The following is a 55,426-nucleotide window of genomic DNA, read 5'->3' on the forward strand; positions in this document are numbered from 1 at the left end:
GATCAGGGCGATCACTGCCGCCGCGATGCGGGCATCCAGGTAACCCTGCGGGATCGGCCAGAACAGAGACGATGCCGATTTGAAACCAATGGCCGCGAAGCACACGGCGACAAAGGCGAACACCGGCCCACCGGTGGTGGACATGAACATGCCGATGGCCGCGACCACCAGGGCACCGGCTACCCAGGCCTGCTGGAACTTCCAGCGCGCAGAGCCAGCGGCGAAGGCGTACATGGCCAGGATCGAGATCAGCCACGGGATCGAGTTGAAGAAGCCGACCTGCAGGTCGCTGAGGTCACCCATGCGCTTGATGATGCTGGGCAGCCAGAAGGTGGCGGCGTAGATGGTCAACTGGATGCAGAAGTAGATCACGCAGAACAGCACGATCTGGCGGTCCTTGAGCAGGCTCCAGGCCGAAGCCTTGACCGTGCCAACGGCTTCGCGCTCACGCTGCTCGCGGTCGATGGTGGCCACCAGCGCGTCCTGCTCAGTCTGGCTCAACCACTTGGCATCCTGCGGCTTGGAGTCCAGCCAGAAAAACACGAAGAAGCACAAGGCGACCGAGGCCATGCCTTCGATGAACAGCATCCACTGCCAGCCATGCATGCCCAGGCCCTGGATCTGCATCAACGCCCCGGCCAGCGGCCCGGAAATCAGCGAAGCCAGCGCCGAACCGCTGAGGAAGATGGCAATCGCCTTGCCGCGCTCGGCGCCTGGCAGCCAGCGGGTGAAGTAGTAGATCACCCCAGGGAAGAAGCCCGCCTCGGCAACACCCAGCAGAAAGCGCAGCACGTAGAACTGGGTTTCGTTCTGCACAAAGGCCATGGCCGTGGCCACCAGCCCCCAGGTGAACATGATGCGGGTCAGCCAAAGCCGCGCCCCCACTTTTTGCAGCAGCATGTTCGAAGGCACTTCGAACAACGCGTAGCCAATGAAGAACAAGCCGGCGCCAAAGCCGTAAGCCGCGGCGCTGATGCCCAGATCGCTTTCCAGATGCGGGCGGATGAAACCGATATTGACGCGGTCGAGGTAGTTGACGATGAACATGATGACGAACAGCGGCAGGACATGGCGCTTGACCTTGGCTACAGCACTGGCCAGGGCGTCGCCGTCATTCCGGGCAGACGGAGCGAGGGTGTCGTTCACGTGCGAATCTCCCACTAATTGTTTTTGTGCGGGTCTTGGTTGTCTGACATGGCAGTGGGGATGAGCATATTCGCGACGAGGTTGTACGACAAGATCAACAGTGTCGGCAAAATGGCAAAATACAAGCTGTCACAATGCCAATATGCTGCGATCTTTCAAAAGTAGAGAAGTCAAATGCCAGCTTGGAGGCAGAAAAAATCGGCAAAAAATAATTTGATGGATTAACTTGTCGTACAAGTACAGCGCGAAACGGATCACACCATGGAACCCGAACACACCCGCAAACGCGGCCACAGCCGTGCTCATGACTTGGTTTCCAGCCTGACCCAGCAGATTTTGCTGGGCACCTTCAAGCCGGGTGACAAGCTGCCCTCAGAGAACACACTGGTGCGCGAGCATGGCGTCAGCCGCACGGTGGTGCGTGAAGCCTTGTCCAAGTTGCAGGCTTCCGGGCTGGTGGAGCCGCGCCACGGTATCGGTACCTTCGTGATGGAGCGCCAGGCCCAGGCCGGGCTGCGCATCGCGGCGGAAAGCGCGGCGAATGTGCGCGACCTGCTGGAGCTGCGCATTGGCCTGGAAGGCCAGGCCGCCGCCCTGGCTGCGCTGCGCCGTGACGAGGGGCACCTGGTGCGCATGCGCCAGGCGCTGGATGACTACCAGGACCTGGCAGCCGCCGGCGACAGCTGTATCGAGCCCGACCGGCGTTTCCACCTGCTGATTGCCGAGGCCACCGGCAACCTGTACTTCACCGAAATGTTGCTGCATCTGGGCAACAGCCTGATCCCGCGCAACCGCATGGCCCTGGCCGAACGCGGCGGGGCGAAGCTGGCGCGGCAGGCGTACCTGGCCAACCTGGAGCATGAGGCAATCCTCAATGCCATCCGCCGGCAAGACCCGGACGCGGCGCGGGCGGCGGTATGCCTGCACCTGTCCAACAGCCGCGACCGTTTGCTGCCGGACTAGGGGCCGCTGCGCAGTCTTTCGCGGGCACGCCCGCTCCCACAGGTACCGCGTATGGGCAGGGCGTGTGGGAATCCAGCCCTCACCAGGTCAGGCAGATCTTGCCGAAATGCCGGTTGCTTTCCTGGTAGCGGAACGCCTCGACGATCTGCTCCAGTTCGAAGTGCTTGTCCACCACCGGCCGCAGGCCGTTGGCATCGATCGCGCGCACCATCGCCTGCTGCTGGGCGCGGCTGCCCACCAGCACACCTTGCAGGCGGATCTGCCGCACCAGCGCCTGCACCAGCGGCAGCTGACCGGCCACGCCGGTAAGGATGCCGATCAGCGACACATGCCCACCGATGCGCGCGGCAATCATCGACTGTTCCAGCGTCGCCGGGCCACCCACCTCGATCACATGGTCGACACCACGGTTGTCGGTGAGCGCGCGCACTTTCTCGCCCCAGGCCGGGGTGCTCTTGTAGTTGATCAGGTAATCGGCGCCCAACGCTTTCAGGCGCTCCAGCTTGGCGTCGCTGGACGATGTGGCGATCACGGTGGCGCCAGCCAGCTTGGCAAACTGCAGGGCGAAGATCGACACACCACCGGTGCCCTGCACCAGCACCGTGTCGCCAGGCTTGAGGTGGTCGTCGCTCATCAGCGCACGCCAGGCGGTAAGGCCAGCGGTGGTCAGGGTAGCGGCTTCGGCATGGCTGAAGCCTTTGGGCGCCAGGGTGAACGCGGTCGCGCGCGCGGTCACCTGTTCGCGGGCATAGCCGTCGAGGCCGTCACCGGGCACCCGGGCAAAGCCCTCGACATTGGCCTGGCCGTCGAGCCAGTCGGGGAAGAAGGTGCTGACCACATCGTCGCCGACCTGGAACTCGCTGACGCCTTCGCCCACCGCAACCACTTCGCCGGCGCCATCGGCCATGGGGATACGCCGCTCGCTAGGGCCCCACATGCCGCTGACCACGGCGAAGTCATGGTAGTTGAGGGAGCTGGCGTGCAGGCGCACGGTGATTTCGCCGGCCTTGGGGGCCTGGGCCTCGCTGGTGCCGACCTCGACCTTGTCGTAGCCGCCGCCGGGTTGTACGTAGATGGCCTTGCTGGTCATGGGTGGGTCTCCGTATCAGAGGAAAGAATGGGGTTCAGCATAGACAGGTCCGGCACCACAGACCTGAGACTTGCACAATACCGGTGGGAGCGGGCATGCCCGCGAAGAGGCCCGCATTGCCGACACAAAATCAGCCCAGCATCACCTTCAGCGCTCGGCAATCGGCCGCATGCCAGTCCACCAGTTCCGGCCACGGGTTATCCGGCAGATTCACCAGCACCGTGCGCGCACCTGCAGCACGCCCACAGTCCAGGTCAAACCGGTAATCCCCCACCATCACCAGCTCGCCCGGCGCCACGCCCCAGGCACTGGCGATCTTCAGTAGCCCGTCCGGGCTCGGCTTGGGCGCCGCTTCGTCACGCCCCAGAATGTGCTCCACCGGGAAGCAGTCTGCCAGGCCGATGGCCTCCAGCGTCACATGCGCCAGCTCGCGGGCATTGCGGGTCAGAATACCCAGCCGGCACCCCCGCCCGGCCAGCTCGCGCACCAGCTCCACCGCGCCGGTGGCCGCCGTGGAGGCAACCGCCAGGTCGCGTTCGTGCTCCAGCAACCAGGCATGCTTGGCCGCTGCTACATCTGCCGGCAAGGCCGCCAGATGGGTGAGGATGTCGTGCTCGGCCGGGATGTCCAACGCCACGCGAATGGCGTCGAAATCATGCACGGCCACGGTCAGGGTGCCGTCCATGTCGAACACCCAGTTACGCACCTCGCCCAGGCTCATGCCCAGTCCTTGCGATGGCGAATCAGGCCTTCCTGGCTCGACGATGCCACCAGTTGCCCGGCCTGGTTGAAGATGCTACCGCGGCAGAAACCGCGAGAATTCCCGGCCCAGGGGCTGTCGGTTGCGTAAAGCAGCCACTCGTCGGCCCGCAGGTTGCCATGGAACCACAGCGAATGGTCGAGGCTGGCGATCTGCATGTCGCGCTGCCACACCGACTTGCCATGCGGCAGCAACGCCGTGGTCAGCAGGCCGAAGTCCGAGGCATAGGCCAGCAGGTACTTGTGCAGGGCAGGTACGTCCGGGAGGCTGCCGTCGGCGCGGAACCAGGCGTACTTCACCGGGTCGCCGGGTTTGGGGTTGAACGGGTCGCGCTCGGTGATCGGGCGGATCTCGATCGGCTTGGCGCACAGCACTTTGTCGCGAATACGCTCGGGCAACTGGTCGGCCATGGCGCGGGCCAGCTCCACCTCGCTCGGCAGGTTTTCCGGGCCGACCACGTCTGGCATTTGTGCCTGGTGCTCGAAACCTTCCTCGTCGTACTGGAACGACGCGCTGCAGGTGAAGATGGTCTGGCCCTTCTGGATCGCCGTTACCCGCCGGGTGCTGAAGCTGCCGCCATCGCGCACGCGGTCCACCGAGTACACCACCGGCAGGCTGGCATCGCCCGGGCGCAGGAAGTAGCCGTGCAACGAATGCACATGGCGAGCATCCTCGACCGTCTGGCTGGCCGCCGACAAGGACTGGCCCAGCACTTGCCCACCGTACAGCTGACGGAAGCCCAGGTCCTGGCTACGCCCACGGAACAGGTTCTCCTCGATGGATTCGAGGCTCAACAGGTCGACCAGGTCGTCCAACACATGACTCATTGGGGGTTCTCCTCGCAAGGCAACACGTCTCTACAGCGCTCGTTATGAAGGCAAATGATACAGGGTTTGTCATTCGCGCCGGGCATGGCCGTGCATTCAGGCGCGCAGGGTGCGCTCCCAGTGTGCGCGGTCGATGCGGTACAGCACGTGCGGGCGCAGCGGATGGCCCTCGGCCAGGCGGGGGTGTTCGAAGCTGCCGTTCAGGTCCTGCTGCATGCCGATGGCTTGCATCACCTTCTGCGACGGCAGGTTGCTCTCGCTAGTGAACGACACCACTTCTTCCAGGCGCAATTGGGCGAAAGCACAACGCAGGCAGGTCCACGCCGCCTCACTGGCAAAGCCCAGGCCCCAGTGGCGACGTGCCAGGCGCCAGCCGATCTCCACCGCCGGGGCAAAGGGTGCCTCGAAGTTGACATTGAGCAACCCGGTCATGCCGATGAACGCGCCGCTGTCTTTGCGCTCCAGCGCCCACAGGCCAAAGCCGTACTCATTGAAATGCCCGCGCACACGGCCGATCAACGCAGCCGCCTCAACGCGCGTCAGCGGCGCCGGAAAGTAGCGCATCACCTGGGGGTCGGCACACAGCGCGGCGAACTCGCGCAAATCATCGTCATGCCATTGGCGCAGCACCAGCCGTGCGCTTTCCAGTTGGAGGATGGGGGTCATGGGGCCTGCTCCGGTTTACCGCCTTGCAGTTTACAGCGTAGGCGCGGGCGCGGGTTTCACCCAACCGGCAGCAGCCGAATGCCATTTTCACACGCCCTTCACCGGCCCCAGACAGGCGGGAGGCTGAACAAACCTGACTGGCAACGCGTATTGGCCAGCACCGCCAAGTGATGCAGGCAATCACAATTCCCTTGTAGGAGCAGCCTTGTGCTGCGAAGAGACCATTACTGCCACAGACACTTGTTTGTCATACCGGCCCTTTCGCAGCACAAGGCTGCTCCTACAGGCGATTGGGCAGCAAAGCGGCCCCGGCCATGGCAAGATCAGCACTGGCCCTGATTGCGACCCCACCCATGCCGTTGCCGCTGATCTACCACGAAGACTACAGCCCGGAGTTCCCCGCCGAACACCGCTTCCCGATGGACAAGTTCCGCCTGCTGCATGACCACTTGGTCGACAGCGGGCTGACCACCGACCAGGCGCTGCTGCGCCCGGACATCTGCCCCAACGACATCCTCGCCCTGGCCCACGACCGTGGCTACATCGAGCGCTACATGAACGGCGACCTGTCCCGCGAGGACCAGCGCCGCCTCGGCCTGCCCTGGAGCGAAGCCCTGGCCCGGCGCACGGTGCGGGCAGTGGGTGGCTCGCTGCTGACCGCCGAGATGGCGCTGCAACATGGCATCGCCTGCCACCTCGCCGGTGGCACCCACCATGCCCATTACGACCACCCCGCCGGCTTCTGCATCTTCAACGACCTGGCCGTGATCAGCCGCTACCTGCTGGAGGCTGGCCGGGTACATCGGGTATTGATCTTTGACTGCGATGTGCACCAGGGCGACGGCACCGCGCGCATCCTGCACGACACCCCCGAAGCCATAACCGTGTCGTTGCATTGCGAACAGAACTTCCCGGCCCGCAAGGCGCAGAGCGACTGGGACATTCCCCTGCCTCGGGGCATGGGCGATGTGGCCTACCTGAAGGTGGTGGATGACACCCTCAACTACCTGCTGCCGCTCTATCAACCCGACCTGGTGCTGTATGACGCCGGCGTCGATGTGCACAAGGACGACGCCCTGGGCTACCTGCAACTGACTGACGCCGGCCTGGCCGCCCGTGACGAAGCGGTGCTGCGCCATTGCCTGGGCCGTGACATCCCGGTGGTTGGCGTAATCGGCGGCGGCTACAGCAAGGACCGCGAAGCGTTGGCCAGGCGCCATGGCATCCTGCACCACAGCGCGGCACGCGTCATCGGTTGTTCACAATGACTGTGGAACCGCTTGTGGATAACCTGCGGGAAAGGCGCTGTAGCCCTTTGTACACAAGGCCTGCAGAACTCTGATCGTTTTTTGACCAGTGCTTCCATGGGCAGCGCTGCGCTAGAATGCGCATCTTTTCCACAGCCTGCTGCCCACCATGCCCGATCTGAACCCCGCCTCCCCTCCCCTCGCCGTCGTTATCGGTGGCGGCCCCGCCGGCCTCATGGCCGCCGAAGCGCTGGCCCAGGCAGGCCTGGCGGTCGAGGTGTTCGACGCCATGCCTTCGGTGGGGCGCAAGTTCCTGCTCGCGGGGGTTGGCGGCATGAACATCACCCACTCCGAGCCATACCCAGCGTTCGTTTCACGCTATGCCGAGCGCCAGGGCGAAGTCGATGCGCTGCTGCGCGACTTCGACGCCGACGCCTTGCGACAGTGGATTCACGGCCTGGGCATCGAAACTTTCGTCGGCACCTCGGGGCGGGTGTTCCCCACCGACATGAAGGCCGCGCCATTGCTGCGCGCCTGGCTCAAGCGCCTGCGCGACAGCGGGGTAGTTATCCACACCCGCCACCGCTGGTTGGGCTGGAACGCCGACGGTGCCTTGCGGATCGCTTATCCACAGGGCGAGCGCGCGGTGAAGGCTGCAGTCGTGGTACTGGCGCTGGGTGGCGGCAGTTGGGCGCGGCTTGGTTCGGATGGCGCCTGGCAGCCATTGCTGGCCGAACGGGCTGTGGATATCTCGCCTTTGCAGTCCAGCAACTGCGGGTTTGAGGTGGAAGGCTGGAGCGCATTGCTGAAGGAAAAATTCGCGGGTGCACCACTGAAGAACATTGCCCTCAGCGTCCCCGGCAGCGCCCCGCGCAAGGGCGAGTTCATCCTCACCGCGCAGGGTGTTGAAGGCAGCCTGGTGTATGCCTGGTCGGCGCCGGTGCGTGAGGCCATCAACCGCGAAGGCCGAGGGGTCCTGCTGCTCGACCTGCTGCCGGACAAGCCTGTGGACAAAATTGCCCAGGCACTGGCCAAGCCACGCGGTTCGCGCTCCATGGCCAAGCATCTGCACAGCCAGCTGGGCATTGATGGTGTGAAGGCGGCGCTGCTGCGCGAGCTGACCGATCAGGCGACCTTTGCCGACCCACTGGTACTGGCGCAGGCGATCAAGGCATTGCCGATCACATTGGTGCGTACGCGGCCACTGGATGAAGCAATAAGCAGTGCCGGCGGGGTACGCTTCGAGGGGCTGGATGAGGGGTTGATGGTCAAGGGCATGCCGGGGGTGTTCTGTGCCGGCGAGATGCTGGACTGGGAGGCGCCGACCGGGGGGTATCTGCTGACGGCTTGCTTCGCCAGCGGGTTGCGCGCCGGGCGGGCGGCGGCGGATTGGGTTACGCGGGTTTCCTGACAGATTTTTGGGGCCGCTTTGCGGCCCCAAAAAACTCAAGGCTTACGCTTACGCGGCCCACCATTGAAGCTCGGCACCTTGCGCACCGCCTTCACAGCAGGCTCCGGGTCCCCACTGTCCATCCAGCGCCCCAGCCCGCGCTTGGCGCTGTTCTCTTTCGGCTTTTTAGGTTTCTTCGGCTTCTTGATCACCTGGCCACTGGCGTCGGTCATCGGCACCCGGTGATCAGGGATGAAATCCGGCTCTTCATGACGTGGCAGGGTCTGCCGGGTAAGCACTTCGATAGCCCCCAGCAACTGCACTTCATCCGCGCACACCAGCGAAATCGCCTCGCCTTTGTTACCCGCCCGCCCGGTACGGCCGATGCGGTGCACGTAATCCTCGGCAACGATCGGCAGGTCGAGGTTGACCACCAGCGGCAGGTCGTCGATATCCAGGCCACGGGCCGCCACGTCGGTTGCCACCAGCACCTGAATCTCGCGGGCCTTGAAGCTGTCCAGCGCACGCTGGCGGGTGGCCTGCGGGCGGTCACCGTGGATGCCGTCGGCGTTCACGCCTTCGGCCAGCAAGCGCGCCACCAGTTGGTCGACACCGTTACGGGTCTTGGCAAATACCAGCACCTGCGTCCAGCGTTGCTTGCGCAGCAGGTGGCAGAACAGGTCTTCCTTGCGCTTCTTGTCCACAGGTACCAGCCACTGCTTGACGCTGGTCGCGGTGGCGTTGCGCGGGCTCACTTCGATACTGATCGGGTCGTTCAGGGCCAGCCCGGCCAGCACGCGAATTTGGTCAGAGAACGTGGCGGAAAACAACAGCGTCTGGCGCTTGCGGGGCAGCGCGGCGTACACCGATTGCAGTTCTTCGGCAAAGCCCAGGTCGAGCATGCGGTCGGCTTCGTCCAGCACCAAGGTCTGCACCTGGTTGAACTTGACCGCGTTTTGCCGGAACAGATCGAGCAAGCGGCCCGGGGTGGCCACCAACAGGTCGACGCCACGGCGCAGGCGCATCATCTGCGGGTTGATGCTGACGCCGCCGTACACCGCGTAAGTGCTCAGCGGCAGGTTCTCGGCGTACTCGCGCACGTTGTTGTGCACCTGCTCGGCCAGCTCGCGGGTAGGCACCAGCACCAGCGCGCGGATCGAGTTGCTGGCCACCTTCTCGCCCTCCAGCGCCAGACGCTGCAGCACGGGCAGGGCAAAGCCTGCGGTCTTGCCGGTACCGGTCTGGGCTGCGGCCATCAGGTCGCGGCCGGCCAGCACGGCGGGGATGGCCTTGGCCTGCACCGGGGTCGGGGTGGTGTAGTCCAGCTGCTGCAGGGTGCGCAGCAGCGGTTCGATCAGGCCGAGTTTGGCGAAATTCATGGCAATACCGTCAGGGGGTTCAGCGAAGGCGGCAAGTTTACCGCATCACCCCGGCCTACTTGCAGATTTCGCCTTCCAGCGGCTGCGCAGGCGCAGGTGCCTTGCGCCACTGTGGCAGGCCGATCAGCACCACCGCACCGATAATCACCGCCATGGCCACGCACTCCTCTGCGCCAATCTGTTCGCCGGCAAAGACGATGCCCAGCAGCACGGCAACCGCCGGGTTGACGTAGGCATAGCTGGTGGCCGCCGCCGGGCGTACGTTCTTGAGCAGGTACATGTAGGCGCTGAACGCCAGGATCGAGCCAAAGAACACCAGGTAGGCCAACGCCCCCCAGCCGGCCGCGGTCGGCATCTGCGTCATACGCTCGCCAGACAGCACGCTGCCCAGCAACAGCGCCGCGCCACCCACCAGCATTTCCGCCGCGCTGGCCATCGGCCCCTGGGGCAATGGCAAGGTCTTGCTCCACACCGAGCCGAACGCCCACGACGCCGCCGCGAAAATGATCAGGGCAGCACCCACCGGGCTTGCCTGCAAGTTCGAACCCAGGTTCAGCAGGCCGATACCCACCAGCCCCAGGGCAATCCCCGCCCACTCCAGCCGCGAGTTGCGGTGCCCGAACAACAGGCCGAACAGCAAGGTGAACAAGGGCACTGTCGCCACCGCCAGCGCCGCCACGCCCGATGCCACCCCGGCATGTTCGGCCACGGTCACACCGCCGTTGCCACAGCTGAGCAGCAGAAAGCCGATTGCCCCTGCCGCCCGCCACTGCGCCCAGGTCGGCGCCGGCGCACCGCGCCAGCGCAGAAAACCGTACAGCAGCCCCCCAGCAATCACGAAGCGCACACCAGCCATGAGCATCGGCGGCCAGCTCTCCACGCCAATACGAATGAACAGATAGGTAGAGCCCCAGACCAGGTACAAGGCCAGGAAAGCACCAATGAGCAGCAACGGGAAGCGACGGGCGGCAGGCATGGGAAAAACTCGAAATCCGTTTACGGGTGATTCAGTTTAACGGCCTGCCTGGGTGAAGTTACGTTACAGAACGGGCTCAAATGAGCGGCACACTTTTGGTGCGCACAGCTTGGACGGTGGCCTTAGCGGAACTTGGCCAGGGTTTCACGTACCTTTGCGGCAGGCACTTTCTGCAGACGGCAAAGCAGGCCATGGGACAGTTGCTGAATACCATGGGCCTGGCGCAGTTCGCCTACCAGGTGCTGCAGCAGGTTGGCGGCCATCTCGGCATCGGCCATGGCCCGGTGCGCGGTACCGGTGTCCGGCAGGCCGGCCCAGCGGGTCAGGGTGCCCAGCTTGTGGTTCGGTGCCATCGGCAGCAGGCGCCGCGACAACAGCAGGGAGCAGGCGAACGACTGGCTGCGGCTACGGCCGATGCGACTCAGTTCGTAGTCCCAGAACTTCTGGTCGAACGCCGCGTTGTGTGCCAGCAGCGGGGTGTCGCCGACAAACTCGGCCACTTCGTTCATAACCTTGTCCACCGGTGGTGCGCTGCGCAGCATGGCGGTGGTAATCCCGGTCAGCCCGGCGACGAAGGCCGGTACCGGCACGCCAGCGTTCATCAGGCTCTGGTAGCGCTCGACGATACGCCCGCCTTCCAGCATCACCACTGCCACTTCGGTGGCGCGGCAGCCGGCGCCAGGGCTGATGCCGGTAGTTTCAAAGTCGATGACAGCAATACGTTCCATGAAGGGGCCTCAATGTTTGAGCAACAGCTTACCCTCGATGGGCACATAACGGGTGGCCGCACGGATCAGCGACAATGCGGTAAGCCCAGGCACGCCATACACCACGGCCTCTGTACCGTGGCGCTGGATCACCCGTTCCAGCAGCAGGTCGAAGTCGCCATCGCCAGAGGCCAGCACCACCTGGTCGACCCGGCTGGCCGCATCGATCACATCCAGGGTAATACCCACATCCCAGTCCCCTTTGGCCGAGCCATCGCTGCGCTGGATGAAAGGCTTGAGGCGCACATCGAAACCAAGGTTGCGCAAAATCTGCTGGAACTGCTGTTGCTTGCTGTCGCCACGGTCGATGGCATAGGCCACCGCTTCGACAATTTCGCCTTCACGGATGACGTCGGCCCACAACGCGGTGTAGTTGAAATGGCACCCGTGGGCCTGGCGCACGGTGTAGTAGAGGTTCTGCACATCGGCGAACAGCGCGATCTTTTTCACCTGGGAACCTCATGTCTGGCCCGCGAAGGGGCGCAAAGCGCCCCCAAAATTGCCAGCAGTATGCCAGACCTGTCACACGTACGAATCGTCGTCCGAGAAGAACCCGCCATCGTCGCTGCCGTAATCGGTGTCGGCATAACCGCCCTGGTCACTGCCCCAACCACCGTTGTCAGCCACTTGCTGCTGCCCGCCCTGATCGTTCCAGCCACCGCTGTCGCTGGCCGGTGCTGGCTCTTCCTTGATTACCTCGACCACTTCCTCGGGCTGTGAATTGTGGTTGAACAGGCTGCTGATGCCCTGGGCCAGCAACACACCACCGGCCACACCGGCTGCGGTCTGCATGGCCCCACCGAGGAAGCTGCTGGCACCGCCGCGCGCCGGCGCAGCGCCAAAGCCTGGCTGCTGCGGTTGCGGCTGAGCCTGGGAGAAGCCCGGTGCCGACGGCTCGCGCCAGCCACCACCGGATGCTGCAGGCGGCGCCGAAGGGCGCTGAGGCTGCACAGCCGGCGCCGCATTGCGCCCGCCCGAGCCAAAGATGCTGGACAAGAAACCACCGCCGCCGCTGCCCGGTGCGCCGTTGCCAGCCTGTGCCGCCTCGGCCTGGGCGCGGGCCTGCTTCAACTCGGCCTCCAGCTGCTTGTTCTGTTCGTCGAGGCGCTTGATTGCCGCCTCCTGCACCAAAATCGCCTGGGCCATGTAGTAAGGCGCCGCCGGCTGCTGGCGCAGGTGTTGCTCGATGCACGCCTGGGCCTGCGCGTCACGCGGCTGGCTTGGGTCTTCGGCTTGCTTGATGCGGCCGAACAGGCCGTCGATCAGGGTTTGTTCTTCAGTGTTCATGGGGCGACCTCGTGGGGTAGCAGGACAACGGACAGCGTCAAAGATGGGGTGTAGCGGCACGGGATTCAATCACTGGCGCCGTGAAACTTTTTTCAGCAAGTGACAGCCCCACGCCCGCTTTGGGCTAAAGTTATGCCCCTGATTTTACTGCCATGCGATGTTGACTGATGAATCCGCTGAGCGTTCTGCGCGACTCCCTGTACTTCTTCCGCCGCCACCTGCCGAACATCCTCCAGCTGTGCCTGCCGTTGGTGGTGCTGGAGGCCTTGCTCACCCAGCTGCTGTACCGGCAGATGGGCGACCAGGCATCGCCGGCCTACGGCATGCTGGTCAGCCTGCTGTTCTACCCGCTGTACAGCGCGGCACTGATTCTTTACCTGCACACGCGCAGCAACGGCCAGGACATCGGCAAGCGCGACCTGTTCGCCCGCGCCCTGCAGCTATGGCCGCAACTGGCCCTGCTGATCCTGATCAGTTCGCTGCTGATCATGGCCGGCCTGGCGCTGTTCATCTTCCCGGGCGTGTGGATCATGATCAACCTGGTGTTCGCCGAGTACCTGCTGGTGCTGCGCGGCCTGCCGGTGGTGCAGGCAATGCGCGAAAGCGCACGCATGACCACCGGGCACTTCATGCGCATCATGATTTGCGTGGTGGCCGTGCTGGCACCGATCTGGCTGATCGACGGGCTGTTGCTGATGGCCTTCCCCGAGCCATCGCCGGGCATGGAGCTGGCCATGGACAGCCTCAGCGGCTTCCTGCAGTTGTTCAGCACCGTGGTGCTGTACCGCCTGTTCATGCTGCTGGAGGGCGAAGCCGGGGCGTGATGCCCAGGCCCGCGTTTCGGCCAGGCAGCACCGTAATCAGGTACCCCGAGGCTTGGCCCGCGCCGTAGCTTCGGCCACCAGAGGGTCGTCCGGCCAGTAATGCTTGGGGTACCGCCCTTTCAGGTCTTTCTTCACTTCGGCATAGGTCGTGCGCCAGAAGTTGGCCAGGTCCTGGGTCACCTGCACCGGTCGGCGTGCCGGCGACAGCAGGTGCAACTTGACCTGCTGCCGGCCATTGGCGATGCGCGGGGTATCGGCCAGGCCGAACAGTTCTTGCAGGCGCACGGCGAGAATCGGCGGGGTTTCGCTGTAGTCCAGGCGGATATTCGAGCCGGACGGCACGGCCAGGTGCGCGGGGGCCTGTTCTTCCAGGCGTTGCGGCAGCGGCCAGGGCAGCAGATTGCGCAGCAGCGACGGCAGGTCCAGCGCGCTGAAGTGGCTGAGCCGGGACACTTTGCCAAGGTAGGGCTGCAACCAGTCTTCCAGGCTGGCGAGCAGCGCCTCGTCACCCAGGTCGGGCCATTCGCTTTGCCCGTCCCTGTCCAGGTCCAGCTGGCGCAACAGTGCCACCCGCGCCTGCCACTGGCGCAGTTCCGGGGTCCATGTCAGCAGGTTCAGGCCTTTGCGCCGTACCAGGCCAAGCAGCGCCTTGGCCCGCGCTTCGTCAGTCAGGCCCGCCAGTGGTTCACGGCTTAGTATCAGCTCACCGACTTTGGTTTGGCGCTCGGCACGCAGCACCTGCTCACGCTCGTCCCAGTCGAGTAGATCGACACGCTCGACCTGCTCGGCCAGCACATCATCAAGCAGCGCCGGGTCAAATTCTGCCGCAAGGTAGATGCGCTCTTCGCGCTGGCCCTGGCGGCTGCCCAGGTCGGCGATCACCAACCACGGGTGCTTCATCAACGCATCGACCTCGCCGAACAAGGCAGCACGGCCGTTGGCCAGGCGATACTCGGCGCCCCCTGCACGCCGCTGCTGCGCGACCCGGTCGGGATAGGCCAGCGCCAGCAAGGCGCCAAGCCAGCGCGGATGATCGGGGTCGGCGACGGCGGCCCCGGCCTTGCCGCGCAACAGGCCACGGTACTGACGCGCAAGCTGCCGGGCGCGCTGCACGCCACCCTGGCCGCCACGGCTGGCCTTGCTCTCGCCGCTGACCAGGGCCAGCCGGCTGTGCAGGTCGGCACCGCCGCCACGCTGGATATCCCGCTCACCGAGCAACGCCGCCACATCACAGGCCATGGCGGCCAAACCCAGGCTCTGCCCCCGCAGCAACAAATGGGCGATACGGGGGTGGGCCGGCAGCTCGGCCATGGCCTGGCCGTGATCGCTGAGGTTGTCGCGGCTGCCCGGTTTGAATGCCCCCAGGCGCGCCAGCAGGTCCTGAGCCTGGGTAAACGCTGCGCTGGGCGGCTGGTCGAGCCAGCTCAACTGATGGGGGGCGACGCCCCAGCGCGCCAGTTGCAGGGCCAGGCCTGCCAGGTCGGCCTGGAGGATTTCGGCGCTGCCATGGGCAGCCAGTTGGTCATGCTGGGCTTCGGACCACAGCCGGTAGCACACGCCCGGCTCCAGGCGGCCGGCACGGCCGGCACGCTGGGTGGCGCTGGCGCGGGAGATACGCTGTGTATCCAGCCTGGTCATGCCACTGCCAGGGTCAAAACGCGGCACCCGGGCCAGGCCTGCGTCGATCACGACGCGCACGCCGTCGATGGTCAGGCTGGTTTCGGCAATGTTGGTGGCCAGCACCACCTTGCGCTGGCCCTTGGGCGCCGGGTCGATGGCTGCACGCTGGGCATTGAGGTCAAGTTCGCCATGCAGCGGGCACAGCAGAATCTCCGGCCGCTCGCCCAGTGCTTCCTGCAGGCTCTGATGCACCCGGCGGATTTCGGCCTGGCCCGGCAAGAACACCAGCACGCTGCCCGTCTGGTCGGCCAGCGCCTGCAGCACGCTGTCCACGACCCGTGGCTCGATGAACTCGCCCGGCTGGAAGGGCCGCCCCCAGCGGATGTCCACCGGGTGCATGCGGCCCTCACTGCTGACCACCGGGGCGTCGTCCAGCAGCCGTGACAGGCGCTCGCCTTCCAGGGTTGCCGACATCAGCATGATCTTCAGCGGTGGGTCGTCACGCAGCAACGCGCGGCCGTTGAGGCTCAGCGCCAGGGCCAGGTCGGCATCCAGGCTGCGTTCGTGGAATTCGTCAAAGATCAGCAGGCCCACGCCTTCCAGCGCCGGGTCGGCTTGCAGGCGGCGGGTAAGAATGCCTTCGGTCACCACCTCGATACGGGTTTTCGGCCCGACCTTGCTGTCCAGGCGGATGCGGTATCCCACCGTTTCACCCACCTGCTCGCCCAGTTCACTGGCCAGCCGTTCGGCTGCCGCACGCGCCGCCAGGCGCCGCGGTTCGAGCATGAGGATGGTCTGCCCGGCAAGCCACGGCTCGTTCAGCAGCGCCAGCGGCACGCGGGTGGTCTTGCCGGCGCCGGGTGGCGCTTCGAGCACAGCTTCGTCACGTTTTTCCAGGGCATGGCGCAAAGCAGGCAAGACGGCATCGATCGGTAATGAAATCATGGTGGTCCTCGAACAATCTGGCGAGTATAACGGCGAACCCAGCCTGCTCTATCATGGTCTTAAGCTTCAGGCGCAGGCGCTTCGCTTGCCCTGCTGAATACCTTCTCGGAGATTTACATGCGCATCCCATCCCGCGTCATCGGCGGCGCCCTCATCGCCACCTTGCTGACCCAGCTGACGGCCTGCGGTACCATTTTCTACCCGGACCGGCGCGGCCAGATCGGCGGCAAGATCGACCCCGTGGTAGCCGCAATGGACGCCATCGGCATTCTGTTCTACGTCATCCCGGGGCTGATTGCCTTCGGCATCGACTTCGCCACTGGCGCCATCTACTACCCGGGTGGCCGCACCGCCCAGGTCGACCCGGCCAAGCTGCAAGAAGCGGTCAGCCCCGACGGCAAGGTCGACAACCTGAAGTTGCAGGCCATCATCGAAAGCGAACTGGGCCAGCGCCTGCCGCTGAATGACCCACGGCTGATCCAGCACCGCGGCAGCGTCGAACAGCTGGCCAGCCTGGGCCTGGTGCCGGCAGCCTGAACCCCACGCACGGACGTTGACCACGGATGATCACCCCAGCCGAACACCAGCGCCTGCTACGCCTGGCCACCCGCGCCTCACTGGCGGTGGCCAGTATCCTGGTGCTGAGCAAGGCGCTGGCCTGGTGGCTGAGCGGCTCGATCAGCCTGCTGGCCGGGTTGACCGACTCGGCACTGGATGCTGTCGCCTCGTTTATCAACCTGCTCGCGGTGCACTACGCCTTGCGCCCGGCCGACGACGACCACCGTTTTGGCCATGGCAAGGCCGAAGCCTTGGCCGGTATGGCGCAAGCGTTGTTCATCGGCGTCAGTGCGGTGCTGATTGGCGTACAGGCGGCCGAACGCCTGCACACGCCGCAACCCTTGGGCGATACCGGCGTCGGCATTGCAGTGATGCTGCTGTCGCTGGGGCTGACCTTTGCCTTGCTGGCACTGCAACGCAAGGTCGTTCGCCTGACCGGCTCCACCGCAGTGCGGGCCGACTCCCTGCATTACCGCTCGGACCTGCTGTTGAACAGCAGCATTCTGCTGGCCCTGTTGCTGGCACGCTTTGGCTGGCCACAACTGGATGCACTGTTCGGCCTGGGCATTGCCTGCTACATCCTCTGGAGCGCGTTGCAGATTGCCCGCGAGAGTACGGCAATCCTGATGGACAAGGAGCTGCCCGGTGATGTTGGCGAGGACATGACCACACTGGTTTTGGCCATACCCGGGGTGAAAGGTGTGCATGACCTGCGTACGCGGGTGTCGGGCAACCAGTGGTTCGTGCAGCTGCACCTGGAGCTGCCGGGGCAGTTGCCGCTGCATGATGCGCATGGTTTGTGCGTGGAGGCCTCGCGGGTGATCCGCCAGCGTTATCCACTGGCGGATGTGATGGTGCACGCCGACCCTGTTTGAATCTGCAAGGGTCCTATCGCCGGGACAGACAGCACATCTGGCTTAGTTGATGCTGTAACCCCGGCCACTGAAGCAGGCACCCAGCGCCCGGCGATAGGTGTCGAGCACATTGGCCGCCGGTGCGTAGGTCGCCGTCGCCGGGTCGAACCCCGACTGGCTCACCGCCCAGCGATGGCACTGGTAGCGGTCCTGCTCCTGCTGCTGTTGCCCCTGCCCGTTCATCGGGTAAGCCACCACGTCATACCCGCCGGTTGCCGGCGCCACCGGTACGGGGGCCGGGGCGGCGACAGGTGGGTTGACCACCACATACTCCCGGCTGTCAGCCAGGTACTGGTAATAGGTGTCGGCCACCAGGAAGAACATCGCCCCACCCAGCCAGACCTCCTGCGCATAGGGCGGCAGGTAATTGACCCGCACGCCGTAAGGCGGGGTCACGACGATGTAACTGCCACCATGGGGGCGATACCAGTAGCCACCGGAGTAGAAGTAGTCCGCCCCCCGGTAAGGCACTTTCCAGTAGCGGTCGGGGAAATGATCGACAGTGTGACCCGGTCGATACTGCGGCCCAGGCCCCCAGCCATTGCCGTGGCCATCCGGGCGCCCCTGCCAGTCGCCACCGGGACGTTGCCCTGGGCCGCCAGCTTCCCATTGATGGTTATCGCCGTGGCGCCGGGGAATGTCCTGGTAATAGCCCTCCCTTGGCGGCTGGGTCTGGCGCACTTCGTCGCGCGAGTTCAATGAGCGGCCAGGCGTGCCTTCTGCCTGCCCCTGCTGGCCTCGTTCGCCATGCCCCTCACCCGGCCCTTCGGCCAAGGCCCCCAGGCTGATGCTCAAACCCAGCAAACCAACACCTGCCAACTGCCAGATGCGCGACTTCATGGTGTTCCTCACGGTAGAAAATACGGCAACTAGAGCCAGTCTACCGTGACGGCACCACAGGCCAATTAAATTTCCAGACAGAAAAAAGGGAGGCCACAGGGCCTCCCTTCTGAAATTGTCGTCCGTGCTCGGCACTTGTGGCGCCGGCTCACCTCACACCGTCTTCTGGAGGGTGTGTAGCCCGGGGGCCGAGTGCATCCTGTTGGATGGCTGGCCGCGACCGCCCGCCTAGGGCGCGTCGCTGTGGACTGATGTCCGGGCAGTGATTCTGTGGATAAAGATACCGGACAGGTTGCGGCAGAGGATTGCGAAGATTGCTCAGATAAATAGCACTTGCGCAATTTTTCACCCTGGATTGATAATTCGCCGCAATACGAACAGAAAAGGGCAAATGCCATGAGCAAACTTGACCGCTACGACCTGAGCATCCTCGCCGAATTGCAGCGCGATGCGCGCATTTCCAACCAGGAACTGGCCGAACGCATAGGCCTGTCGCCTTCGCCATGCTCGCGTCGGGTCAAGCAACTGGAGGACGACGGCTACATCTCGCGCCAGGTAGCGCTGCTCGACCGCAAGAAGCTGGGCCTGAGCCTCACCGCCTACGTGCTGATCGGCATGGACCGCCACACCCCGGAGCGCTTCGAAACCTTCGAGGCGGCCATCCGCATCCTGCCGCAGGTGCTTGAATGCAGCCTGGTCACCGGGATGGATGCCGACTACCAGCTCAAAGTGGTGGTGCCGGACATGGACCATTACCAGAAACTGCTTCTAGGCAGCCTGACCCGTATCGAAGGCGTCACCAGCGTGCGTTCAAGCTTCGTGCTCAACCAGGTGTTGGCCAGCACCGAGCTGCCATTGACCCACCTGCGTTAAATGCCCACGGTAGCCGGCGTATAATCGGCTGCTCAGCCTGCCTGGAGAACACAGATGGATCCCGCCGTATTCGAAGAGTGGATGATGATCATCCTGGTTACCGTATTGATCGGTTTCATGGGTTTCATCGTCTGGGACCTGGCGAAAAAGTCCAAGGCAGGCAAGTTCGGGACGTTGATCCTGTTCTTCGTGCTGGGGCTGGGGGTGCTGGCCTTTATCATCAAGAGCGTGGTGGTGGGGTTTCTCGAAGGCGTTTAAGGCTCAGGAATGGCGGGAGCGCTGCAACTTCGCCGGCACTTCGCGCCAGCACCCCTGCTCCAGCCCATCCAGCGCCCAGTCACCAATCCGCACCCGCACCAAACGCAAGGTCGGCAGCCCCACTGCCGCCGTCATCCGCCGTACCTGCCGGTTACGCCCCTCGCGAATCACCAGTTCCAGCCAGCTGGTCGGCACGCTCTTGCGAAAGCGTACCGGGGGGTTGCGTGGCCACAAGTCGGGTTCTTCCAGCCGCCGCGCCTCGGCCGGTAAAGTCGGCCCATCGTTCAGCTCCACGCCATCGCGCAAGCGCTGCAACTGCTCGTCGCTCGGTTCCCCCTCCACCTGTACCCAGTAAGTCTTGGCCAGCTTGTGCTTGGGGTCGGCAATACGCGCCTGCAGCCCGCCATCGTTGGTCAGCAACAGCAGGCCTTCGCTGTCGCGGTCCAGCCGCCCGGCAGGGTACACGCCCGCGATGTCGATGAAGTCCTTGAGGGTCGCGCGCCCTTCGCCGTCGCTGAACTGGGTCAGCACGTCGAACGGTTTGTTGAACAGGATCAGGCGCGGCTCGGCCGGTGGCGCCTTGGGCTGGCGACGCGGGCCGGCGGCAGGCCGCGCCTGGGGGCGGCGCGGCTTGTTACGGGGTGGCAGTGACATGGATCCTCAGCGGAACGGCGGCTCATCGAAGCTGCGCAGTTTACGCGAGTGCAGCGAGTTGAGCTCGGTGCGCAACAGGTCGAGGGCGGCAATGCCGATCTTCAGGTGCTGGCTGACCGCCCGGTTGTAGAAGGCGTTGGCCGAACCCGGCAGCTTGATCTCGCTGTGCAGCGGCTTGTCGGACACACACAGCAAGGTGCCGTACGGCACGCGCAAACGGTAACCCTGTGCGGCAATGGTCCCGCTTTCCATGTCCACGGCCACGGCACGCGACAGGTTGATCAGCGGCCGTTCCTGGGCCCATCGCAGCTCCCAGTTACGGTCGTCGTAGGTCAGCACGGTGCCGGTGCGCAGGCGTTTCTTCAGCTGTTCGCCACGTTCGCCGGTAACCTGCGCAGCCGCTTCCTGCAAGGCCAGTTGCACTTCGGCCAGGGCTGGAATGGGGATGTTCGGCGGCACCACCCGGTCGAGAATGCCGTCACGGCGCATGTAGGCGTGGGCCAGCACGTAGTCGCCGATGGTTTGCGACTGCCGCAAGCCGCCGCAGTGGCCGATCATCAGCCAGCAGTGCGGGCGCAGCACGGCCAGGTGGTCGGTGATGTTCTTGGCGTTGGACGGGCCGACACCAATGTTGACCAAGGTCACGCCGTCGCCGTCGGCGGCGATCAGGTGGTAGGCCGGCATCTGGTAGCGGTGCCAGATCACGCTGGCGACCAGGGCCTGGGTTTCACCGTGATCCATGGCTTTTTCGATCACCACGTTGCCCGGCAGCACCATGCGCACGAAGCGCGGGTCGTCGCGAAGTTGCTCCAGACCGTGGCTGATGAACTGGTCGACATAACGGTGGTAGTTGGTCAGCAGGATCCACGGCTGCACATGGCGCCAGTCGCTGCCGGTGTAGTGCACTAGGCGGCGCAGCGAAAAGTCGACGCGCGCGGCGTCGAACAGCGCCAGTGGGAAAATTTCGGCACGGTCCCAGTCGTACAGGCCATCGGCGATGTTGTCAGTGGCGGCCGACAGGTCGGTGCTAGGGAACACCCGCGCCAGCTGCGCGGCGGTAATGCCGCTGCCGGCCAGTTCGTCGCCCTGGTCGACTACGTAAGGGTATGGAATGTTCTGCTCGCTGATGCCTACCTCTACCGTGACGGTGTAGTCGTGCATCAGGGGGCGCAACTGCTCCAGCAAGTAGCCACGGAACGCAGCGGGCTGGGTGACGGTGACGCTGTAGGTGCCGGCCACCTGCACCTTGGCATAGGCCCGCGTGGTGGCGGCGACCTCACCGTGGCTGTAGTAGGTCAGGCGCAGCGCCGGGTAGCGGAACAGGTCGCGCTCATCGGCGCCCGGCTCGGTACGATCCTTCAGGTAACGCTTGAGGGCCTGGCTAAGGGCCCCGGTAGCCTGTTCATGCAGGGCCGCCAGACGGTCGACGGCCTGTTCGGGGGTATCAACGACTACAAAAGCGTGGCTCACACTGTGCTTCCTGTCTGGACATGCATGTGAACCATCTTGCCTGCGTTTCATGGCAATTACATCCCCGGCGGTCAGTACCGGCCCTATCGCCGGCAAACCAGCGCCCACAAGTCCTCCACCGGTATCGAACATTGCGCATTACCTGTGGAAGCTGGCTTGCCGGCGATAGGGCCTTCAAACACACCTCAACTCGGCCAGGCAGGTGTTGCCCTGATCACCAATGCCTGCACATCCACACCCCGTGGCAGCGCCCCATACGCCCGTCCACCACCCGTCAGGCGGCTACCGATAAACGCATCGCTGACCACCGCGTTGCCCGCCTCCAGCAACAGCTTGGCCTGAAGCGCCAGCGCGATATCCTCGGTCAGCTGCCGCGCGCGGTACTGTATGTCGCCGGTGTCGGCAAACGCCCCCTTGAGGTTGCCGATATGCGCCGCCAGCCGCGGATCCCCATGCCCGTCGCCCAATTCGGCGAACAGCGCATCGAGCACGCCCGGCTCCTTGGACAAGGCCCGCAGCACATCCAGGCACTGCACGTTGCCCGAGCCCTCCCAGGTCGAATTGACCGGTGCCTCGCGGTACAGCCGTGGCAGGATGCTGTCTTCGACATAACCCGCACCGCCCAGGCATTCGGCGGCCTCGTTGATCATGGCCGGCGCCCGTTTGCAGATCCAGTACTTGCCAACCGCCGTGACCAGCCGGGCGAAATGCGCCTGCTGCGGGTCGTCGAGTTGCTCCAGTGCCTGCCCCATACGCAGGCTCAGGGCCAGTGCCGCCTCGCTTTCCAGGGCAAGGTCGGCCAGCACGTTCTGCATCAGCGGCTGCTCATTGAGCAACCGGCCGCCGACCTTGCGGTGCGCGCAGTGATGGGCCGCCTGGGTCAACGCCTGACGCATCAGGGCGCTGGAGCCGACCATGCAGTCGAAACGGGTCATGGCGACCATCTCGATGATGGTTGGCACACCCCGCCCTTCCTCCCCAATCATCCATGCCAGCGCACCACGGAACTCCACCTCGCTGGAGGCGTTGGAGCTGTTGCCCAGCTTGTTCTTCAGGCGCTGGATGTAGAACTGGTTGCGGTTGTCGTCCGGGCGATGGCGCGGCAGCAGGAAGCAGCTCAGGCCTTTTTCGGTTTGCGCCAGCGTGAGGAAGGCATCGCACATGGGTGCCGAGCAGAACCACTTGTGCCCGACCAGCTCATATGGCTGGCCCGGGCCAGGTGCCCCTACCGGGTAGGCCCGCGTGGTATTGGCGCGCACATCGGTGCCGCCCTGCTTCTCGGTCATGGCCATGCCCAGGGTGACCCCGGCCTTGTGCCGGTCGCCGACGTTGCGCGGGTCATACTCGCAGGCAAGGATTTTCGGCAGCCAGTACTCGGCCAGCTCGGGCTGAAGGCGCAGCGCCGGCACGGCAGCGAAGGTCATGGTCAGCGGGCACCCAGTACCGGCTTCGGCCTGGCTGTGCAGGTAAGTCATCGACGCGCGTGCCACATGGGCGCCAGCGCGGGGTTCGGCCCATGGCAAAGAAGGCAGGCCGTGCTCGACGGCGGTACGCATCAGCTCGTGGTAGGCCGGGTGGAACTCGACCAGGTCGATGCGATGGCCATAGCGGTCGTGGCTGATGAACTCCGGCTTGTGCGCGTTGGCCAGGAAACCTGCCTGCATCAGCGGGCCGCCCGCCAGGGCGCCGTAGGCATCTATCCGCGACTCGGCCCAGCCCGCGCCGAAACGCCGGGACCATTCCTGCAAAGGCAGGTCGAGGCGGTACAGGTTGGCACCGTCGAGAGGCGGCGGCTGGTTGGTGACTTCGTGGGTTTCAGCGTACTGGTGCAGGTTCATCGGGGGGCTCCTGGATCCGGGTAGGCTTGAGAGACCCAGTGAAGCACTGCTTGCGGGGGAGTCAAAGGGGCATTAATGACTAAACGTGTGGTGGGGGTGGCGCATACCTTGGGAGGCATCAGGGCTGAAGCTGCTCGCCGTGGCAGGTGCAGCGTCTATGAGATCGAGCGCCGCCCGCGCGGCGCTTCGCAGCACAAGGCTGCTCCTACATTTGTTTCGGGCCAGTGGTTCCTGAGGCAGAGGCGCGCGGCCCCTTGGTGTTCACCTCGATATCGTGTCGGGCAAACCAGGCGGTCGCGCGCGTTGGCCCAGGTGTTACTGGCCCGAGACAAACGTAGGAGCAGCCTTGTGCTGCGAAGCGCCGCGCGGGCGGCGCTCGATCTCATAGGCGCTGCACCTGCCCCCGGCGAACACCTGCCAGCCCTCACGAACGCTATGCCTTCAAAGCAAGCGCCGCGTCTGCACTATATTCGGGCTCATCTGCACCTGCGAAATCGCCACGTTCAAACTCAATTCAAACCGGCTCCCCAACCCGCGCGTCGATTCATGCGCCAACCTGGCCCCCAGCAATTCCCCCATCTGCCGGCAGATCGACAAGCCAATCCCCAGGCCGCCATACCGCCGGGTCATCGAACCGTCGACCTGGAAGAACCGCTGGTACAGGGTCGACTGCTCCAGGTCATCGAAGCCGATACCGCTATCACTGATGGTAAAGGTCAAGGCCAGGTCGCCCGGCCCCAACCGGCGGCCGCGCACCTGGATCATCACCCCGCCCTGATGGGTGAACTTCAAACCGTTGTCCACCAGGCAGCCCAGGCACTGGGCCAGTTTCTTCCCGTCACCCAGCAGCCCGTCCGGCAGGTCGGCCGGTATGTCCAGGCTGAGGTACAAGCCTTTGCGCAGGGACTGCCCTGCATAACCGGCGCGCAAGCCCTGCAGCAGTGCGCGCAGGCTGAACGGCGCCGGCTGCGCGCGCAGGCGGCCTGCCTGCAGCTCGGACAGGGTAAGAATGGCGTCGACCATGTCCATCATGCCTTGCGCCGACCCCACCGCCGTGCGGTGGTACTGGGCCATCTCGGCTTCCATCGGCAGGGTGTGCATCAGCTCCAGCGAGCCGATCACGCCATTCATCGGGGTGCGCAGCTCATGGGTCACGCTGGCCAGAAACTCGTCCTTCAGGCGGTTGCTCCTGGCCAGTTGCAGGTTCAGCTGCTCCAACGTGCGCCCAGTCTCGCGCAAGGTCTGCGCCTGTTGCTCACGCAGGCTGTTGATACGGTCGGCCAGCGCCAGCGACAGCAATGCTACCTCCAGCGCAGAACCGAGCTGGCTGGCATACATGGTGATGAACACATTTGGCAGGTGGCCCAGCACCATCAGGGTGTTGACCAGCCCGCCAAGCAGGAACGCCGTCCAGGCGATGATGAACCAGCGCGCCACGCGCAAGCCACGCCACCAGGCGTACAGGCCGGCGCTGAAGATGCTCACGGTGAACAGCAACGCCAGTAGCGTGGCCATGCGCAGGGCAATGCCGTAGGGCATGCTCACCGCCATTACCATGACCAAAGCGCCGCCCAGCATCAGTAGCTGCAGCAGCCGGTCGAAACCACGGCTGATGTTACCCAGTTGCAGGAAGTGCCGGGCGAACTGGCAGCCGAACAGGCCGGCCGCACCAATGAACAGCGGCGTCGAGGCGTTCGCCCACCAGGGGCTGTCCGGCCAGAAGTAGGCCACGCCTGCACCGTTCACCGATACCTGGTAGAAACCGAACGAGGCGATATAGAGGATGTAGTAGAGGTAGCTGACGTCGCGCACGCTGAGGTAGATGAACAGGTTGTACACCAGCATCACCAGTAACACGCCGTAGATGATCCCCAGCACGTACAGGCGCGTGGGCTGCTCTTCCAGGTAGGCTTCAGGGGACCACAGCGCCAGCGGCGCTTGTACCGAACCCTGGCTGTGCAGCCGCAGGTAGGCGATGGTCACCTTGCCAGGGGGCAACTGCAACTTGAACAGGTAGTTGTTCTGCCGTATCTGCCGGCTGTCGTAGGGCAAGGCATCGCCGGTGCGCTGCGCCAGGCGGTATACGCCGCTGCCGTCAGGCAAGTACAGCTCGAGGTGGTCCAGCGGCGGATAGGCCAGCTCCAGCAGCCACTGCCGCGGGGCAGCGCCGGGCGGGGCAACGGGGCGCAGCTCGACCTTGAGCCAGAACACCGAGGTGGAATAACCGGCGTTCAGCACGTCTTCATGGTGGGGGCGGAAGAATTTGGCAAACCCGGGGGCACTGACCTGGGCGATGCTGGCACTGCCATCGAGGTCTTCGTAAACCTGCATGGCCTTGCCCAATGGAAGATGCCGGGTAGCGTCGTCGAAATCGACCGCTCCGGCCAGCACGGGCAGCAAGCCCAGAAGCACAATCAGCAAATAGCGCATACAGCCCCAGCATGGCCTGTCCGGTCGCGTCGCGGTAGCCTCCCATCCGTTTGAGACGACGTTATCCGGCAGAACCCGTTTGTCGAGTTATCCGAGCACTCTAGCATAGCTTCGCAACCTGGCAATCGGCCATATCAAAAACCAAAGAAAAGGCTCTAAATCAATACTTTCAGAAGTTCATAGAATTAGAATCTGACCGATCGATCAGTAAAACTCGTTTGTCGGACGATCCGCCCAAACAGGTTTGGTGGTAAGCTCGCCGACCATGAATACCTACAGCTCCCGCCCCGTTGTCCTCTGTCTCTCCGGCCACGACCCCAGTGGCGGCGCCGGCCTGCAGGCAGATATCGAAGCCCTGATCGCCCAAGGCTGTCACGCTGCACCCGCAGTGACCGCCCTGACCGTGCAGGATACCGTCAACGTTTCCGACTTCCGCGTGCTCGACCGCGAGTGGGTACTGGCCCAGGCCAATGCCGTACTGGCCGACTCCACGGTGGCCGCCGTCAAGCTGGGCATGCTCGGTTCGATCGAGATGGTCGACACCGTCGCCGAACTGCTGGCCGCCCACCCGCACCTGCCGCTGGTTTGCGACCCGGTGCTGCGTGCCGGCGGCGGTGGCCGCCTGGGCAAGGACGAGGTGGGCTACGCCGTGCGCGAACGCCTGCTGCCACTGGCGACCATCGCCACGCCGAACCTGCCCGAAGCGCGCATCCTCGCCGAACTGCCCGAAGGCACCGCCGACGAATGTGCCGAAAAGCTGCTGCCGTTCTGTAGACACCTGCTGATTACCGGCGGTCACGGCGACGAAGACGAAATTCACAACCGCCTGTACACCCAGAACGGTCAGCACCACACCTGGACCTGCCAGCGCCTGCCGGGCAGCTACCATGGCTCGGGCTGCACCCTGGCCAGCGCCCTGGCTGGCCGCCTGGCCCACGGCGAGCAGCTGGAAAGCGCCGTGCGCAGCGCTCTGGACTACACCTGGCGCACCCTGCGTGACGCCGAGCAGCTGGGCAGGGGCCAGTACGTGCCGCGCCGCCTGCCCCTGGACTTCTGTTCCTGATACGAGGCTTTCAATGAAGCTACGCGGTCTGTATGCAATCACCGACAGCCAGCTGCTCGCCGGCCGGTTCCTGTCCCATGTCGAGGCGGCACTGGAAGGCGGCGTGTGCCTGCTGCAGTACCGCGACAAAAGTGACGACGCGGCGCGCCGCCTGCGTGAAGCCGAAGGGCTGATGAAGCTCTGCGAGCGCTACGGCACCCAGCTGCTGATCAACGACGACGCCGAACTGGCCGCACGCCTGGGTGTCGGTGTACACCTGGGCCAGACCGACGGCCCGCTGACCCCGGCCCGCGCCCTGCTCGGCCGCCGGGCGATCATCGGTTCCACCTGCCACGCCAGCCTCGACCTGGCCGCCCAGGCCGCCAGCGAAGGCGCCAGCTACGTCGCCTTTGGCCGCTTCTTCAATTCCGTTACCAAGCCGGGCGCGCCCGCCGCCAACGTCGAACTGCTGGAGCAGGCGCGTGCCCAGGTGAAATTGCCGATTGCCGTGATCGGCGGCATCACCCTCGACAACGCCGCCCCGCTGGTCGCCCACGGCGCCGACCTGCTGGCGGTGATCCATGGCCTGTTCGGTGCCGACAGCGCGCAGGAAGTTACCCGCCGCGCCCGCGCCTTCAATGCCTTGTTCGCATCCTGATTTCGAGAGAGCCTTTCATGTCCCGTTCCGAAGACCTGTTCGCCAAAGCCCAGAAGCACATCCCCGGCGGCGTCAACTCGCCAGTGCGCGCTTTCAAAAGCGTGGGCGGCACGCCGCTGTTCTTCAAGCATGCCGAAGGCGCCTACGTCGTTGACGAAGACGACAAGCGCTATGTCGACTACGTCGGCTCCTGGGGCCCGATGATCCTCGGCCACGGCCACCCGGACGTACTGGACTCGGTACGCAAGCAGCTGGAGCACGGCCTGTCCTACGGCGCGCCGACCGCCATGGAAACCGACATGGCCGACCTGGTCTGCTCGCTGGTGCCGTCCATGGAAATGGTGCGCATGGTCAGCTCGGGCACCGAAGCCACCATGAGCGCCATCCGCCTGGCCCGTGGCTACACCGGCCGTGACGCCATCATCAAGTTCGAAGGCTGCTACCACGGCCACTCCGACAGCCTGCTGGTAAAAGCCGGTTCCGGCCTGCTGACCCAAGGCGTGCCAAGCTCGGCCGGCGTGCCGGCAGACTTCGCCAAGCACACCCTGACCCTGCCGTTCAACGACATCGCCGCGGTCGAGAAAACCCTGGCAGACGTCGGCCAGACCGTGGCCTGCATCATCGTCGAGCCCGTGGCCGGCAACATGAACTGCGTCCCGCCGGCGCCGGGCTTCCTTGAAGGCCTGCGCGAGCAGTGCGACAAACACGGCGTGGTGCTGATCTTCGACGAAGTGATGACCGGCTTCCGCGTCTCGCTGGGCGGCGCCCAGGGCCACTACGGCATCAAGCCGGACCTGTCCACCTTCGGCAAGATCGTCGGTGGCGGCATGCCGGTCGGCTGCTTCGGCGGCAAGCGCGAAATCATGGGCTGCATCGCCCCGCTCGGCCCGGTTTACCAGGCCGGCACCCTGTCGGGCAACCCGCTGGCCATGGCCGCTGGCCTGACCACCCTGAAGCTGATCAGCCGCCCGGGCTTCCACGATGAGCTGACCGACTACACCAGCCGCATGCTCGATGGCCTGCAGCAACGTGCCGATGCCGCTGGCATACCGTTCGTCACCACCCAGGCCGGTGCCATGTTCGGCCTGTATTTCAGCGGCGCCGACGATATCGTCACCTTCGAAGACGTGATGAGCAGCGATGCCGAACGCTTCAAGCGCTTCTTCCACCTGATGCTGGAAGGCGGCGTGTACCTGGCACCCAGCGCGTTCGAGGCGGGCTTCACCTCCATCGCCCATGGCGACAAGGAGCTGCAAATCACCCTGGATGCGGCTGAGAAGGCCTTTGCTGCATTGAAGTAACTGCCAGCCTGCATCGGCCTCTGTGGGAGCGGGCTTGCCCCGCGAAGAGGCCGGTACAGGCAATAATTACGCATGCACAATCAGCTGACTTCCCCAACCAAGCAGAAATTCGAGTAAAACTTTGTAAGGTTGGCGCTGCTTATCCCATAATGTGCCACCAGAGACATTGGCCGCAGCTTTGCAGAGGTAAGTCGATCCCCATGAACCGCACCGGCCGCGCCCTGACCCTGGGCTGCCTGTTGCTTCTTCAGCCCCTGCTGGCCTTGGCGGAGGGCGGTAACTCGTTGCTGATTCCGGCGACGGGCCGCTGCACCTTGAATGTTCAGCCTGAAGACCTGGCAAACGCCCTCAAGGCCTGCGAGCAGACGGCTACCGCGGGGGATGCCCAGGCGCAATTCGAACTGGGCGAGTACTACTACACGCAAACGCCGAAAAACCTCGACAAAGCCCTGGACTGGTTCCAGAAGGCTTCGCTGCAAGGCCAGGCCGACGCCCAGTACCGTCTGGGTGCGATGTTCTTCCATGGCGAAGGGGTCAAGGCCAACAACGTGCAAGCCTACATCCTGCTGAAGATGGCCGCGGTCAACGGCACCGAAGATGCACTGGACATGGCCGACGAAGTCACCGAGCAAATGCCCCGCGACGAACTGGAGCATGCCACCCAGGTGCTCGGCCAGATCTTCCGCAAATACCTGCTGGAACTGCAGAACGCCGAAGGGCGCACGCCGTTCTCGCCACTCCCCTGACGGTTACTTTTCCGGCATTGGCATCGGGAACGGCATCACGTTGCCGCCGCCCTTGGCTTCGCTGATCTTTGCCGTGCCCAGTCGCTCCACTTCGTCAATCCGCACGATCGAGTGCATCGGCACGAAACTGCGGATCACGCCCTCGAACTGGTTCTTCAGCTTCTCCTCGCTCGGATCCACCACCAGTTGCGAGCGCTCGCCGAACACGAACTCCTCGATTTCCAGGAAGCCCCACAGGTCGCTCTGGTAGATCTGCTTGGCATACATCTCGAAGACCTGCCCCTGGTTGAGGAAGATCACTTTATAGATGGCAGGTTCGCGTTTGCTCATGATGGGAGGGATAACACATGCGTAAGAAAAGGCAGGCATGATACCTGCTCCGGCCTCTTCGCGGGTGAACCCGCTCGCACAGGTCATGCACACAACCTGTGGGAGCGGGTTCACCCGCGAAGAGGCCAGAACAGGCAGTACATACCGTTGAACGTTTCAGTGCTTTCGCCACTGGCATTCAAGGGTTATTCTTGAGTTCACACCCATTGCCGTCGAGCGGCTAAAAACGACCTTGAACGCACCCATAGAACCCCATCGTTTCATCCTCGAGCCCTTCGAGGCCCACCGTTTCGCCAACTTGTGCGGGCAGTTCGACGAGCACTTGCGCCTGATCGAACAGCGCCTGGCCATCGAAATCCGCAACCGCGGCAATCAGTTCGAACTGATCGGCGAACCCAAGACCACCTCTGCGGCCGAACAGTTGCTGCGCCGTCTCTACCGCGAGACCAAGGCCACCGACCTGTCGCCGGAAACCGTGCACCTGTACCTGCAGGAGTCGGCTGTCGAAAACATCGACAACCCGGCCGTCAACGAGGTCAGCGTGTCGCTGCGTACGCGCAAGGGCAACATCCGCCCGCGCGGGCTCAACCAGCAGCGCTACGTGAAGGAAATACTGGCCAACGACATCAACTTCGGCGTCGGCCCGGCCGGTACCGGCAAGACCTACCTTGCCGTGGCCTGTGCCGTGGATGCGCTGGAGCGCGAACAGGTGCGCCGTATCCTGCTGGTGCGCCCTGCGGTCGAGGCAGGCGAAAAGCTTGGTTTCCTGCCAGGTGACCTGGCACAGAAGATCGACCCGTACCTGCGCCCGCTGTACGACGCCCTGTACGAAATGCTCGGCTTCGAACACGTTGCCAAGCTGATCGAGCGCCAGGTGATCGAGATCGCCCCGCTGGCCTACATGCGTGGCCGTACCCTGAACAACAGCTTCATCATCCTCGACGAAAGCCAGAACACCACGCTGGAACAGATGAAAATGTTCCTCACCCGCATCGGTTTCGGCTCCACCGCGGTAATTACCGGCGACATCACCCAGGTCGACCTGCCACGTGGCACCAAGTCGGGCCTGGCACACGTCATCGAGGTGCTGAAAGACGTTCCGGGCATCAGTTTTACCCACTTCCAACCCAAGGATGTGGTTCGTCACCCACTGGTGCAGCGTATTGTCGAAGCCTACGACCGCTTCGAAGCCCGCCAGGCCAAACCCGAGGCGCCCGGCAAAGATGCTTGAACTTGATATCCAACGGGCCACGGACGCTGCCGCCCCGGATGACGCCGCCTTCCGCCGCTGGTGCGAGCTGGCCCTGCGCCAGCGCAGCGCCGACTCGGAAATGACCATTCGCCTGGTCGACGAAGCCGAAGGCCGTGAGCTGAACCACACCTACCGGCACAAAGACTACGCGACCAATGTGCTGTCTTTCCCGGCCGATGTGCCCGACGAACTGCTCGATATTCCGCTGCTGGGGGACCTGGTGATCTGCGTCCAGGTGGTCGAGCGCGAAGCGGCCGAACAAGGCAAGTCGCTCGAAGCCCACTGGGCGCACCTGGTCATTCACGGTTGCCTGCACCTGCTCGGCTACGACCACATCGATGATGAGGAAGCCGAAGAAATGGAAAGCCTGGAACGGGAATTGCTGGCAGAACTGGGTCACCCCGACCCGTATGCTGACGATGAAACCGACTCAATCACACACTGAAACACGAAGGATCACGAGAACCGCCATGAGCGAAGATCGATCGAGCAACGGGCAAAAGTCCTGGCTGGGCAAACTGACCCAGGCTTTTGCCCATGAGCCGAAAAACCGCCAGGAGCTCCTTGAGCTGCTGCGCGAAGCCCATCAGAACAAATTGCTGGACAGCGAAGCGCTGACCATCGTCGAAGGCGCCATCCAGGTCGCCGACCTGCAGGTGCGCGACATCATGGTGCCGCGCTCGCAGATGAACAGCATCAAGGCCGGCCAGTCGCCTCGCGAGTTTCTGCCAGCGGTGATAGACGCCGCGCACTCGCGCTACCCGGTGATCGGCGAAAGCCACGACGATGTGCTCGGGATCCTGCTTGCCAAAGACCTGCTGCCGCTGATCCTCAAGGAGAACGGCGACAGCTTCAATATCAAGGACCTGCTGCGCCCGGCCACCTTCGTGCCCGAGTCCAAGCGCCTGAACGTGTTGCTGCGCGAGTTCCGCGCCAACCATAACCACATGGCCATCGTCATCGACGAATATGGCGGCGTGGCAGGCCTGGTGACTATCGAAGACGTGCTGGAACAGATTGTCGGCGACATCGAAGACGAGCACGACGTCGAGGAAGACAGCTACATCAAGCCGCTGCCAAGCGGTGACTTCCTGGTCAAGGCGCTTACCCCGATCGAGAACTTCAACGAGTTCTTCGACAGCGAGTTCTCCGATGACGAGTTCGACACGGTTGGCGGGCTGGTGATGAGCGCCTTTGGCCACCTGCCCAAGCGCAACGAAACCACCGAGATCGGGTCTTACAAGTTCCGTATTCTCAACGCCGACAGCCGGCGGATACACTTGCTGCGCCTGACCCCGATCACCCGTTAAGGACAAACATGCGTTGGATCACCCGCCCCGGCTGGCCCGGTAACCTGCTGGCCCTGGCGGCCGGTGCTTCCACCCTTCTGGCCCTGGCGCCGTTCGACATCTGGCCGCTGGCCATATTGTCCATCGCCGTGCTCTACCTCGGCCTGCGCGAGCTCACCCCGCGCCAGGCCATGTGGCGGGGCTGGTGGTTCGGTTTCGGCCTGTATGGCGCCGGCACCTGGTGGATCTACGTCAGCATGAACACCTACGGCGGCGCCTCGCCGCTGCTGGCGATCCTGCTGCTGTTGGCGTTCTTCGCCGCCCTGGCCTGGTTCTTTGCCCTGCCCACCTGGCTGTGGGCACGCTGGCTGAGGCGCAATGAAGCGCCACTGGCCGACGCGTTGTGCTTCGCCGCCCTTTGGCTGCTGCAAGAGGCCTTCCGCGGCTGGTTCCTGACCGGTTTCCCTTGGCTCTATGCCGGCTACAGCCAGCTGGATGGCCCATTGGCCGGGCTGGCACCACTGGGGGGCGTGTGGCTGGTTTCCTTCACCCTGGCGCTCACTGCGGCCCTGCTGTGCAACCTGCACCGCCTGCGCGCCCGCCCCTCGTTCCTTGCCGTGGCCTGCTTGCTGTTGCTGGCCCCGTGGGTACTGGGCCTGGCGCTCAAGGGCCATGCCTGGACCAAACCGGCAGGTGACCCGCTGAAAGTGGCAGCCATTCAAGGCAACGTCGAGCAGGACCTGAAATGGGACCCGGCGCACATCGACGCGCAACTGGCGCTGTACCGTGACCTGAGCTTCAGCTCCAAACCTGTGGACCTGCTGATCTGGCCAGAAACCGCAGTGCCTGTGCTCAAGGACCAGGCACAGGGCTACATCGACGTGATGGGGCGCTTCGCTGCCGAGAGGCATTCGGCGCTGATCACCGGCGTGCCGGTGCGTGAAGTGGTGCATCATCAGCGCCGCTACTACAACGGCATCACCGTCACCGGCGAAGGCGATGGCACCTACCTCAAGCAGAAACTGGTGCCGTTTGGTGAATACGTGCCGTTGCAGGACATGCTGCGAGGGATGATCGAGTTCTTCAACCTGCCCATGTCCGACTTCGCCCGCGGGCCGGAAGATCAGCCGCTGCTGCAAGCCAAGGGTTATCAGATTGCGCCGTACATCTGCTACGAAGTGGTCTACCCCGAGTTTGCCGCAGGCCTGGCCGCACGCAGCGACCTGCTGCTGACCATCAGCAACGACACCTGGTTCGGCAAATCGATCGGTCCTTTGCAGCACTTGCAGATGGCACAGATGCGCGCCCTGGAAGCCGGCCGCTGGATGATCCGCGCCACCAACAACGGCGTGACCGCCCTTATCGACCCGTTTGGCCGCATTACCACGCAGGTGCCGCAGTTCGAGCAGGCGGTGCTGTATGGTGAAGTGGTGCCGATGCAGCAATTGACGCCTTATCTGAAATGGCGCTCGTGGCCGCTGGCGATTGTGTGTGCGCTGCTGCTGGGCTGGGCGTTGCTGGCAGGCCGCATAGCCAAAACTGTCTGATGATGCTGCCTGTACCGGCCTCTTCGCGGGCTTGCCCGCTCCCACAGGTACTGCACACGCCTCGAAGGCTGCGCTAATTCTGTGGGAGCGGGCAAGCCCGCGAAGAGGCCGGTACAGGTAGCACAAGTTTCAATAGAACACCCGATACCCCACCAGCCCCACCACCTCATTCAGCAACTGACCGCTCTGCCACATCGCCCGGCTCTCGGGCAGCAGCCCGGCAAACGGTCGCGCATGATCGCGCCCAAGGAACCCCACCGGCGCTGGCACCACCTCGAACCCCGCCTGTTCAAAACTCCAGCGTGAGCGCTGCATGTGCCAGGCCTGGGTCACCAGCACCACCCGGCGAAACCCCAAAGGCTGCAAGACCTTGGCCGTCAGCTGAGCATTTTCCCAGGTCGTGCGGCTGGCCTCTTCGCGCCATTTCACCTCGACAGCGAAATCTTCATGCAGGCGTTCCGCCATCAGCCTCGCCTCGCTGGGCGGCGTGCCGTAATGCAGTCCACCACTGGTCAACACTGGCAGGCCCGAGGCCTTGGCCAGCCGCGCGGCAAAGCGCATACGCTCCAGTGCCGTGGCCGTGGGCTGGTCACCGCCACCCCAGGCCGGGTCCCCGCGCTCGCGCCCGGCGCCCAGCACCACAATGGCATCCGCCCGGCTCGCCAGGCCCGCCCAGTCGCTCACGGCCAGCGGCGGCTCACTTTCCAGCACACGGGCGGTTTCCTGCACCACCAGCGGCAGGCTCATCAGCCATAGGCCACCCAGCCCCATGGCAAAGCACAGCGCCGCCAGCCGTGGCCGCCGTGCACGCAGCCACCACGCCGCAAGCAACAGCAGCAACAGGATGCCCGGCGGCATCAGCCATTGTTTGATGAAGAATCGGATCGGCATCGGCCACACCTCCTTGGCAGGGGTGCAGCCTAAAAGGATCGGCGCCGGTCAACAAGGGTGCGACCGGCGCCAATCGTGAGCTGTGTGATATTGAAGAACCGGCGCGCGATGGCCTGCGGCTGGCATCCTGAACGGCTAGCGATGTGGCAGCGTCCTGGATCTCGCCGTATTGGCGGGGCGTTTCTTGTCCTTGAGCCAGATGATCTTGGCCGATGTCGGCTCCGCTTGTGGGTAACTGCCGGCACAGGCACTCTGGCGCACCGGGAGCGATTCCAGGTAGGCCTTGATCACTTCGAACTCTGCGTGGCTCAGGCCGCGCAATTCCAGCTCGGCCGGCATCTCGTCGCGCAATCGAACCGAGGTCCTGGCGGTTTCCAGCGCCAGGCCAAGCCGGTCGATCAGACGTTCGTAAAGCTCCGGCTTGATTGCGGGTAGCTGCGTCTCTCCCATCCGTTCACCTCATTGAAGATAAAGAATATCTCCCCCCACACCTGAGCTTAGCGGCGCAATGAAAAGCAGCCGCCTGCCGCGACCAGCGGGCATTCGCAACGAAGGTTTCCCACGATGCGCAACGCTGCTGTATGCTACGGCGTTCACTCTAAACGACACCGGAGTACCGGTTGCAGCGAGGTTCCGCTGCCTGGAACAAGGTCTCTTCTCTCTCAGCCAAAAGTAGCCATGCACGAACAATACACGCCCCGTGATATCGAAGCCGCCGCCCAGAACTTCTGGGACGAGCAACAATCGTTCGCTGTTACCGAACAGCCAGGCAAAGACACCTACTATTGCCTATCGATGTTCCCGTACCCGAGCGGCAAGCTACACATGGGCCACGTGCGCAACTACACCATCGGCGACGTGATTGCCCGCTACCAGCGCATGCTGGGCAAGAACGTCCTGCAGCCGATGGGCTGGGACGCTTTCGGCATGCCCGCGGAAAACGCGGCGATGAAAAACAACGTCGCCCCGGCCAAGTGGACCTACGAAAACATCGACTACATGAAGACCCAGCTCAAGAGCCTGGGCCTTGCCATCGACTGGGCACGTGAAGTGACCACCTGCAAACCCGACTACTACCGTTGGGAGCAGTGGCTGTTCACCCGCCTGTTCGAGAAAGGCATCATCTACCGCAAGAACGGTACCGTGAACTGGGACCCGGCTGACCAGACCGTACTGGCCAACGAGCAGGTCATCGACGGCCGTGGCTGGCGTTCGGGCGCGCTGATCGAAAAGCGCGAAATCCCGATGTACTACTTCCGCATCACCGACTACGCCGACGAGCTGCTGGAAAGCCTCGACGAGCTGCCGGGCTGGCCTGAGCAGGTCAAGACCATGCAGCGCAACTGGATCGGCAAGTCGCGCGGCATGGAAGTACAGTTCCCGTACGACCAGGCCAGCATCGGCCACGAAGGCACCCTGAAGGTCTTCACCACCCGCCCGGACACGCTGATGGGCGCGACCTACGTCGCCGTCGCCGCCGAGCACCCGCTGGCCACCCAGGCCGCCCAGGGCAACCCGGCGCTGCAGGCGTTCATCGACGAGTGCAAGAGCGGCAGCGTTGCCGAAGCCGACATGGCCACCCAGGAGAAGAAGGGCATGGCCACTTCCCTGCTGGTCGAGCACCCGCTGACCGGCGAGAAGCTGCCGGTATGGGTCGCCAACTACGTGCTGATGCACTACGGCGATGGCGCGGTAATGGCCGTGCCGGCCCACGACGAGCGCGACTTCGAGTTCGCCCACAAGTACAAGCTGCCGGTCAAGGCCGTGGTACGCACCAGCGCTGGCGATGAAGTCGGCAGCGAGTGGCAGGCCGCCTATGGCGAGCACGGCCAACTGATCAACTCCGGCGAGTTTGACGGCCTGGACTTCGCCGGCGCCTTCGACGCCATCGAAGCCGCCCTGATCCGCAAGGAACTGGGCAAGTCGCGTACCCAGTTCCGCCTGCGCGACTGGGGTATCAGCCGCCAGCGCTACTGGGGCTGCCCGATTCCGATCATCCACTGCCCGTCCTGCGGCGACGTACCGGTGCCGGAAGACCAGCTGCCGGTTACTCTGCCGGAGAACGTGGTACCGGACGGTGCCGGCTCGCCACTGGCGCGCATGCCTGAATTCTACGAATGCACCTGCCCGAAATGCGGCACTGCGGCCAAGCGCGAAACCGACACCATGGACACCTTCGTCGAGTCGTCCTGGTACTTCGCCCGCTACGCCTCGCCTAATTACGACAAGGGCCTGGTCGACCCGAAAGCCGCCAACCACTGGCTGCCTGTCGACCAGTACATCGGTGGTATCGAACACGCGATCCTGCACCTGCTGTACGCGCGCTTCTTCCACAAGCTGATGCGCGACGAAGGCCTGGTCACCTCGAACGAACCGTTCAAGAACCTGCTGACCCAGGGCATGGTGGTCGCTGAAACCTACTACCGCGTGGCCAGCAACGGCGGCAAGGACTGGTTCAACCCGGCCGATGTCGAAATCGAGCGCGATGCCAAGGCCAAGATCATCGGCGCCCGCCTGAAGACCGACGGCCTGCCGGTGGAAATCGGCGGCACCGAGAAGATGTCGAAGTCGAAGAACAACGGCGTCGACCCGCAATCGATGATCGAAGCCTACGGCGCCGACACCTGCCGCCTGTTCATGATGTTCGCCTCGCCGCCCGACATGAGCCTGGAATGGTCCGACTCTGGCGTCGAAGGTGCCAGCCGCTTCCTGCGCCGTGTCTGGCGCCTGGCCCAGGCTCACGTCAGCCAGGGCCTGCCGGGCAAGCTGGATGTCGCCGCCCTGGACGACGCGCAGAAAGTCATCCGCCGCGCCATCCACGCCGCCATCAAGCAGGCCAGCAATGATGTAGGCCAGTTCCATAAGTTCAACACCGCCATTGCCCAGGTGATGACCGTGATGAACGTGCTGGAAAAGGCCCCGCAAGCCAGCGAGCAGGACCGAGCCCTGCTGCACGAAGGCCTGGAAGCCGTCACCCTGCTGCTGTCGCCGATCACCCCGCACATTTCCCACGCGCTGTGGCAGCACCTGGGCCACGCAGGGTCGGTAATCGATGCCGCCTGGCCGAGCGTCGACGAGCAGGCACTGGTGCAGGACACCGTTACCCTGGTGGTTCAGGTCAACGGTAAACTGCGCGGCCAGGTAGAGATGCCTGCCGCAGCCAGCCGCGAAGAAGTCGAAGCCGCCGCCCGCAGCAACGAGAATGTCCTGCGCTTCATCGATGGCCTCACCATCCGCAAGGTCATCGTGGTACCGGGCAAGCTGGTCAACATCGTCGCCAACTGATGAAAACGCCCACCCGCAGTGGCTGCGGGTGGGCGGTACAGGCCCACAAGGGAGCAACAACATGATCAAACGCAATTTGCTGGTAATCGGCCTGGCGGTCATGCTCAGCGCCTGCGGTTTCCAGCTGCGCGGCACCGGCTCCACCGAGCTGAGTGTGAAGGAAATGGACGTCAGCGCACGCAATGCCTACGGCCCGACCGTGGTCCAGCTCCGAGAGGTACTGGAGCGTAGCGGTGTCAACGTGCATGCCGGCGCGCCTTACCGCCTGGTGTTGACCAACGAGCAGGAGCGCGAGCGCTCGGCAACCTACAGCAGCGGCAACCGTACCGCCGAGTACGAGCTGACCACGGAGCTGAACTACAGCATCCAGGGCCTGAACAACCTGGAACTGCTGAGCGACAAGCTGGAAGTGCGCAAGATCTACGTGCGTGACGGCTCGAACATCACCGGTTCCGAGCAGGAAGCCAACCGCGCGCGTGAAGAAATGCGCCGCGACCTGGTCAATGCCATGGTCGTGCGCCTGCAGATGCTGAGCCCGTCCCAGCTGGACGAGCTGCAGCGTAAAGCCGACGAGCGCGCCAAGGCCGAAGCCGACGCGCTGGAGGCTCCGCGCCGCCAGCAGGCCGACACGCCTCAGCAGTCGCCACTGGAAGTGCCGGGCAACTAAGCCCGCGTGGGGCACCCTCGGGTGCCCCACCTGTTTCCCATGAAACTCGCCCCCGCCCAACTCAACAAGCACCTGCAAGGCGCCTTGGCACCGGTCTACGTAGTCAGCGGCGACGACCCGCTGCTGTGCCAGGAAGCCGCTGACGCCATCCGCAACGCGGCACGTCAGCAAGGTTTCGACGAACGTCAGGTATTCAGTGCCGACGCCAACTTCGACTGGGGCACCCTGCTCCAGGCTGGCGCCAGCCTGTCGCTGTTCGCCCAGCGCCGCCTGCTGGAACTGCGCCTGCCCTCGGGCAAGCCTGGTGACAAGGGCGCCGCCGCGCTGATCGAATACTGCGCCAGGCCCGCCGAAGACACCGTGCTGCTGGTCAGCCTGCCCAAGCTCGACGGCAGCGCGCAGAAGACCAAATGGGGCAAGGCCTTGATCGAAGGTGCCCACTGCCAGTTCATCCAGATCTGGCCGGTGGATGTGCACCAGCTGCCACAGTGGATCAACCAGCGGCTGCAGCAAGCCGGCCTGTCGGCGCAACGGGACGCTGTCGACCTGATCGCTGCGCGCGTGGAAGGCAACCTGCTAGCCGCCGCGCAGGAAATCGAAAAGCTCAAGCTGCTTGCCGACGGCAACCAGATCACCGTGGAAACCGTGCAGGCTGCAGTCGCCGACAGCGCCCGCTTCGATGTCTTCGGCCTGGTCGACGCCATTCTCAACGGCGAAGCGGCGCATGCCCTGCGCATGCTCGAAGGCTTGCGTGGTGAAGGCGTGGAGCCGCCCGTGATCCTCTGGGCCCTGGCCCGTGAACTGCGCCAATTGGCCGGGCTGGCCCAACAGTTCAGCCAAGGCGTGCCGCTGGACAAAGCCTTTAGCCAGGCCCGCCCGCCGATCTGGGACAAACGCCGACCGCTGGTCAGCAAAGCCCTGCAACGCTTGTCAGCGCAACGCTGGGGGCAGTTGTTGCAGGATGCCCAGCGTATCGATGCGCAGATCAAGGGCCAGGCCGAGGGTTCGCCCTGGACGGGGCTTGCGCGCTTGTCGCTGTTGATGGCGGGTCAGCGCCTGTCGTTACCTTCGCAATAGCCGGGGCCGCTTTGCGGCCCTTTCGCGGCACAAGGCCGCTCCTACAGGAGATCGCGGATCCCTTGTAGGAGCGGCCTTGTGCCGCGATGGGGCGCGAAGCGGCCCCAAGATCCAAGCCATAAACACAATCAATTGGCCCCACCCCGCACCAAGCCCTACAGTGCGCCCCGAAACTCCACCCAAACCGGGAACCCCGCCATGAGCAAAAAGCCGAAAACGCACGGCCCCAACAAGGCCAAGTCCATCGTCGCCCAACCCCTGTTCCGCTGCCGCCAGGAACAACCGGACAAGGGCAAAGGCAGCTACCGCCGCGAAGCCTTCCAATCGAGAGATTGGGAGGCTTCCTACTTTTTGGCAGCATGAAAGCATCGCAAGCGCAGGCATGGTATGGTCGTCACCTGACCTGCAATTCTGGATCTGTGCATGCTCTTCCGTCTTCTCCCCCGTTGGGAAACCCGCCAGCTGATCGCGGCCTCCAGCTTCATCCTGCTCGTGGCCTGCGCGGAAAAACCCACCGCTGCCGACGCACTGCCGCTGGCCCCTGCCCAACCCGCTCCAGTGGTGACTGTGCCCGGCACAACGCCTGACGTCAGCACTGAAATCCAGCCTCTGCAAACCTTCGCCCAATGGCAAGCAGGCTTCCGCCAGCAAGCCCTGCAAGCCGGCATCTCGCCGAGCACGTTCGACAGCGCCTTCCTCGGCGTCACCCCCGACATGGACGTGATCAAGGCTGACCGCAGCCAGCCAGAGTTCACCCGCCCGGTATGGGAATACCTTGAAGGCGCCCTGTCGCCTCTGCGCGTGCGCAATGGCAAGAGGCTGCTGGGGCAGAACGCCGACCTGCTGACCCGCCTCGAGCAACGCTATGGCGTCGACCGCCAGGTGCTGGTCGCCGTGTGGGGCATGGAAAGCAACTTTGGCCAGTTCCAGGGCAACAAGTCGGTGATTCGCTCGCTGGCCACGCTGGCCTATGAGGGCCGTCGCCCGCAGTTCGCCCAGGACCAGCTGATCGCCGCGCTGCAAATTATCCAGCATGGCGACATCCAGCCTGAAGCCATGCGTGGTTCGTGGGCCGGCGCCATGGGCCAGACCCAGTTCATCCCGACCACCTACAACACCCATGCCGTGGACTTCGACGGTGATGGCCGCCGCGACATCTGGAACAGTACGCCGGATGCCCTGGCCTCGACGGCGCATTACCTGCAAAGCTCGGGCTGGAAGCGTGGTCAGCCATGGGGCTTCGAGGTACAAGTGCCGGCTGGTTTCGATTTCTGGCAAGCCGATGGCGCACTGCGCAAACCGGTCAGCGAGTGGCTGGCGATGGGTGTGACACTGCCTGCAGGCACGCAGTTGCCCGCCAACAGCAACCAGCTAGCAGCCGCCCTGCTGCTGCCAGCGGGCGCACGTGGCCCGGCGTTTTTGGTGCTGGACAACTTCCGTGCAATCCTCAAGTACAACAACTCGTCGTCCTACGCCTTGGCGGTGAGCCTGCTGGGGGATCGCTTCAGTGGTTGGGGCTTCATTGCCGGCAGTTGGCCGAAAGAAGACCTGCCATTGAGCCGCAGCGAGCGCATGGAGCTGCAGAACTTGCTGAACAGCCGTGGGCACGAGGCCGGGAATGCCGATGGCATCATCGGCGCCAATACCCGCAAGGCCATTCGCACCGCCCAGCAGGGGCTGGGTTGGCCAGCAGATGGCTACCCGACCCACAAGCTGCTCGAGAGCCTGCGCCAGCAGTGAAATTGCTGGGGGCGCTCCTGCAGCCAACCGCGTAACTGCAATGTATCGCAATCCCCTGTAGGAGCGGCCTTGTGCCGCGATGGGCTGCAAAGCAGCCCCGACAATCTCAAACCTTGAACAGGTCCTGCTCCAGCACCAGGCTCTGCCGATCACTGTCCAGCCTGACCCGAGCCCCCAGCGGCAAGCACACATTCGGGTCGCAATGCCCACTGCGCCACCCCGCCAGCACCGGCACACCCAGGGGCGCGAAGGTATCCTCCAGCAACGGCGCCAACGCCGCCGTGGTGATCCCGGCAAAGTCCCCTACCAGCACACCCTTGATCCCCTCCAGCTTGCCCGCCAGGCGTAACTGGGTCAGCAGCCGGTCCACCCGGTACAACGGCTCGTTGACGTCCTCGATGAACAGGATGCAGCCCTGAGTATCCAGCTCGGCAAGCGTCCCCATGGTCGCCCCCAGCATCGACAGGTTGCCGCCCAGCAGCGGCCCGCTGGCCACACCCGGCAACACCGTGGTCAAGGCATAGTCCGCCGGGTGCGCGATCTGCTCGCCGCACCGCACAAGCCCACCCAACTGTGCCAACAACGACGATTCGGTCGGCGGCAACTTGGCCCCCAGCAGATCGGCATTCAGCATCCCCCCGTGGAAGGTAACCAGCCCGCCGCAATGCCGGTAGATAGCAGTGTGCAGTGCAGTAATGTCGCTGTAGCCGATCAACGGTTTAGGGTTGCGGCGAATGAGCTCGAAGTCGAGCTGATCGAGCAAACGCATGCTGCCATAGCCCCCGCGCATGCACAGGATGGCGTCGATGGCCGGGTCGGCAAAGGCATCGTGCAGGTCCTGCAGGCGCTGCTGGTCCGGCCCTGCCAGGTAACCCTGCGCTTGCAGGGCACCCGGGTAGATACGGCAACGGTAGCCGCGGTCAGCAAACCACTGGCTGACCTTGTGCGTATCCAGACGCGCCGCGCCTGCCGGCGCGACAATGGCAAAGCAGGCGTTAGCCGGCAGCGCGGCTGGCAGGCTGGGTTGGACAGTTTCGGCGCAATTCATCGCGGCTCCTTGCAGCGCAGGTGGCACAAATAAAAATGCCGATGCCGCCTTTCGGCGTGCATCGGCATACGTAGCTCTGCTTTTGGCTCAGAGCTTGATCTTGGCTTCGTGAGCTTGCTGGTCAGCGTGGTACGAAGAACGCACCAGCGGGCCGGAGGCGACGTTCTTGAAGCCCATCTTGTAACCTTCCTCGGCGAACCAGGCGAAGGTGTCCGGGTGAACGAAACGTTGCACCGGCAGGTGGCTACGCGATGGCTGCAAGTACTGGCCGAGGGTGAGCATGTCGATTTCATGCTCACGCATGCGGTGCATCACCTCGATCACTTCTTCGTCAGTCTCGCCCAGGCCGAGCATCAGGCCCGACTTGGTAGGTACGTGCGGCACCATCTGCTTGAACTTCTGCAGCAGGTCCAGCGACCAGTCGTAATCGGAACCCGGGCGCGCGGCCTTGTACAGGCGCGGCACGGTCTCGAGGTTGTGGTTGAACACATCTGGCGGCTCTTGCGCAGTGATCGCCAACGCAACGTCCATGCGGCCACGGTAGTCCGGCACCAGGGTTTCCAGCTGCACACCCGGCGACAGCGCACGAATTTCGCGGATGCAGTCGGCAAAGTGCTGGGCGCCGCCATCACGCAGGTCGTCGCGGTCCACCGAGGTGATCACCACGTACTTCAGGCGCAGGTCGGCAATGGCGACCGCCAGGTTTTTTGGCTCGTCCAGGTCCAGCGGTTTCGGTCGGCCGTGGCCAACGTCACAGAACGGGCAACGACGGGTGCAGATGTCACCCATGATCATGAAGGTGGCGGTGCCACCAGAGAAGCACTCACCCAGGTTCGGGCAGGAGGCCTCTTCGCACACGCTGTGCAGCTTGTGCTTGCGCAGCAGTTGCTTGATGCGGTCTACCTCGGGCGAAACCGGGATACGCACGCGGATCCAGTCAGGCTTTTTCGGCAGCTCATCGGTCGGGATGATCTTTACCGGGATGCGCGCGACTTTGTCGGCACCACGCAGTTTGACCCCGGCTTCCACCTTTTTCGGCGCTTGGCGCGGGGTGGCATCCAGGGTAGGTATCAGGTTCGGCACGGCTTCTTGCACAGTTGTCATATTCAGTCGATTCCGCCCGTGAGGGTCGTCTGCTCAGCGTAGTCGAGGTGCTTGACCAGCTGTCCGCGCAGCCTTGTCCTGACCTCGTCGAGTTCGATCGGACCTGCCAGATCGCGCAGCTGGGTCATGGCCAGCCCCGCATAGCCGCAGGGGTTGATTCGGCGGAATGGCGCAAGGTCCATGTCCACGTTCAGGGCAAGGCCGTGGAACGAACGGCCGTTGCGAATTCGCAGGCCGAGGGAGGCGATCTTCGCTCCGTCGACATAGACGCCCGGGGCATCGGGCTTGGCCGATGCCTGCACGTCGTAACTGGCGAGCAGGCCGATCAGGGCCTGTTCGATACGGCTGACCAACTCGCGTACGCCAAAGCCCAGCCGGCGCACGTCCAGCAGCAGGTAGGCCACCTGCTGACCGGGGCCATGGTAGGTCACCTGGCCACCGCGGTCGGTCTGCACCACCGGGATGTCGCCCGGCACCAGCAGGTGCTCGGCCTTGCCGGCCTGGCCCTGGGTGAAGACTGCGGGGTGCTCGACCAGCCAGATTTCATCCTGGCTGTCCGGGCTGCGCTGCTCGGTAAAGCGACGCATGGCCTCCAGCACCGGTTCGTAGGGCTGCAGGCCAAGCTCGCGAAAACCGAGACAGGCGGACATCAGAGCACCATTTTCACGATGCCGGTAGCGCGCAGGGCGCTATTGATGTCGTGCAACTGGTCTTCGCTGGTGGCAACGATGTGCAATTGCACGGTGGTGTACTTGCCTTCCTTGCTCTGGCGCTCAGCCAAGGTCTTCATGTCGACCTCAGCATATTTCTTCAAGATCTCGACGACCGTGTCCTTGAAATGGACAACGGTATCGCCGATCACCTTGATCGGGTAATCAGCGCAAGGGAATTCGATCTTGTGCGACTTGACGTCTGGTTCGCTCATGGCGGAAACGGCCTCGTAAGCCGTGGCAACAACAACACCCCCGCTAGATACGCGGGGGCATGCAGGTCACGTATCAGTTGAACAACCCGAAGAAGAATAGACGGATGCTATCCCACATACGGCGGAAGAAACCACCTTCCTCGACGCCATCGAGGGCGATCAGGTCGGCGCTGTGAACCACTTTCTCGTCCAGTTTGACTTCCACTTTGCCGATCACGTCACCTTTGGCGATTGGCGCGGTGAGCTGCGGGTTCATGGTCATCGAAGCCTGCAGGCGCTTCAATTGGCCTTTAGGCATAGTCATGGTCAGGTCGTCGGCCAGGCCAGCCTTGATCTGGCTGGTCGCGCCCTTCCAGACCGGGGCCTGGGTCAGCTCGGTGCCCTTCTGGTAGAAGGTCTGAGTTTCGAAGAAGCGGAAACCGTAGGTCAGCAGCTTCTGGGTCTCGGCAGCACGGGACTGCTCGCTGTTGGTGCCGAACACCACGGCGATCAGGCGCTGGCCATCACGAACGGCCGAAGCCACCATGCAGTAGCCGGCTTCGTCGGTGTGGCCGGTCTTCAGGCCATCGACGGTCTTGTCACGCCACAGCAGCAGGTTGCGGTTAGGCTGCTTGATGTTGTTCCAGAAGAACTCTTTCTGCGAGTAGATGGCGTAGTGGGCCGGGTCGACGGTGATGATCGCACGGGCCAGGGTTGCCATGTCATGCGCCGACGAGTAGTGCTCCGGGTTCGGCAGGCCAGTCGGGTTCATGAAGTGGCTGTTGCTCATACCCAGGTCGGCAGCCGTCTTGTTCATCATGTCGGCAAAGGCATCTTCGCTGCCGGCGATGTGCTCGGCCAGGGCGACCGAGGCGTCGTTGCCGGACTGGATGATGATGCCGTGCAGCAGGTCGCTGACAGTCACCTGGCTGCCGACCTTGATGAACATGCGCGAACCGCCGGTACGCCAGGCGTTTTCGCTGACGGTAACCGGGTCGTTCTCACCGATCTGGCCGCGGCGGATGTCCAGGGTGGCGATGTAGGCGGTCATCAGCTTGGTCAGGCTGGCTGGCGGCAGACGCTCGTCACCGTTGTTCTCGACCAGCACGTTGCCGCTGGACGCGTCCATGAGTACGTAGGACTTGGCTGCCAGTTGCGGTGGTGCCGGCGTCATCTGCTCTGCCGCGAAGGCGGCAGGCGTGATCATCAGCAGTACAGGCAGGCAAAGTCGTTTGGCAAGGTTGGTGATGTTCATCCGTCTCTCGAAAATCGCTAATGGTCTGAGATGTTCCCTGGGCAAGATCGTGTGCCCAGCGCCAGTCAGTCTAGTTTTATGGCCGTTGGCCTGGCCCGCATGTGCGGCTTTATGTCGCTGCGGGCAAAAGCCGTCATTGTACATGGCCGCGCCCGGCAATTCATGACAAAACCGACAGTTTGGTGTTGCCTTCTTCGCGGGCACGCCCGCTCCCACAGGGTGTCGCATACCCCTGTGGGAGCGGGCGTGCCCGCGAAGAAGACGACGCGGTCAGTCTGCTGTGACCAGCTTGGCCTGCCCCAAGTTCGCCAGGCGGATGCTGTCTTGTGCTTGCTGGATCTCGCCCTGGCTGCCGATCGGCCCCAGGCGCACGCGGTGCAGGGTCTGCTGGTTGCGCACGATCGAGCTGATGAACACCGGTGCGCTGACCATGGTGCTGAGCTTGGAGCGCAGCAGTTCGGCGGCGTCCGGGTTGGCGAAGGCGCCCACCTGCAGGAAGCTGCCGCCATTGCCGCCAGGTACGTTGTTGCCCCCGACCTGCACCGGCACTACCGGCGCTGCATGCTGTTGGGCCGGCGGGGTCCATTGCTCGACACGCCCGGTAGTGGCCGGGATCGCCTGGGTCTGGGCCACCTGCGGCTCTTTCAGCACCATCGGCGGCGTCTGGCCACGCTGGGCCCACCACTGCTGCGGGTCGATGCCCTCCACGCGCACATGCGCGGTACCGGTCTCGGCATAGCCGAGCTTTTTCGCTGCCGCGTAGGACAGGTCGATGATGCGGTCCGAATAGAACGGGCCACGGTCATTCACCCGCAGGATCACGCTCCGGCCGTTGGCAAGGTTGGTCACCCGCACGTAGGCCGGCAGCGGCAGGGTCTTGTGCGCCGCGCTCATGCCATAGAGGTCGTACAGCTCGCCGTTGGCGGTGTTCTGCCCGTGGAACTTGGTGCCGTACCACGACGCGGTGCCCTCGGCGCGGTAATTGCGCGAGTCCTGCATCGGGTAATAAGTCTTGCCCAGCACCGTGTAGGGGTTGGCCTTGTAGTTGCCGGTGTGCACGGTCGGCGTAGCATCGGGGATCTTGTTCACATCCACGTCCCACCACGGCGCGCCGTCCTTGTGGGCCCGGTTGATGTCCAGCCCCGGCTGGGCACGCACGACGTTGCCACTGCTTTGCTGGGGCGGGCGGCTGGATGAACAGCTGGCCAGCAGCACGCCAACGGCGAGGCAGGTCAACAGCTTGAAGGAATTGGCAGAAATGATTGCGCGCATTACTTGACGCCCCGTGCTTGAACCAGCTGTTGCGCAAGCTGATGCACCGCCATGGCATACATCACGCTGCGGTTATAGCGAGTGATCGCGTAGAAGTTCTTCAGGCCCACCCAGTACTCGGGGCCATTGTCGCCCTCAAGGCGGAAGGCGGTAACCGGCAGATCATCGCGCAGCGAATCATGAACCGACCAGCCAAGCGCGCGCAACTCCCCTACCGTCTTCACCGGCTCGATACCGGTGGTCAGGCCTTGGTCGGCACGTGCACCGTCCACCCAGGCGCGGCTGACCACGCCCCCGCCCGCTACCCAGCCATGGCGCTTGAAGTAGCTGGCGACGCTGCCGATGGCATCGTCCGGGTTATTCCAGATATTGATGTGACCATCACCGTCGAAGTCCACCGCGTAGTTGCGAAAACTGCTCGGCATGAACTGCGGCAGGCCCATGGCGCCGGCATAGGAGCCTTTGAGCGTCAGCGGGTCGAGCTGTTCATCACGGGCCAACAGCAGGAATTCGCGCAGTTCCTTGCGGAAGAACTCGGCCCGCGGCGGGTAATCGAAGCCCAGCGTCGACAGCGCGTCGATCACCCGGTAGTTGCCGGTGTTGCGGCCAAAGAACGTTTCCACACCGATGATCGAAACAATGTACTGCGCCGGCACGCCGTATTCCTGCTCGGCACGGGCCAGCACGACCTCGTGCTGGCGCCAGAAGTCCACACCACGGGCAATACGCGCGTCGGTGAGGAACATCGGCCGGTAGTCCTTCCACGGCTTGACCTTTTCGGCCGGGCGCGAGATGGCGTCGAGGATCGACTGCTTGCGCTGCACTTCACGGAACACGCCCATCAGCTGCTCAGGGGCAAAACCATAGTCGCGGCTCATTTCGCCAACAAACTCGGCCACCTGCGGTGAGCCTTGGTAATCGCCGGCATGGGCCAGATGTACAGCGCCGAACAGGCCCACCGCGCCGATCCACGGCGCACAACGGGCAGCCCAGTTACGCACTGCTTGCATGAAATTCTTCACCTTATTCAAACCTGTGCGATCCATTTGCGGTGCGTGTGGATCGACATCAGAACGCCAAACGCTGAAAGCAGCGTCACCAACGATGTTCCGCCATAGCTGATGAAGGGTAGCGGCACGCCCACCACGGGCAGGAGGCCGCTGACCATCCCGATATTGACGAACACGTATACAAAGAAGGTCATGGTCAGGCTACCCGCGAGCAGCTTGCCAAACAGGGTCTGCGCCTGGGCGGTGATCATCAGGCCACGGCCGATCAGCAGCAGGTAGACAATCAGCAGCAGGCAGATACCGACCAGGCCGAACTCCTCGCCCAGTACGGCGATGATGAAGTCGGTGTGGCTTTCCGGCAGAAAATCCAGGTGCGACTGGGTGCCGAGCAGCCAGCCCTTGCCGAACACCCCGCCCGAGCCGATCGCCGCCTTGGACTGGATGATGTTCCAGCCAGTGCCCAGCGGGTCGCTTTCCGGGTCGAGGAAGGTCAGTACCCGCTGCTTCTGATAGTCGTGCATGACGAAAAACCACATCGCCACCGCCACCGGCACCGCCGCCGTCAGCACACTGAGAATCCAGCGCCAACGCAGGCCACCCATGAACAGCACGAAGGCGCCGGAGGCGAGAATCAGCAGCGCCGTGCCCAGGTCAGGCTGGCGCACGATCAGGATGAACGGCACGCCTATCAGCACCAAGCTGATCGCCACGTGCTTCAAGTGGGGCGGCAAGGTGCGCTTGGACAGGTACCAGGCGATGGTCGCCGGCATGATGATCTTCATGAATTCCGAGGGCTGGAAGCGGATCACGCCGGGAATGTTGATCCAGCGCGTGGCGCCCATGGCGTTGTGGCCCATCACGTCCACCACCACCAGCAACAGCACCCCGGTCAGGTACGCCAGCGGCACCCAGCGTGCCATGAAGCGCGGCTCCAGCTGGGCGATGACGAACATCGACACCAGGCCGATGCCGAACGAGGTGGCCTGCTTGAGCAGCAGGTCCCAGTTCTTGCCACTGGCCGAATAAAGGACGAACAGGCTGCCGGCCGCAAGGGTGAGCAGAATGATCAGCAAGGGGCCGTCGACATGGATGCGCTGCAGAAAGCTGGCGCGCCGACGCATCACATCCTCACTGGAGAGCATGCGATCGAAATTGTTCATCACAGGGCCGATTCCTGGGTAACGGTGGCAGGCGCGAACTCGGGCTTGAGCCGGCCATTTTCGTCGAGCAGCCAGGCGTCCATGATCTGGCGTACCACGGGCGCAGCCACGCCCGAGCCGGACTCACCGTTCTCGACCATCACCGATACCACGATTTTCGGGGCTTCGGCCGGGGCAAAGGCGACGAACAAGGCGTGGTCGCGGTGGCGCTCCTGAAGCTTGTTGCGGTCGTACTTCTCGCCTTGCTTGATCGCCACCACCTGGGCGGTACCGCTCTTGCCGGCAATGCGGTACTGGGCGCCGGCGGCAGCCTTGCGCGCAGTACCGCGGGCGCCGTGCATTACCTGCTCCATGCCATGGGTGACCTTGGCCCAGTCGGACTTGTCACGCAGCACGATGTTTTCCATGGGGTTTTCGTCCACAGGCTGCTGGCCTTCGATGGTCTTGGCCAGGTGCGGGCGGTTCCACACGCCCTTGTTGGCGATCAGCGCAGTGGCCTGGGCCAGCTGCAGCGGCGTGGCCTGCATGTAGCCCTGGCCAATACCGAGAATCAGGGTTTCACCAGGGAACCAGGCCTGGCGGCGGGTGGCACGCTTCCATTCGCGCGACGGCATCAACCCGGCAGACTCCTCAAACATGTCGAGGGAAACCCGCTGGCCGATGCCGAACCTGTTCATGTAGCTGGACAGCCGATCGATGCCCATCTTGTGCGCAAGGTCGTAGAAGTAGGTGTCGTTGGAACGCATGATCGCGGTGTCCAGGTCGACCCAGCCATCGCCGGAGCGGTTCCAGTTACGGTATTTGTGGTCATAGTTGGGCAGTTGGTAATAGCCCGGGTCGAACACCCGGCTGCTGGCATTGACCACGCCACTGTCCAGGCCGGCGATGGCCACCGCCGGCTTGATGGTCGAACCAGGCGGGTACAGGCCACGCAGCACGCGGTTGAACAGCGGCCGGTCGATCGAATCGCGCAGTTCGGCATAGGCCTTGAAGCTGATGCCGGTGACGAACAGGTTGGGGTCGAAGCTTGGCTGGCTGACCATCGCCAGCACCTCGCCAGTACGTGGGTCGAGTGCTACCACTGCGCCACGCCGGCCACCCAGGGCGGCCTCAGCGGCCTCCTGCAGCTTGATGTCCAGGCTCAGCACAATGTCCTTGCCCGGTTTCGGGTCGGTGCGCTTGAGCACCCGCAGCACGCGCCCCCGAGCGTTGGTTTCGACTTCTTCGTAGCCGACCTGGCCGTGCAGGTCGTCTTCGTAGAAGCGCTCGATGCCGGTCTTGCCGATATGGTGAGTGCCGCTGTAGTTCACCGGGTCGAGGGTTTTCAGCTCTTTCTCGTTGATGCGCCCAACATAACCCACCGAGTGGGCGAAATGCGCACCCTGCGGGTAATGCCGCACCAGCTGGGCCACCACTTCCACGCCTGGCAGGCGGAACTGGTTCACCGCCACCCGGGCGATCTGCTCTTCGTTGAGTTCGAACAGGATCGGCACCGGCTCGAACGGCCGACGGCCCTGGCGCATGCGCTTCTCGAACAGGGCCCGGTCGTCGGTTGTCAAATCCAGCACTTCGACGATGGTGTCCAGTACTTCCTGCCAGTTACCCGCACGTTCGCGGGTCATCGACAGGCTGAAGCTGGGCCGGTTGTCGGCAACGATCACCCCGTTGCGGTCGAAGATCAGCCCGCGGGTCGGCGGGATCGGCTGCACATGCACCCGGTTGTTCTCCGAGAGCGTCGAGTGGTAGTCGTACTGGATGATCTGCAGGTAGTACAGCCGCGCAATCAGCACGCAAATAAGCAGCACGATCGCCACTGCGCCGACCACGACGCGGTTGCGCACCAGGCGGGCGTCTTTCTCGTGGTCCTTGAGGCGGATCGGCTGCGACATCTGACTGCTTACAGGCTCATTTGTGGTAAGGGTGCCCGGACAACACGGTCCAGGCGCGGTAGATCTGCTCGCCGATGAGTATCCTTACCAACGGGTGCGGCAGGGTCAGCGGCGACAGCGACCAGCGTTGCTCGGCGCGCGCGCAAACCTCAGGCGCCAGGCCTTCCGGGCCTCCGACCATCAAATTCACCGTGCGCGCATCCAGGCGCCAGCGGTCCAGCTCGGTCGCCAGCTGCTCGGTGCTCCAGGGCTTGCCATGGACCTCGAGGGTGACAATGCGTTCCCCAGGCTGAACCTTGCTCAGCATGGCTTCGCCTTCCTGACGGATCAGGCGGGCGACATCGGCATTCTTGCCACGGGTATTCAGCGGGATTTCCACCAGCTCCAGCGACAGCTCGGCGGGCAGGCGCTTGGCATATTCATGCCAGCCTTCCTCGACCCACTTCGGCATGCGCGAGCCGACCGCGATCAGGCGCAGACGCACGACGCTTCCTTATTCCCGGTCTTTGATCTTGTCATCGAAGTAGGCGCTGGCGTTTTCCGGGCTGTGATGCTTGGCATCAGCAGCACGGCTCTGCTCGGCACCCGCCCACAGACGCTCCAGGTCGTAGAACTGGCGGGCAGCGGCAGTCATCATGTGCACGATGACGTCATTCAGGTCCAGCAGAACCCAGTCGCTGTCGCCCTTGCCTTCTTCGCCCAGCGGCTGCGCGCCTTGTTTCTTGACCGCTTCACGGACCTTTTCCAGCATCGCGTTGATCTGGCGGTTGGAGGTACCGGTGGCAATGATCATGTAGTCGGTCAGGCTGTGCTTTTCGCGGACGTCGATAACCTGGATGTCCTGGGCTTTGACGTCTTCCAGAGCGCTAATGGTCAGTTTGACCAGTTCTTCGCCACTGATGCCATTGGTTTTCTGCTTGCTCATATAAAACTCGTTCAACTCGTTGGATGAGGCGCCAGAGGCACCGTCAGTTAGGCGCACGATACAGTTCGTGCGCCTCGATGTAGGCCAGTACGGCGTCCGGCACCAGGAACCTCACCGATTTGCCGCTGGCCAGCAGCTGTCGGATCTGTGTAGCCGACACCGCAAGCGGCGTCTGCCAGACGAACGAAATATTTCCCGCCGGGCCGGACATGGCGGCGGGATCGCTCTCCGAGCGCGCAGCCAGCAGGTTGCGCAGCTCGTCAGGGGGTTCTACGTCGGCATCCGGGCGTTGCAGCACCAGGATGTGACAATGTTGCAGCAATTCTTCCCAGCGGTGCCAACCAGGCAGGCCACAGAAGGCATCCCAGCCCAGCACCAGGAACAACTGGTCGTTGCCGGCCAGTTCGGCGCGGATCGATTCCAGCGTATCGATGGTGTACGACGGCTTGTTCCTTTCCAGCTCGCGGGCATCGACGCTCAGGCAAGCAACGCCTTGCACCGCTTCGCGGACCATGGCCAGGCGATCCTGCGCGTCCACCTGCGGGGTGTCGCGGTGCGGCGGCCGGGCGTTGGGCAACAGGCGCAGCTCGTCCAGCCCCATGAACTCGGCCACTTCCAGCGCGCTGCGCAGGTGGCCGATGTGCACGGGGTCGAAGGTGCCGCCTAGAATGCCGATGCGCCGGACTGCCTGGGCCTTGCTCAACTCAGCAGGACTCCTGACCGCGCAGCTGGCCGTCGCCGATCACTACGTACTTCTCGCAGGTCAGGCCTTCCAGGCCGACCGGGCCACGGGCATGCAGCTTGTCGGTGGAAATACCGATTTCCGCACCCAGCCCGTACTCGAAACCGTCGGCGAAGCAGGTCGGGGTGTTGAGCATGACCGACGCCGAGTCGACCTCAGCCATGAACTGGCGGGCTTCACCCTGGTGTTCGCTGATGATCGAGTCGGTGTGGTGCGAGCCATAGTGGTTGATGTGCTCGATGGCGTGGTCCAGGCCATCGACGACACGGATCGACAGGATCGCGTCCAGGTACTCGGTGTGCCAGTCGTCTTCAGTGGCCGGCTTGGCCTCGATCAGCGCGCGGGTACGCTCGCAGCCACGCAGCTCCACGCCCTTCTCCTGGAAGCGGCGGGCCATCTCCGGCAGGAAGCGCTCGGCCACTTGCTGGTCGACCAGCAGCGTTTCCATGGCGCCGCAGATGCCATAACGGTAGGTCTTGGCGTTGAAGGCCACGTTCCAGGCCTTGTCCAGGTCGGCATGCTGGCTGACATAGATGTGGCAGATGCCGTCCAGGTGCTTGATGACCGGAACGCGGGCATCGCGGCTGATGCGCTCGATCAGCCCACGGCCGCCACGCGGCACGATGACGTCGACAAACTGCGGCATGCTGATCAGCGCACCCACGGCTTCGCGGTCGGTGGTCTCGACCACCTGCACCACGGCGGCCGGCAGGCCCGCAGCAGCCAGGCCACGCTGGATGCAGGTGGCGATGGCGCGGTTGGAATGGATGGCTTCGGAGCCGCCACGCAGGATGGTTGCGTTACCCGACTTCAGGCACAGGCTGGCGGCATCGATGGTCACGTTCGGGCGCGACTCGTAGATGATCCCGATCACCCCCAGCGGTGCGCGCATCTTGCCGACCTGAATACCGGATGGGCGGTAGCTCATGTCGCGGATGGCACCGACCGGGTCCGGCAGGCTGGCGACCTGACGCAGCCCGGTGATCATGCCGTCGATGCGCGCGGGGGTCAGCGCCAGGCGGTCGAGCAGCGCCGGCTCAAGGCCATTGGCGCGGCCGGCGGCCAGGTCCAGCTCGTTGGCGGCAGTCAGTTCGGCACGGGCAGCATCCAGCGCATCGGCAGCGGCTTGCAGGGCGCGGTTCTTCTGCGCGGTGCTGGCACGGCCGATCACCCGGGAAGCCTCACGGGCAGCGCGACCCAAACGGGTCATGTAGTCAAGAACGGACTCAGTCATGGGTTCGGTGTCTTGGCGAAGGGGAAATCGGCTGATTATAACTGCCGCGCAGGTGTACGCCCAGCGGCGGGTGGCGGATGGTAGAAAATGGCTGGGGCAATGCGCAGGAAAGATGTAACTGCACTTATCGAAAATTCCTCTCCCTGCTCCGACCCTTTCGCGGGCGAACCCGCTCCCACGCTGATTCCACACGGCCTGAGCCCTATGAAACACCTGTGGGAGCGGGTTCACCCGCGAAGAGGCCGGCACTGCCAACTTCGATATCCGATTCAGCCTCGATTAAGCCATTCATTGCTATCATCCCCGCCTCCCCAGCCACGAACCGCCCGCATGCCAGCCCTGCCCGACAGCTTTTTCAACCGTGATGCCCAGACCGTGGCCAAGGCGCTGCTGGGCAAGGTAATCCGCCATCGCCACGGCGACCTGTGGCTGGCTGCGCGCATCATTGAGACCGAGGCCTACTACCTCACTGACAAGGGCAGCCACGCCTCGCTCGGCTACACCGAAAAGCGCAAGGCATTGTTCCTCGATGGCGGGCACATCTACATGTACTACGCCCGCGGCGGCGACTCGCTGAACTTCAGCGCCGAAGGCCCGGGTAACGCGGTGCTGATCAAGTCTGCCTATCCTTGGCAGGACGCCCGCTCGGGCCCCAACAGCCTGGCGCAGATGCAACTGAACAACCCCGACGCCAGCGGCAAGCTGCGCCCGGATGCGCGCCTGTGCGCCGGCCAGACCCTGCTGTGCCGGGCGCTGGGCCTGAAAGTGCCCCACTGGGACGCCCAGCGCTTTGACGCCGAGCGGCTGTACGTGGACGATTGCGGCAATGCCGTACCAAGGGTGATCCAGACCGCACGGCTGGGCATCCCGCACGGGCGCGACGAGCACCTGCCCTACCGCTTCGTCGACGCCGAGTACGCCCGCTTCTGCACGCGGAACCCGTTACGTCGCGGCCAAGTCGAAGGCCGTGACTTCTTCATTCTCGAACAAGGAAGCTGAACATGGGCCAATGGCTCGACAGCCTGACCGGCTGGCTCAGCGCCAACCCGCAGTGGCTTGGCCTGGCGATTTTCCTGGTGGCCTGCATCGAGTGCCTGGCCATTGCCGGCATCATCGTGCCTGGCACCGTGCTGCTGTTCGCCGTCGCGGTACTGGCCGGCAGTGGCGCCTTCAGCCTGGGCGAAACATTACTACTGGGTTTTCTCGGCGGTTTGCTGGGCGACGCGGTGTCGTACACGTTGGGCAAGCACTTCCACCAGAACATTCGCCGCCTGCCATTGCTGCGCCATCACCCTGAGTGGATCGGCAGCGCCGAAACCTACTTCCAGCGCTACGG

The 55,426-nt window shown here is 64.0% G+C and carries 55 protein-coding genes (2 of these 55 cut by a window edge); 23 read left to right on the plus strand and 32 right to left on the minus strand.

Translation table 11 applies throughout. The features are described 5' to 3' along the window. A protein-coding gene (locus tag MRBLPB4O_RS24455; RefSeq protein WP_341796842.1) for an MFS transporter crosses the window boundary here: on the minus strand, positions 1–1,146 show its 5' portion. Its footprint begins 207 nt before the window's first position; 1,146 of the gene's 1,353 nt are visible here — the first part of the coding sequence; the start codon lies at positions 1,144–1,146; its stop codon lies off the left edge, out of view. A gap of 261 nt (positions 1,147–1,407) precedes the next feature. Here MRBLPB4O_RS24455 and MRBLPB4O_RS24460 point away from each other — a divergent pair, with 261 nt between their 5' ends. Next, a complete protein-coding gene (locus MRBLPB4O_RS24460) occupies positions 1,408–2,109 on the plus strand; it encodes a FadR/GntR family transcriptional regulator (RefSeq protein ID WP_341796843.1) in 702 nt (233 codons plus the stop codon). Between the two features lie 79 nt (positions 2,110–2,188). On the opposite strand, the gene MRBLPB4O_RS24465 is transcribed toward MRBLPB4O_RS24460, so the two are convergent. The 4 genes from MRBLPB4O_RS24465 to MRBLPB4O_RS24480 all read right to left on the minus strand — a co-directional run bounded on the left by MRBLPB4O_RS24465 (position 2,189) and on the right by MRBLPB4O_RS24480 (position 5,452). Next, positions 2,189–3,199 (minus strand): NAD(P)-dependent alcohol dehydrogenase, encoded by a 1,011-nt coding sequence (locus MRBLPB4O_RS24465; RefSeq protein WP_341796844.1) that lies wholly within the window; start codon positions 3,197–3,199, stop codon positions 2,189–2,191. Positions 3,200–3,329: 130 nt separating this feature from the next. Continuing rightward, the gene (locus tag MRBLPB4O_RS24470; protein ID WP_028614113.1) at positions 3,330–3,920 is read right to left on the minus strand and encodes an HAD family hydrolase; all 591 of its coding nucleotides are present in this window, start codon (positions 3,918–3,920) and stop codon (positions 3,330–3,332) included. Then, complete coding sequence (gene tesB, locus MRBLPB4O_RS24475) at positions 3,917–4,786, minus strand: acyl-CoA thioesterase II (RefSeq protein WP_341796845.1); 870 nt, start codon at positions 4,784–4,786, stop codon at positions 3,917–3,919. Before tesB ends, MRBLPB4O_RS24470 begins: the two co-directional genes overlap by 4 nt. Positions 4,787–4,882: 96 nt before the next feature. After that, positions 4,883–5,452 (minus strand): GNAT family N-acetyltransferase, encoded by a 570-nt coding sequence (locus MRBLPB4O_RS24480; RefSeq protein ID WP_049274282.1) that lies wholly within the window; start codon positions 5,450–5,452, stop codon positions 4,883–4,885. A 353-nt stretch (positions 5,453–5,805) separates the two neighbouring features. Here MRBLPB4O_RS24480 and MRBLPB4O_RS24485 point away from each other — a divergent pair, with 353 nt between their 5' ends. Continuing rightward, on the plus strand, positions 5,806–6,720 hold the full coding sequence (locus tag MRBLPB4O_RS24485; protein ID WP_341798928.1) for a histone deacetylase: 915 nt from the start codon (positions 5,806–5,808) through the stop codon (positions 6,718–6,720). A gap of 148 nt (positions 6,721–6,868) precedes the next feature. Next, positions 6,869–8,110 carry a TIGR03862 family flavoprotein gene (locus tag MRBLPB4O_RS24490; RefSeq protein ID WP_341796846.1) on the plus strand — a complete coding sequence of 414 codons (1,242 nt, stop codon included), beginning with the start codon at positions 6,869–6,871 and terminating at the stop codon, positions 8,108–8,110. Between the two features lie 35 nt (positions 8,111–8,145). On the opposite strand, the gene MRBLPB4O_RS24495 is transcribed toward MRBLPB4O_RS24490, so the two are convergent. The 5 genes from MRBLPB4O_RS24495 to MRBLPB4O_RS24515 all read right to left on the minus strand — a co-directional run bounded on the left by MRBLPB4O_RS24495 (position 8,146) and on the right by MRBLPB4O_RS24515 (position 12,498). Next, entirely contained in the window at positions 8,146–9,468 is a 1,323-nt protein-coding gene (locus MRBLPB4O_RS24495) for a DEAD/DEAH box helicase (RefSeq protein ID WP_016501688.1), read from the minus strand. A 55-nt stretch (positions 9,469–9,523) separates the two neighbouring features. Continuing rightward, complete coding sequence (yedA, locus tag MRBLPB4O_RS24500) at positions 9,524–10,444, minus strand: drug/metabolite exporter YedA (RefSeq protein ID WP_341796847.1); 921 nt, start codon at positions 10,442–10,444, stop codon at positions 9,524–9,526. Positions 10,445–10,566: 122 nt separating this feature from the next. After that, positions 10,567–11,172 carry a 3'-5' exonuclease gene (locus MRBLPB4O_RS24505; RefSeq protein WP_049275210.1) on the minus strand — a complete coding sequence of 202 codons (606 nt, stop codon included), beginning with the start codon at positions 11,170–11,172 and terminating at the stop codon, positions 10,567–10,569. A 9-nt stretch (positions 11,173–11,181) separates the two neighbouring features. Then, positions 11,182–11,661 (minus strand): NYN domain-containing protein, encoded by a 480-nt coding sequence (locus MRBLPB4O_RS24510; protein WP_341796848.1) that lies wholly within the window; start codon positions 11,659–11,661, stop codon positions 11,182–11,184. A gap of 72 nt (positions 11,662–11,733) precedes the next feature. After that, positions 11,734–12,498 (minus strand): DUF2076 domain-containing protein, encoded by a 765-nt coding sequence (locus MRBLPB4O_RS24515; RefSeq protein WP_341796849.1) that lies wholly within the window; start codon positions 12,496–12,498, stop codon positions 11,734–11,736. Positions 12,499–12,665: 167 nt separating this feature from the next. Between MRBLPB4O_RS24515 and MRBLPB4O_RS24520 the strand changes: the two genes are divergently transcribed. Continuing rightward, complete coding sequence (locus MRBLPB4O_RS24520) at positions 12,666–13,322, plus strand: YciC family protein (protein ID WP_341796850.1); 657 nt, start codon at positions 12,666–12,668, stop codon at positions 13,320–13,322. Between the two features lie 36 nt (positions 13,323–13,358). Here the strand turns inward: MRBLPB4O_RS24520 and hrpB are convergent, their stop codons facing one another. Further along, positions 13,359–15,887, minus strand: coding sequence for an ATP-dependent helicase HrpB (gene hrpB, locus MRBLPB4O_RS24525; RefSeq protein WP_341796851.1), 2,529 nt, complete (start codon positions 15,885–15,887; stop codon positions 13,359–13,361). 117 nt (positions 15,888–16,004) lie between these two features. Between hrpB and MRBLPB4O_RS24530 the strand changes: the two genes are divergently transcribed. Both MRBLPB4O_RS24530 and MRBLPB4O_RS24535 read left to right on the plus strand, forming a co-directional pair. Next, the gene (locus MRBLPB4O_RS24530; RefSeq protein WP_016501777.1) at positions 16,005–16,424 is read left to right on the plus strand and encodes a hypothetical protein; all 420 of its coding nucleotides are present in this window, start codon (positions 16,005–16,007) and stop codon (positions 16,422–16,424) included. Between the two features lie 26 nt (positions 16,425–16,450). After that, positions 16,451–17,320 carry a cation diffusion facilitator family transporter gene (locus tag MRBLPB4O_RS24535; RefSeq protein ID WP_341796852.1) on the plus strand — a complete coding sequence of 290 codons (870 nt, stop codon included), beginning with the start codon at positions 16,451–16,453 and terminating at the stop codon, positions 17,318–17,320. Between the two features lie 42 nt (positions 17,321–17,362). Here MRBLPB4O_RS24535 and MRBLPB4O_RS24540 read toward each other — a convergent pair whose 3' ends face one another. Next, complete coding sequence (locus MRBLPB4O_RS24540; RefSeq protein WP_341796853.1) at positions 17,363–18,199, minus strand: DUF6515 family protein; 837 nt, start codon at positions 18,197–18,199, stop codon at positions 17,363–17,365. A gap of 396 nt (positions 18,200–18,595) precedes the next feature. Here MRBLPB4O_RS24540 and MRBLPB4O_RS24545 point away from each other — a divergent pair, with 396 nt between their 5' ends. Further along, a complete protein-coding gene (locus MRBLPB4O_RS24545; RefSeq protein ID WP_016501780.1) occupies positions 18,596–19,072 on the plus strand; it encodes an Lrp/AsnC family transcriptional regulator in 477 nt (158 codons plus the stop codon). 54 nt (positions 19,073–19,126) lie between these two features. After that, positions 19,127–19,330, plus strand: coding sequence for a DUF2788 domain-containing protein (locus MRBLPB4O_RS24550; protein WP_003249787.1), 204 nt, complete (start codon positions 19,127–19,129; stop codon positions 19,328–19,330). 3 nt (positions 19,331–19,333) lie between these two features. Here the strand turns inward: MRBLPB4O_RS24550 and MRBLPB4O_RS24555 are convergent, their stop codons facing one another. The 4 genes from MRBLPB4O_RS24555 to MRBLPB4O_RS24570 all read right to left on the minus strand — a co-directional run bounded on the left by MRBLPB4O_RS24555 (position 19,334) and on the right by MRBLPB4O_RS24570 (position 25,722). Beyond that, entirely contained in the window at positions 19,334–19,984 is a 651-nt protein-coding gene (locus MRBLPB4O_RS24555; RefSeq protein ID WP_341796854.1) for a pseudouridine synthase, read from the minus strand. Between the two features lie 6 nt (positions 19,985–19,990). Beyond that, the gene (gene amn, locus MRBLPB4O_RS24560) at positions 19,991–21,454 is read right to left on the minus strand and encodes an AMP nucleosidase (RefSeq protein ID WP_016501782.1); all 1,464 of its coding nucleotides are present in this window, start codon (positions 21,452–21,454) and stop codon (positions 19,991–19,993) included. Between the two features lie 185 nt (positions 21,455–21,639). Further along, positions 21,640–23,292: an acyl-CoA dehydrogenase family protein gene (locus tag MRBLPB4O_RS24565; RefSeq protein ID WP_059394410.1), complete on the minus strand. Its 1,653-nt coding sequence runs from the start codon at positions 23,290–23,292 to the stop codon at positions 21,640–21,642. 441 nt (positions 23,293–23,733) lie between these two features. After that, positions 23,734–25,722 (minus strand): 7TM diverse intracellular signaling domain-containing protein, encoded by a 1,989-nt coding sequence (locus MRBLPB4O_RS24570; protein ID WP_341796855.1) that lies wholly within the window; start codon positions 25,720–25,722, stop codon positions 23,734–23,736. Positions 25,723–25,987: 265 nt separating this feature from the next. Between MRBLPB4O_RS24570 and MRBLPB4O_RS24575 the strand changes: the two genes are divergently transcribed. From MRBLPB4O_RS24575 to MRBLPB4O_RS24590, 4 genes are all read left to right on the plus strand, one after another. Beyond that, on the plus strand, positions 25,988–26,785 hold the full coding sequence (locus MRBLPB4O_RS24575; protein ID WP_341796856.1) for a hydroxymethylpyrimidine/phosphomethylpyrimidine kinase: 798 nt from the start codon (positions 25,988–25,990) through the stop codon (positions 26,783–26,785). A gap of 13 nt (positions 26,786–26,798) precedes the next feature. Then, on the plus strand, positions 26,799–27,422 hold the full coding sequence (gene thiE, locus MRBLPB4O_RS24580) for a thiamine phosphate synthase (RefSeq protein WP_016501788.1): 624 nt from the start codon (positions 26,799–26,801) through the stop codon (positions 27,420–27,422). A gap of 17 nt (positions 27,423–27,439) precedes the next feature. Beyond that, on the plus strand, positions 27,440–28,723 hold the full coding sequence (gene hemL / locus MRBLPB4O_RS24585; RefSeq protein WP_258654112.1) for a glutamate-1-semialdehyde 2,1-aminomutase: 1,284 nt from the start codon (positions 27,440–27,442) through the stop codon (positions 28,721–28,723). 200 nt (positions 28,724–28,923) lie between these two features. Next, a complete protein-coding gene (locus MRBLPB4O_RS24590; RefSeq protein WP_341796857.1) occupies positions 28,924–29,469 on the plus strand; it encodes a tetratricopeptide repeat protein in 546 nt (181 codons plus the stop codon). Between the two features lie 3 nt (positions 29,470–29,472). Here MRBLPB4O_RS24590 and MRBLPB4O_RS24595 read toward each other — a convergent pair whose 3' ends face one another. Then, the gene (locus MRBLPB4O_RS24595; protein WP_041167902.1) at positions 29,473–29,799 is read right to left on the minus strand and encodes a DUF1820 family protein; all 327 of its coding nucleotides are present in this window, start codon (positions 29,797–29,799) and stop codon (positions 29,473–29,475) included. Between the two features lie 232 nt (positions 29,800–30,031). On the opposite strand from MRBLPB4O_RS24595, the gene MRBLPB4O_RS24600 reads away from it, so the two are divergent. From MRBLPB4O_RS24600 to lnt, 4 genes are read left to right on the plus strand one after another with little or no spacing between them, the layout of a single operon-like run. Further along, complete coding sequence (locus MRBLPB4O_RS24600; protein ID WP_016501791.1) at positions 30,032–31,030, plus strand: PhoH family protein; 999 nt, start codon at positions 30,032–30,034, stop codon at positions 31,028–31,030. Further along, positions 31,023–31,496, plus strand: coding sequence for an rRNA maturation RNase YbeY (gene ybeY, locus MRBLPB4O_RS24605; protein WP_016501792.1), 474 nt, complete (start codon positions 31,023–31,025; stop codon positions 31,494–31,496). Before MRBLPB4O_RS24600 ends, ybeY begins: the two co-directional genes overlap by 8 nt. A 25-nt stretch (positions 31,497–31,521) precedes the next feature. Further along, positions 31,522–32,361 carry an HlyC/CorC family transporter gene (locus MRBLPB4O_RS24610; protein WP_003249762.1) on the plus strand — a complete coding sequence of 280 codons (840 nt, stop codon included), beginning with the start codon at positions 31,522–31,524 and terminating at the stop codon, positions 32,359–32,361. 8 nt (positions 32,362–32,369) lie between these two features. Continuing rightward, on the plus strand, positions 32,370–33,887 hold the full coding sequence (lnt, locus tag MRBLPB4O_RS24615; RefSeq protein ID WP_063422776.1) for an apolipoprotein N-acyltransferase: 1,518 nt from the start codon (positions 32,370–32,372) through the stop codon (positions 33,885–33,887). Between the two features lie 129 nt (positions 33,888–34,016). Here lnt and MRBLPB4O_RS24620 read toward each other — a convergent pair whose 3' ends face one another. Together MRBLPB4O_RS24620 and MRBLPB4O_RS24625 are read right to left on the minus strand one after the other, a co-directional pair. Next, positions 34,017–34,778, minus strand: a complete 762-nt coding sequence (locus MRBLPB4O_RS24620) for a YdcF family protein (RefSeq protein WP_341796858.1) — start codon at positions 34,776–34,778, stop codon at positions 34,017–34,019. Positions 34,779–34,913: 135 nt separating this feature from the next. Then, entirely contained in the window at positions 34,914–35,228 is a 315-nt protein-coding gene (locus MRBLPB4O_RS24625; RefSeq protein WP_063422775.1) for a hypothetical protein, read from the minus strand. Positions 35,229–35,456: 228 nt separating this feature from the next. Between MRBLPB4O_RS24625 and leuS the strand changes: the two genes are divergently transcribed. The 5 genes from leuS to MRBLPB4O_RS24650 all read left to right on the plus strand — a co-directional run bounded on the left by leuS (position 35,457) and on the right by MRBLPB4O_RS24650 (position 41,547). Then, entirely contained in the window at positions 35,457–38,063 is a 2,607-nt protein-coding gene (gene leuS / locus MRBLPB4O_RS24630; protein WP_341796859.1) for a leucine--tRNA ligase, read from the plus strand. A gap of 61 nt (positions 38,064–38,124) precedes the next feature. Then, positions 38,125–38,730: an LPS assembly lipoprotein LptE gene (gene lptE / locus MRBLPB4O_RS24635; protein ID WP_341796860.1), complete on the plus strand. Its 606-nt coding sequence runs from the start codon at positions 38,125–38,127 to the stop codon at positions 38,728–38,730. A 39-nt stretch (positions 38,731–38,769) separates the two neighbouring features. Continuing rightward, positions 38,770–39,807 (plus strand): DNA polymerase III subunit delta, encoded by a 1,038-nt coding sequence (gene holA / locus MRBLPB4O_RS24640; protein ID WP_341796861.1) that lies wholly within the window; start codon positions 38,770–38,772, stop codon positions 39,805–39,807. 198 nt (positions 39,808–40,005) lie between these two features. Continuing rightward, positions 40,006–40,170 (plus strand): alternative ribosome rescue factor ArfA, encoded by a 165-nt coding sequence (arfA, locus tag MRBLPB4O_RS24645; RefSeq protein ID WP_341796862.1) that lies wholly within the window; start codon positions 40,006–40,008, stop codon positions 40,168–40,170. 60 nt (positions 40,171–40,230) lie between these two features. Next, entirely contained in the window at positions 40,231–41,547 is a 1,317-nt protein-coding gene (locus MRBLPB4O_RS24650; RefSeq protein WP_341796863.1) for a lytic murein transglycosylase, read from the plus strand. 106 nt (positions 41,548–41,653) lie between these two features. On the opposite strand, the gene MRBLPB4O_RS24655 is transcribed toward MRBLPB4O_RS24650, so the two are convergent. From MRBLPB4O_RS24655 to MRBLPB4O_RS24715, 13 genes are all read right to left on the minus strand, one after another. Then, the gene (locus MRBLPB4O_RS24655) at positions 41,654–42,595 is read right to left on the minus strand and encodes an LD-carboxypeptidase (RefSeq protein WP_341796864.1); all 942 of its coding nucleotides are present in this window, start codon (positions 42,593–42,595) and stop codon (positions 41,654–41,656) included. Positions 42,596–42,682: 87 nt separating this feature from the next. After that, positions 42,683–43,699: a lipoyl synthase gene (lipA, locus tag MRBLPB4O_RS24660; protein WP_016501803.1), complete on the minus strand. Its 1,017-nt coding sequence runs from the start codon at positions 43,697–43,699 to the stop codon at positions 42,683–42,685. A 2-nt stretch (positions 43,700–43,701) separates the two neighbouring features. Continuing rightward, on the minus strand, positions 43,702–44,349 hold the full coding sequence (gene lipB / locus MRBLPB4O_RS24665) for a lipoyl(octanoyl) transferase LipB (RefSeq protein ID WP_012274372.1): 648 nt from the start codon (positions 44,347–44,349) through the stop codon (positions 43,702–43,704). Beyond that, the gene (locus tag MRBLPB4O_RS24670; protein ID WP_016501804.1) at positions 44,349–44,624 is read right to left on the minus strand and encodes a DUF493 domain-containing protein; all 276 of its coding nucleotides are present in this window, start codon (positions 44,622–44,624) and stop codon (positions 44,349–44,351) included. The genes lipB and MRBLPB4O_RS24670 overlap by 1 nt, the downstream gene beginning before the upstream one ends. Before the next feature lie 73 nt (positions 44,625–44,697). Continuing rightward, positions 44,698–45,858 carry a D-alanyl-D-alanine carboxypeptidase family protein gene (locus tag MRBLPB4O_RS24675; protein WP_016489361.1) on the minus strand — a complete coding sequence of 387 codons (1,161 nt, stop codon included), beginning with the start codon at positions 45,856–45,858 and terminating at the stop codon, positions 44,698–44,700. A 270-nt stretch (positions 45,859–46,128) separates the two neighbouring features. Next, positions 46,129–47,130 (minus strand): septal ring lytic transglycosylase RlpA family protein, encoded by a 1,002-nt coding sequence (locus MRBLPB4O_RS24680; RefSeq protein ID WP_341796865.1) that lies wholly within the window; start codon positions 47,128–47,130, stop codon positions 46,129–46,131. Next, on the minus strand, positions 47,130–48,140 hold the full coding sequence (gene mltB / locus MRBLPB4O_RS24685) for a lytic murein transglycosylase B (protein WP_341796866.1): 1,011 nt from the start codon (positions 48,138–48,140) through the stop codon (positions 47,130–47,132). Before mltB ends, MRBLPB4O_RS24680 begins: the two co-directional genes overlap by 1 nt. A gap of 17 nt (positions 48,141–48,157) precedes the next feature. Beyond that, on the minus strand, positions 48,158–49,261 hold the full coding sequence (gene rodA, locus MRBLPB4O_RS24690) for a rod shape-determining protein RodA (protein ID WP_049275595.1): 1,104 nt from the start codon (positions 49,259–49,261) through the stop codon (positions 48,158–48,160). Between the two features lie 38 nt (positions 49,262–49,299). Next, positions 49,300–51,189 (minus strand): penicillin-binding protein 2, encoded by a 1,890-nt coding sequence (gene mrdA / locus MRBLPB4O_RS24695; protein ID WP_016501807.1) that lies wholly within the window; start codon positions 51,187–51,189, stop codon positions 49,300–49,302. 16 nt (positions 51,190–51,205) lie between these two features. Next, complete coding sequence (rlmH, locus tag MRBLPB4O_RS24700) at positions 51,206–51,673, minus strand: 23S rRNA (pseudouridine(1915)-N(3))-methyltransferase RlmH (protein ID WP_003249722.1); 468 nt, start codon at positions 51,671–51,673, stop codon at positions 51,206–51,208. A 9-nt stretch (positions 51,674–51,682) separates the two neighbouring features. After that, a complete protein-coding gene (rsfS, locus tag MRBLPB4O_RS24705) occupies positions 51,683–52,114 on the minus strand; it encodes a ribosome silencing factor (protein ID WP_016489366.1) in 432 nt (143 codons plus the stop codon). A gap of 43 nt (positions 52,115–52,157) precedes the next feature. Continuing rightward, on the minus strand, positions 52,158–52,817 hold the full coding sequence (nadD, locus tag MRBLPB4O_RS24710; protein ID WP_341796867.1) for a nicotinate-nucleotide adenylyltransferase: 660 nt from the start codon (positions 52,815–52,817) through the stop codon (positions 52,158–52,160). A gap of 1 nt (position 52,818) precedes the next feature. Further along, the gene (locus MRBLPB4O_RS24715; protein ID WP_341796868.1) at positions 52,819–54,090 is read right to left on the minus strand and encodes a glutamate-5-semialdehyde dehydrogenase; all 1,272 of its coding nucleotides are present in this window, start codon (positions 54,088–54,090) and stop codon (positions 52,819–52,821) included. Positions 54,091–54,420: 330 nt separating this feature from the next. On the opposite strand from MRBLPB4O_RS24715, the gene MRBLPB4O_RS24720 reads away from it, so the two are divergent. Further along, the gene (locus MRBLPB4O_RS24720) at positions 54,421–55,089 is read left to right on the plus strand and encodes a DNA-3-methyladenine glycosylase (RefSeq protein ID WP_341796869.1); all 669 of its coding nucleotides are present in this window, start codon (positions 54,421–54,423) and stop codon (positions 55,087–55,089) included. Positions 55,090–55,091: 2 nt separating this feature from the next. After that, positions 55,092–55,426: the 5' portion of a bifunctional DedA family/phosphatase PAP2 family protein gene (locus MRBLPB4O_RS24725; RefSeq protein WP_341796870.1), read on the plus strand. 982 nt of this gene lie beyond the right edge of the window; 335 of the gene's 1,317 nt are visible here — the first part of the coding sequence; its start codon is at positions 55,092–55,094; its stop codon lies beyond the right edge, outside the window.

Source organism: Pseudomonas sp. LPB4.O (assembly GCF_038383825.1).
Taxonomy (GTDB): Bacteria; Pseudomonadota; Gammaproteobacteria; order Pseudomonadales; family Pseudomonadaceae; genus Aquipseudomonas; species Aquipseudomonas putida.

Bases quoted from the DNA above. Each gene is read 5' to 3' on its own strand.
- MRBLPB4O_RS24460 (WP_341796843.1), top strand. From the start codon at position 1,408: ATGGAACCCGAACACACCCGCAAACGCGGCCACAGCCGTGCTCATGAC.
- MRBLPB4O_RS24465 (WP_341796844.1), bottom strand. From the start codon at position 3,199: ATGACCAGCAAGGCCATCTACGTACAACCCGGCGGCGGCTACGACAAG.
- MRBLPB4O_RS24470 (WP_028614113.1), bottom strand. From the start codon at position 3,920: ATGAGCCTGGGCGAGGTGCGTAACTGGGTGTTCGACATGGACGGCACC.
- tesB (WP_341796845.1), bottom strand. From the start codon at position 4,786: ATGAGTCATGTGTTGGACGACCTGGTCGACCTGTTGAGCCTCGAATCC.
- MRBLPB4O_RS24480 (WP_049274282.1), bottom strand. From the start codon at position 5,452: ATGACCCCCATCCTCCAACTGGAAAGCGCACGGCTGGTGCTGCGCCAA.
- MRBLPB4O_RS24485 (WP_341798928.1), top strand. From the start codon at position 5,806: ATGCCGTTGCCGCTGATCTACCACGAAGACTACAGCCCGGAGTTCCCC.
- MRBLPB4O_RS24490 (WP_341796846.1), top strand. From the start codon at position 6,869: ATGCCCGATCTGAACCCCGCCTCCCCTCCCCTCGCCGTCGTTATCGGT.
- MRBLPB4O_RS24495 (WP_016501688.1), bottom strand. From the start codon at position 9,468: ATGAATTTCGCCAAACTCGGCCTGATCGAACCGCTGCTGCGCACCCTG.
- yedA (WP_341796847.1), bottom strand. From the start codon at position 10,444: ATGCCTGCCGCCCGTCGCTTCCCGTTGCTGCTCATTGGTGCTTTCCTG.
- MRBLPB4O_RS24505 (WP_049275210.1), bottom strand. From the start codon at position 11,172: ATGGAACGTATTGCTGTCATCGACTTTGAAACTACCGGCATCAGCCCT.
- MRBLPB4O_RS24515 (WP_341796849.1), bottom strand. From the start codon at position 12,498: ATGAACACTGAAGAACAAACCCTGATCGACGGCCTGTTCGGCCGCATC.
- MRBLPB4O_RS24520 (WP_341796850.1), top strand. From the start codon at position 12,666: ATGAATCCGCTGAGCGTTCTGCGCGACTCCCTGTACTTCTTCCGCCGC.
- hrpB (WP_341796851.1), bottom strand. From the start codon at position 15,887: ATGATTTCATTACCGATCGATGCCGTCTTGCCTGCTTTGCGCCATGCC.
- MRBLPB4O_RS24530 (WP_016501777.1), top strand. From the start codon at position 16,005: ATGCGCATCCCATCCCGCGTCATCGGCGGCGCCCTCATCGCCACCTTG.
- MRBLPB4O_RS24535 (WP_341796852.1), top strand. From the start codon at position 16,451: ATGATCACCCCAGCCGAACACCAGCGCCTGCTACGCCTGGCCACCCGC.
- MRBLPB4O_RS24540 (WP_341796853.1), bottom strand. From the start codon at position 18,199: ATGAAGTCGCGCATCTGGCAGTTGGCAGGTGTTGGTTTGCTGGGTTTG.
- MRBLPB4O_RS24545 (WP_016501780.1), top strand. From the start codon at position 18,596: ATGAGCAAACTTGACCGCTACGACCTGAGCATCCTCGCCGAATTGCAG.
- MRBLPB4O_RS24550 (WP_003249787.1), top strand. From the start codon at position 19,127: ATGGATCCCGCCGTATTCGAAGAGTGGATGATGATCATCCTGGTTACC.
- MRBLPB4O_RS24555 (WP_341796854.1), bottom strand. From the start codon at position 19,984: ATGTCACTGCCACCCCGTAACAAGCCGCGCCGCCCCCAGGCGCGGCCT.
- MRBLPB4O_RS24565 (WP_059394410.1), bottom strand. From the start codon at position 23,292: ATGAACCTGCACCAGTACGCTGAAACCCACGAAGTCACCAACCAGCCG.
- MRBLPB4O_RS24570 (WP_341796855.1), bottom strand. From the start codon at position 25,722: ATGCGCTATTTGCTGATTGTGCTTCTGGGCTTGCTGCCCGTGCTGGCC.
- MRBLPB4O_RS24575 (WP_341796856.1), top strand. From the start codon at position 25,988: ATGAATACCTACAGCTCCCGCCCCGTTGTCCTCTGTCTCTCCGGCCAC.
- thiE (WP_016501788.1), top strand. From the start codon at position 26,799: ATGAAGCTACGCGGTCTGTATGCAATCACCGACAGCCAGCTGCTCGCC.
- hemL (WP_258654112.1), top strand. From the start codon at position 27,440: ATGTCCCGTTCCGAAGACCTGTTCGCCAAAGCCCAGAAGCACATCCCC.
- MRBLPB4O_RS24590 (WP_341796857.1), top strand. From the start codon at position 28,924: ATGAACCGCACCGGCCGCGCCCTGACCCTGGGCTGCCTGTTGCTTCTT.
- MRBLPB4O_RS24595 (WP_041167902.1), bottom strand. From the start codon at position 29,799: ATGAGCAAACGCGAACCTGCCATCTATAAAGTGATCTTCCTCAACCAG.
- ybeY (WP_016501792.1), top strand. From the start codon at position 31,023: ATGCTTGAACTTGATATCCAACGGGCCACGGACGCTGCCGCCCCGGAT.
- MRBLPB4O_RS24610 (WP_003249762.1), top strand. From the start codon at position 31,522: ATGAGCGAAGATCGATCGAGCAACGGGCAAAAGTCCTGGCTGGGCAAA.
- lnt (WP_063422776.1), top strand. From the start codon at position 32,370: ATGCGTTGGATCACCCGCCCCGGCTGGCCCGGTAACCTGCTGGCCCTG.
- MRBLPB4O_RS24620 (WP_341796858.1), bottom strand. From the start codon at position 34,778: ATGCCGATCCGATTCTTCATCAAACAATGGCTGATGCCGCCGGGCATC.
- MRBLPB4O_RS24625 (WP_063422775.1), bottom strand. From the start codon at position 35,228: ATGGGAGAGACGCAGCTACCCGCAATCAAGCCGGAGCTTTACGAACGT.
- leuS (WP_341796859.1), top strand. From the start codon at position 35,457: ATGCACGAACAATACACGCCCCGTGATATCGAAGCCGCCGCCCAGAAC.
- lptE (WP_341796860.1), top strand. From the start codon at position 38,125: ATGATCAAACGCAATTTGCTGGTAATCGGCCTGGCGGTCATGCTCAGC.
- holA (WP_341796861.1), top strand. From the start codon at position 38,770: ATGAAACTCGCCCCCGCCCAACTCAACAAGCACCTGCAAGGCGCCTTG.
- arfA (WP_341796862.1), top strand. From the start codon at position 40,006: ATGAGCAAAAAGCCGAAAACGCACGGCCCCAACAAGGCCAAGTCCATC.
- MRBLPB4O_RS24650 (WP_341796863.1), top strand. From the start codon at position 40,231: ATGCTCTTCCGTCTTCTCCCCCGTTGGGAAACCCGCCAGCTGATCGCG.
- MRBLPB4O_RS24655 (WP_341796864.1), bottom strand. From the start codon at position 42,595: ATGAATTGCGCCGAAACTGTCCAACCCAGCCTGCCAGCCGCGCTGCCG.
- lipA (WP_016501803.1), bottom strand. From the start codon at position 43,699: ATGACAACTGTGCAAGAAGCCGTGCCGAACCTGATACCTACCCTGGAT.
- lipB (WP_012274372.1), bottom strand. From the start codon at position 44,349: ATGTCCGCCTGTCTCGGTTTTCGCGAGCTTGGCCTGCAGCCCTACGAA.
- MRBLPB4O_RS24670 (WP_016501804.1), bottom strand. From the start codon at position 44,624: ATGAGCGAACCAGACGTCAAGTCGCACAAGATCGAATTCCCTTGCGCT.
- MRBLPB4O_RS24675 (WP_016489361.1), bottom strand. From the start codon at position 45,858: ATGAACATCACCAACCTTGCCAAACGACTTTGCCTGCCTGTACTGCTG.
- MRBLPB4O_RS24680 (WP_341796865.1), bottom strand. From the start codon at position 47,130: ATGCGCGCAATCATTTCTGCCAATTCCTTCAAGCTGTTGACCTGCCTC.
- mltB (WP_341796866.1), bottom strand. From the start codon at position 48,140: ATGCAAGCAGTGCGTAACTGGGCTGCCCGTTGTGCGCCGTGGATCGGC.
- rodA (WP_049275595.1), bottom strand. From the start codon at position 49,261: ATGCGTCGGCGCGCCAGCTTTCTGCAGCGCATCCATGTCGACGGCCCC.
- mrdA (WP_016501807.1), bottom strand. From the start codon at position 51,189: ATGTCGCAGCCGATCCGCCTCAAGGACCACGAGAAAGACGCCCGCCTG.
- rsfS (WP_016489366.1), bottom strand. From the start codon at position 52,114: ATGAGCAAGCAGAAAACCAATGGCATCAGTGGCGAAGAACTGGTCAAA.
- MRBLPB4O_RS24715 (WP_341796868.1), bottom strand. From the start codon at position 54,090: ATGACTGAGTCCGTTCTTGACTACATGACCCGTTTGGGTCGCGCTGCC.
- MRBLPB4O_RS24720 (WP_341796869.1), top strand. From the start codon at position 54,421: ATGCCAGCCCTGCCCGACAGCTTTTTCAACCGTGATGCCCAGACCGTG.